General features: G+C 70.0%; 46 protein-coding genes and 6 pseudogenes (2 of these 52 only partly in view). 33 read left to right on the top strand and 19 right to left on the bottom strand.

Going from position 1 to position 56,864, the window contains the following annotated elements:
• The 6 genes and pseudogenes from ACHMXE_RS03155 to ACHMXE_RS03180 form a co-directional block, all read right to left on the bottom strand.
• Positions 1 to 3,290: the 5' portion of a hypothetical protein gene (locus ACHMXE_RS03155; protein ID WP_395346783.1), read on the bottom strand. It extends 43 nt beyond the left edge of the window; the window shows 3,290 of its 3,333 coding nt (coding positions 1-3,290); it begins with the start codon at positions 3,288 to 3,290; its stop codon lies beyond the left edge, outside the window.
• 349 nt (positions 3,291 to 3,639) lie between these two features.
• Positions 3,640 to 4,389, bottom strand: coding sequence for an ATP-binding protein (locus ACHMXE_RS03160; protein ID WP_395346784.1), 750 nt, complete (start codon positions 4,387 to 4,389; stop codon positions 3,640 to 3,642).
• Between the two features lie 259 nt (positions 4,390 to 4,648).
• Positions 4,649 to 4,987: pseudogene (locus tag ACHMXE_RS03165) on the bottom strand (histidine kinase dimerization/phospho-acceptor domain-containing protein); the annotation flags it as partial.
• On the bottom strand, positions 4,987 to 5,478 hold the full coding sequence (locus tag ACHMXE_RS03170) for a hypothetical protein (protein ID WP_395346786.1): 492 nt from the start codon (positions 5,476 to 5,478) through the stop codon (positions 4,987 to 4,989). The pseudogene ACHMXE_RS03165 and the gene ACHMXE_RS03170, both read right to left, overlap by 1 nt.
• A gap of 3 nt (positions 5,479 to 5,481) precedes the next feature.
• Positions 5,482 to 6,120, bottom strand: coding sequence for a response regulator transcription factor (locus ACHMXE_RS03175; RefSeq protein ID WP_395346788.1), 639 nt, complete (start codon positions 6,118 to 6,120; stop codon positions 5,482 to 5,484).
• A 119-nt stretch (positions 6,121 to 6,239) separates the two neighbouring features.
• Complete coding sequence (locus ACHMXE_RS03180) at positions 6,240 to 7,448, bottom strand: ABC transporter substrate-binding protein (protein WP_395346789.1); 1,209 nt, start codon at positions 7,446 to 7,448, stop codon at positions 6,240 to 6,242.
• Positions 7,449 to 7,651: 203 nt separating this feature from the next.
• On the opposite strand from ACHMXE_RS03180, the gene ACHMXE_RS03185 reads away from it, so the two are divergent.
• From ACHMXE_RS03185 to ACHMXE_RS03210, 6 genes and pseudogenes are all read left to right on the top strand, one after another.
• Complete coding sequence (locus tag ACHMXE_RS03185; RefSeq protein ID WP_395346790.1) at positions 7,652 to 8,869, top strand: cytochrome P450; 1,218 nt, start codon at positions 7,652 to 7,654, stop codon at positions 8,867 to 8,869.
• Positions 8,866 to 10,086 carry a CaiB/BaiF CoA transferase family protein gene (locus tag ACHMXE_RS03190; RefSeq protein WP_395346791.1) on the top strand — a complete coding sequence of 407 codons (1,221 nt, stop codon included), beginning with the start codon at positions 8,866 to 8,868 and terminating at the stop codon, positions 10,084 to 10,086. Before ACHMXE_RS03185 ends, ACHMXE_RS03190 begins: the two co-directional genes overlap by 4 nt.
• Entirely contained in the window at positions 10,083 to 11,075 is a 993-nt protein-coding gene (locus ACHMXE_RS03195) for an NADPH:quinone reductase (protein ID WP_395346793.1), read from the top strand. Before ACHMXE_RS03190 ends, ACHMXE_RS03195 begins: the two co-directional genes overlap by 4 nt.
• Before the next feature lie 35 nt (positions 11,076 to 11,110).
• A pseudogene (locus ACHMXE_RS03200) lies at positions 11,111 to 11,332 on the top strand (FAD-dependent oxidoreductase); the annotation flags it as partial.
• Between the two features lie 142 nt (positions 11,333 to 11,474).
• Positions 11,475 to 12,605 carry an IS481 family transposase gene (locus tag ACHMXE_RS03205; protein ID WP_395346795.1) on the top strand — a complete coding sequence of 377 codons (1,131 nt, stop codon included), beginning with the start codon at positions 11,475 to 11,477 and terminating at the stop codon, positions 12,603 to 12,605.
• Between the two features lie 73 nt (positions 12,606 to 12,678).
• Entirely contained in the window at positions 12,679 to 14,100 is a 1,422-nt protein-coding gene (locus ACHMXE_RS03210) for an FAD-binding protein (protein ID WP_395346797.1), read from the top strand.
• Here ACHMXE_RS03210 and ACHMXE_RS03215 read toward each other — a convergent pair.
• Positions 14,082 to 15,974, bottom strand: a complete 1,893-nt coding sequence (locus ACHMXE_RS03215; protein WP_395346799.1) for a histidine kinase — start codon at positions 15,972 to 15,974, stop codon at positions 14,082 to 14,084. The two genes, ACHMXE_RS03210 and ACHMXE_RS03215, sit on opposite strands and share 19 nt — an antisense overlap.
• A gap of 220 nt (positions 15,975 to 16,194) precedes the next feature.
• Here ACHMXE_RS03215 and oxlT point away from each other — a divergent pair, with 220 nt between their 5' ends.
• Positions 16,195 to 17,526: an oxalate/formate MFS antiporter gene (gene oxlT, locus ACHMXE_RS03220; protein WP_203206803.1), complete on the top strand. Its 1,332-nt coding sequence runs from the start codon at positions 16,195 to 16,197 to the stop codon at positions 17,524 to 17,526.
• A 75-nt stretch (positions 17,527 to 17,601) separates the two neighbouring features.
• On the opposite strand, the gene ACHMXE_RS03225 is transcribed toward oxlT, so the two are convergent.
• Positions 17,602 to 18,360, bottom strand: a complete 759-nt coding sequence (locus ACHMXE_RS03225) for a response regulator (RefSeq protein ID WP_395346801.1) — start codon at positions 18,358 to 18,360, stop codon at positions 17,602 to 17,604.
• Positions 18,361 to 18,595: 235 nt separating this feature from the next.
• Between ACHMXE_RS03225 and ACHMXE_RS03230 the strand changes: the two genes are divergently transcribed.
• Together ACHMXE_RS03230 and ACHMXE_RS03235 are read left to right on the top strand one after the other, a co-directional pair.
• On the top strand, positions 18,596 to 20,833 hold the full coding sequence (locus ACHMXE_RS03230) for an NADP-dependent isocitrate dehydrogenase (protein ID WP_203206801.1): 2,238 nt from the start codon (positions 18,596 to 18,598) through the stop codon (positions 20,831 to 20,833).
• 26 nt (positions 20,834 to 20,859) lie between these two features.
• Positions 20,860 to 21,213, top strand: coding sequence for a DUF1161 domain-containing protein (locus ACHMXE_RS03235; RefSeq protein ID WP_395346803.1), 354 nt, complete (start codon positions 20,860 to 20,862; stop codon positions 21,211 to 21,213).
• 12 nt (positions 21,214 to 21,225) lie between these two features.
• Here the strand turns inward: ACHMXE_RS03235 and ACHMXE_RS03240 are convergent, their stop codons facing one another.
• The 3 genes and pseudogenes from ACHMXE_RS03240 to ACHMXE_RS03250 all read right to left on the bottom strand — a co-directional run bounded on the left by ACHMXE_RS03240 (position 21,226) and on the right by ACHMXE_RS03250 (position 23,745).
• A complete protein-coding gene (locus ACHMXE_RS03240; protein WP_395346805.1) occupies positions 21,226 to 22,239 on the bottom strand; it encodes an FAD-dependent monooxygenase in 1,014 nt (337 codons plus the stop codon).
• Positions 22,240 to 22,249: 10 nt separating this feature from the next.
• Positions 22,250 to 22,732: pseudogene (locus ACHMXE_RS03245) on the bottom strand (FAD-dependent monooxygenase); the annotation flags it as partial.
• Positions 22,729 to 23,745, bottom strand: a complete 1,017-nt coding sequence (locus ACHMXE_RS03250; protein WP_395346807.1) for a GlxA family transcriptional regulator — start codon at positions 23,743 to 23,745, stop codon at positions 22,729 to 22,731. The pseudogene ACHMXE_RS03245 and the gene ACHMXE_RS03250, both read right to left, overlap by 4 nt.
• 40 nt (positions 23,746 to 23,785) lie before the next feature.
• Between ACHMXE_RS03250 and ACHMXE_RS03255 the strand changes: the two genes are divergently transcribed.
• Positions 23,786 to 24,931, top strand: a complete 1,146-nt coding sequence (locus ACHMXE_RS03255) for a DJ-1/PfpI family protein (RefSeq protein WP_395346809.1) — start codon at positions 23,786 to 23,788, stop codon at positions 24,929 to 24,931.
• Here ACHMXE_RS03255 and psrA read toward each other — a convergent pair whose 3' ends face one another.
• The 4 genes and pseudogenes from psrA to phnD all read right to left on the bottom strand — a co-directional run bounded on the left by psrA (position 24,932) and on the right by phnD (position 28,607).
• Positions 24,932 to 26,029, bottom strand: a complete 1,098-nt coding sequence (gene psrA, locus ACHMXE_RS03260) for an iron-containing alcohol dehydrogenase PsrA (RefSeq protein ID WP_395346811.1) — start codon at positions 26,027 to 26,029, stop codon at positions 24,932 to 24,934. It abuts the gene before it with no gap.
• A 74-nt stretch (positions 26,030 to 26,103) separates the two neighbouring features.
• A complete protein-coding gene (gene phnE / locus ACHMXE_RS03265) occupies positions 26,104 to 26,928 on the bottom strand; it encodes a phosphonate ABC transporter, permease protein PhnE (protein ID WP_395346813.1) in 825 nt (274 codons plus the stop codon).
• Positions 26,925 to 27,732 (bottom strand): annotated as a pseudogene (phnC, locus tag ACHMXE_RS03270) (phosphonate ABC transporter ATP-binding protein). Before phnC ends, phnE begins: the two are co-directional and overlap by 4 nt.
• On the bottom strand, positions 27,729 to 28,607 hold the full coding sequence (gene phnD / locus ACHMXE_RS03275) for a phosphonate ABC transporter substrate-binding protein (RefSeq protein ID WP_395346815.1): 879 nt from the start codon (positions 28,605 to 28,607) through the stop codon (positions 27,729 to 27,731). Before phnD ends, phnC begins: the two are co-directional and overlap by 4 nt.
• Before the next feature lie 147 nt (positions 28,608 to 28,754).
• Between phnD and ACHMXE_RS03280 the strand changes: the two genes are divergently transcribed.
• The 15 genes and pseudogenes from ACHMXE_RS03280 (at position 28,755) to ACHMXE_RS03350 (ending at position 46,195) form a co-directional block, all read left to right on the top strand.
• On the top strand, positions 28,755 to 29,642 hold the full coding sequence (locus tag ACHMXE_RS03280) for a LysR substrate-binding domain-containing protein (RefSeq protein ID WP_395346817.1): 888 nt from the start codon (positions 28,755 to 28,757) through the stop codon (positions 29,640 to 29,642).
• Between the two features lie 129 nt (positions 29,643 to 29,771).
• The gene (locus ACHMXE_RS03285) at positions 29,772 to 32,000 is read left to right on the top strand and encodes a hypothetical protein (protein WP_395346820.1); all 2,229 of its coding nucleotides are present in this window, start codon (positions 29,772 to 29,774) and stop codon (positions 31,998 to 32,000) included.
• An 11-nt stretch (positions 32,001 to 32,011) separates the two neighbouring features.
• Complete coding sequence (locus ACHMXE_RS03290; RefSeq protein WP_395346822.1) at positions 32,012 to 32,266, top strand: hypothetical protein; 255 nt, start codon at positions 32,012 to 32,014, stop codon at positions 32,264 to 32,266.
• A 36-nt stretch (positions 32,267 to 32,302) separates the two neighbouring features.
• Positions 32,303 to 34,453: a phosphocholine-specific phospholipase C gene (locus ACHMXE_RS03295; protein WP_395346825.1), complete on the top strand. Its 2,151-nt coding sequence runs from the start codon at positions 32,303 to 32,305 to the stop codon at positions 34,451 to 34,453.
• 106 nt (positions 34,454 to 34,559) lie between these two features.
• Entirely contained in the window at positions 34,560 to 35,444 is an 885-nt protein-coding gene (locus ACHMXE_RS03300; RefSeq protein ID WP_395346827.1) for a LysR substrate-binding domain-containing protein, read from the top strand.
• A 107-nt stretch (positions 35,445 to 35,551) separates the two neighbouring features.
• Positions 35,552 to 37,073: pseudogene (locus tag ACHMXE_RS03305) on the top strand (amidohydrolase family protein).
• Entirely contained in the window at positions 37,070 to 38,152 is a 1,083-nt protein-coding gene (locus ACHMXE_RS03310) for an ABC transporter substrate-binding protein (RefSeq protein WP_395346828.1), read from the top strand. The pseudogene ACHMXE_RS03305 and the gene ACHMXE_RS03310 overlap by 4 nt, the downstream one beginning before the upstream one ends.
• A gap of 133 nt (positions 38,153 to 38,285) precedes the next feature.
• Positions 38,286 to 39,125 (top strand): ABC transporter permease, encoded by an 840-nt coding sequence (locus tag ACHMXE_RS03315; protein ID WP_395346830.1) that lies wholly within the window; start codon positions 38,286 to 38,288, stop codon positions 39,123 to 39,125.
• Positions 39,122 to 39,943, top strand: a complete 822-nt coding sequence (locus tag ACHMXE_RS03320) for an ABC transporter permease (RefSeq protein WP_395346831.1) — start codon at positions 39,122 to 39,124, stop codon at positions 39,941 to 39,943. The genes ACHMXE_RS03315 and ACHMXE_RS03320 overlap by 4 nt, the downstream gene beginning before the upstream one ends.
• 20 nt (positions 39,944 to 39,963) lie before the next feature.
• Positions 39,964 to 40,825 (top strand): annotated as a pseudogene (locus ACHMXE_RS03325) (ABC transporter ATP-binding protein).
• Between the two features lie 115 nt (positions 40,826 to 40,940).
• A complete protein-coding gene (locus tag ACHMXE_RS03330) occupies positions 40,941 to 41,906 on the top strand; it encodes a TauD/TfdA family dioxygenase (RefSeq protein WP_203206784.1) in 966 nt (321 codons plus the stop codon).
• Between the two features lie 17 nt (positions 41,907 to 41,923).
• Complete coding sequence (locus ACHMXE_RS03335; protein WP_395346832.1) at positions 41,924 to 43,279, top strand: ABC transporter substrate-binding protein; 1,356 nt, start codon at positions 41,924 to 41,926, stop codon at positions 43,277 to 43,279.
• Positions 43,280 to 43,291: 12 nt separating this feature from the next.
• Entirely contained in the window at positions 43,292 to 44,203 is a 912-nt protein-coding gene (locus ACHMXE_RS03340; RefSeq protein WP_395346833.1) for a carbohydrate ABC transporter permease, read from the top strand.
• Positions 44,190 to 45,101, top strand: a complete 912-nt coding sequence (locus ACHMXE_RS03345) for a carbohydrate ABC transporter permease (RefSeq protein ID WP_209539978.1) — start codon at positions 44,190 to 44,192, stop codon at positions 45,099 to 45,101. The genes ACHMXE_RS03340 and ACHMXE_RS03345 overlap by 14 nt, the downstream gene beginning before the upstream one ends.
• 8 nt (positions 45,102 to 45,109) lie before the next feature.
• Complete coding sequence (locus ACHMXE_RS03350; protein ID WP_395346834.1) at positions 45,110 to 46,195, top strand: ABC transporter ATP-binding protein; 1,086 nt, start codon at positions 45,110 to 45,112, stop codon at positions 46,193 to 46,195.
• Here ACHMXE_RS03350 and ACHMXE_RS03355 read toward each other — a convergent pair whose 3' ends face one another.
• Positions 46,196 to 46,693, bottom strand: a complete 498-nt coding sequence (locus ACHMXE_RS03355) for a helix-turn-helix domain-containing protein (protein ID WP_395346836.1) — start codon at positions 46,691 to 46,693, stop codon at positions 46,196 to 46,198. It lies immediately after the preceding gene.
• A 158-nt stretch (positions 46,694 to 46,851) separates the two neighbouring features.
• On the opposite strand from ACHMXE_RS03355, the gene ACHMXE_RS03360 reads away from it, so the two are divergent.
• Both ACHMXE_RS03360 and ACHMXE_RS03365 read left to right on the top strand, forming a co-directional pair.
• Entirely contained in the window at positions 46,852 to 47,031 is a 180-nt protein-coding gene (locus ACHMXE_RS03360; RefSeq protein WP_395346838.1) for a hypothetical protein, read from the top strand.
• 49 nt (positions 47,032 to 47,080) lie between these two features.
• Positions 47,081 to 47,914, top strand: a complete 834-nt coding sequence (locus tag ACHMXE_RS03365; RefSeq protein ID WP_395346839.1) for a phytanoyl-CoA dioxygenase family protein — start codon at positions 47,081 to 47,083, stop codon at positions 47,912 to 47,914.
• Here ACHMXE_RS03365 and ACHMXE_RS03370 read toward each other — a convergent pair.
• Positions 47,911 to 48,324: a glutathione binding-like protein gene (locus tag ACHMXE_RS03370; RefSeq protein WP_395346840.1), complete on the bottom strand. Its 414-nt coding sequence runs from the start codon at positions 48,322 to 48,324 to the stop codon at positions 47,911 to 47,913. The two genes, ACHMXE_RS03365 and ACHMXE_RS03370, sit on opposite strands and share 4 nt — an antisense overlap.
• Positions 48,325 to 49,147: 823 nt before the next feature.
• Between ACHMXE_RS03370 and ACHMXE_RS03375 the strand changes: the two genes are divergently transcribed.
• From ACHMXE_RS03375 to ACHMXE_RS03390, 4 genes are all read left to right on the top strand, one after another.
• On the top strand, positions 49,148 to 51,136 hold the full coding sequence (locus tag ACHMXE_RS03375; RefSeq protein ID WP_395346841.1) for a CocE/NonD family hydrolase: 1,989 nt from the start codon (positions 49,148 to 49,150) through the stop codon (positions 51,134 to 51,136).
• A gap of 127 nt (positions 51,137 to 51,263) precedes the next feature.
• Complete coding sequence (locus ACHMXE_RS03380) at positions 51,264 to 51,704, top strand: GNAT family N-acetyltransferase (RefSeq protein WP_395346843.1); 441 nt, start codon at positions 51,264 to 51,266, stop codon at positions 51,702 to 51,704.
• A 105-nt stretch (positions 51,705 to 51,809) separates the two neighbouring features.
• Positions 51,810 to 52,169 carry a nuclear transport factor 2 family protein gene (locus ACHMXE_RS03385; RefSeq protein WP_395346844.1) on the top strand — a complete coding sequence of 120 codons (360 nt, stop codon included), beginning with the start codon at positions 51,810 to 51,812 and terminating at the stop codon, positions 52,167 to 52,169.
• A complete protein-coding gene (locus ACHMXE_RS03390; protein WP_395346846.1) occupies positions 52,166 to 53,032 on the top strand; it encodes an alpha/beta fold hydrolase in 867 nt (288 codons plus the stop codon). The genes ACHMXE_RS03385 and ACHMXE_RS03390 overlap by 4 nt, the downstream gene beginning before the upstream one ends.
• Before the next feature lie 6 nt (positions 53,033 to 53,038).
• Here ACHMXE_RS03390 and ACHMXE_RS03395 read toward each other — a convergent pair whose 3' ends face one another.
• Together ACHMXE_RS03395 and ACHMXE_RS03400 are read right to left on the bottom strand one after the other, a co-directional pair.
• Positions 53,039 to 54,115 carry an ABC transporter substrate-binding protein gene (locus ACHMXE_RS03395; protein WP_395346847.1) on the bottom strand — a complete coding sequence of 359 codons (1,077 nt, stop codon included), beginning with the start codon at positions 54,113 to 54,115 and terminating at the stop codon, positions 53,039 to 53,041.
• Positions 54,116 to 54,122: 7 nt separating this feature from the next.
• On the bottom strand, positions 54,123 to 54,998 hold the full coding sequence (locus ACHMXE_RS03400; RefSeq protein ID WP_395346849.1) for a DMT family transporter: 876 nt from the start codon (positions 54,996 to 54,998) through the stop codon (positions 54,123 to 54,125).
• A gap of 117 nt (positions 54,999 to 55,115) precedes the next feature.
• On the opposite strand from ACHMXE_RS03400, the gene ACHMXE_RS03405 reads away from it, so the two are divergent.
• Together ACHMXE_RS03405 and ACHMXE_RS03410 are read left to right on the top strand one after the other, a co-directional pair.
• Positions 55,116 to 56,549, top strand: a complete 1,434-nt coding sequence (locus tag ACHMXE_RS03405; RefSeq protein WP_395346850.1) for a PLP-dependent aminotransferase family protein — start codon at positions 55,116 to 55,118, stop codon at positions 56,547 to 56,549.
• A gap of 41 nt (positions 56,550 to 56,590) precedes the next feature.
• Positions 56,591 to 56,864, top strand: partial view of a DNA polymerase II gene (locus ACHMXE_RS03410; RefSeq protein WP_395346851.1) — the start only. The gene runs 2,108 nt beyond the window's last position; only the first 274 of its 2,382 coding nucleotides appear in the window; its start codon is at positions 56,591 to 56,593; its stop codon lies off the right edge, out of view.

Below are 56,864 nucleotides of genomic sequence, written 5' to 3' on the forward strand. Positions count from 1 at the left end.
CACGCGCCGCCCTCCTCCTGTGTTCCCTGCTCGCCACCGCCGCCGTCCAGGCGGATCCGGCCGACGGGATCGAGATGGCGGAACGCTATGCGGGTGCCGAGCACTGCATGGAGCAGATCGTCGGCAAGCGCTGGGAGATGCGCTATGGCGTGGAGCTCACGCGCAACCAGTGGGGCGCGCTCGAGCCCACGGGCCGTTCGATGGACAGCGCGCCGCAGGCGATCCGCATGGCCGACATGAGCTGCCGGCGCGAGCTCAGCATCGAGCGCCAGCCACGGCCCTGAGTCGGTCGCCCTGCCCTCAAGGCAGGTAGACGGACCAGCCGGCCTGCGTGCCCTGCCCGCCCGGCGCGTGCGACCACAGCAGCATGGCGCGCGGTGAATCGGGCGCCAGCCAGGCGACCGGCGCGAAATGCTCGCCGAGGCTCGAGGCGGCGATCTGCGTGACCGCGCCCATGCGAGCGTGTCGGACCGGAACTGCCGCGCATGGATCCTGAGCCCCACGCCCGTGCCGTTGCCCAGCACGTTCTCGGTGTAGGCCCAGCTCAGCAGCGCATCGCCGCGCGCGTTCATGCGCAGGTCGAAGCTGCTCATGTCGACGAAGCCGTTGCTGCCCGCGGCGCGCGGGTCCAGCTGCTGCGGCGCGCTCCAGGCCTGGGTCGCGGCCGAGAAGCGGCTGCCGTGGATCGGCGCGTTGTTCATCGGCAGGTTGGCCCCCGCGCAGGTGCCGCAGGGCCACGCGAGGATCGCGTTGCCTGCATCGTCGGCCACCAGCTTCGGCGCGCCGTGGGCCCCGAGGCGGCCGGCCGTGACGAAGCCGTGCGGCGTCCAGCGCGTATCGGCCGGGCCGAGGCTGTAGACGTCGATCTCCTGTCCCTGGCCGTTGCTGTCCACGGGCACGGCCTGCCAGGCGCGGCCGGTGCCGTCGAGCGCGAACGCGGGGTAGTCGGCCGCATTGGGCCCGGGACCGGACCAGAGCGTCCATTGCTCGGTGGACAACGCATAGCGCGCGGCGCGCACCGTGCCGTCGAGGTGATGCCAGAAGGCCATGGCGTCGCCGCGCGAGTTCACCGCGAGCTGCAGCGGCATGCGATAGGTATCGCGCTCGAGCGACGCGATCGAGCTGCCGAGCGTGCTCGCCGCTTCGAGCAGGCCGTCGGACAGCCGCAGCCGGCGCACCCGCACCGTGCTGCCCAGGCTGTCGTGCGTGCTGGACCACGCGATCAGCGCCTGGCCGCCCGAGCGCTGCACGCGCGCCTGCTGCCAGGGGAACAGGCCCATGCGCACGCTCTCGCCGAGATCGGCGCCGTCGTCGAGCCGCCGCGCGGCGCTCCAGGCCGTGCCGCCGTGATGGCGCATCCACAGGCGCGGCATGCCGTTGATGATCTCGACCCAGACGGCCACGGCACGGCCCTGGTCGTCGGTGGCGATGCCCACGGGCGCCGCCTGCGCGGCCTCGGCGACCGCCGCGATCGGCTCGGCCGGATCCCAGGCGCCGGACGCCGCGCGGTAGCGCGTGGCCCAGACGTTGCGCCCGCCGTCGCTCAGCAGGGCCCAGGCATCGCCGTTGCCGTAGCCCTGCAGGGCGGCGTCGCCGTAGTTCCAAGGCGATGCATCGAAGGGCGCGCGGATCGTCGCGCCCGGGCTCCAGCCCTGGCCGCTCGGCGGTGCGGTCACGGTGAGCGTGACCGCCGCGGCGTTGGCATTGCCCGCGCTGTTGCTCACCGCGAGGTCGAGGCTGCTGCCGCTCCAGGCCGCCGGCACGTTGCCGAGCACCAGCGTGGCGCTGCCCGCGCCGCTCACGGTGGCCGGGCTGCCGTTGCAGCTGACGGCCTGCGCGCCGTCGGCCAGCGGCGTGCCGTTGCGGCGCCACCGATGCTGGAGCGGCGCGGTGCCGCTCGCGGTGGCGCTCAGGGTCACGCTGGCGCAGGCCACGATCGACAGCCCCGGCGCCGCCGAGATCGCACCCACGGTGGGCGCCTGCGCGGCCGAGGCCACGCGCAGCACGGCCTCGCTCGACACCGCGCGCCCGCCGCTGTTGGTCGCCACCGCATAGAAGCGCGCGCCATCGTCGGACAGCTGCGTGGCCGGCGTGGTGTAGGTCGCGCCGGTGCCCACCTGCTGGTCGCCGACGGCGGCCTTGCGGAACCATGCGAAGGTCGGCGCGGGCCGGCCGCTGGCGGTGGCGGTGAACGAGGCCGTCTGCCCCGCGACCACCGAGAGGTCTTGCGGCGCCTGCACGATGGCGGGCGCGATCGGCCCGGTGTAGTCGAGCCGCACCACGTTCGAATCGATGCAGTTCAGCGTGAGGCCGCGCGCGTTGCAGACCTGGGCCCTGATCAGCGCGCCATGGTCGGCCGCCTGCACGTTCGCCACCGAGAAGCTGGTGCCGGTGCCGACGTTGCGCCAGGTCGCGCCCGCGTCGTCGCTGCGCTGCCACTGCACGAACAGGCTGTCGGGCGCCGTCGCCGCCACGCTGAAGCTCGCCGCCTGGCCGGCGCCCGCCGTTGCATCCGCGGGCTGGCGCGTGATGACCGGTGCCGCCACCGGCACCGGAATCGCCACCTTCACGGCGGCCACGCCAAAGGGATGGGGCCAGCCGTCGTAGGCGAAGGCCACGTTGGGCGGATAGCCGCTGCGCAAGGTGCAGCTCCAGTCCGCGTACAGGCCGCCGGTGCCGTTGAAGCCGTGGTCGAAAGCCACCGGCACGTCGACGCTGCCCGGACCGGCCAGCACGCGGCTGGCGATGAAGCTGCGCGTGCCGCGGCCGTCGTGCCGCATCAGCCGCAGCGTGATCGGGCCTTCGCACCAGGTGCGGTTGGTGCCGGGCTGGTAGGCGATGGCATTCACCTGCAGGCGCGCGGTGCGCGTGCCCGCCTGGTCGATCAGCTTGTACTGCGGCTGGCCCGGCACGGCCTGCGCGGGCAGCAGCGTGTAGCTGCCGAGCAGCGCGCCGCCGAACCACGGTTGGCCGTCGGTGCACTTGTATTCGCAGGCCGCCAGGCCCCACGAGAAATGCGTGCTGAGGAAGCGCACCGCGTTGCCGTCGCGCTTCACCTCGTCGGCCGGCAGGCCGATCCACGGCTCGCCGGGCTGGCTCAGCAGCACGGGCGGACTGCGGTCCGCGGGCAGGCCCGATGCATCGATCGGCAGCCGGATCTCCACCGGCAGGTCGAACTGCTGCCCGTGCGGCGTGAAGGCATAGACGGCCGACAGCCGCTGCGCCTCGGCCGGCATGCCGGGCGCGCCGCTGCCGTCGCGCGCGATGCGCAAGGTGACGCGCTCGCGCAAGGCGCCCGGGTGGCACGGTGACGCGCACGCCGTCGGGGCCTTCGACCACGCCGCCCTCGGCGCCGAGCGTGGCGCTGCCTTCGGCCGGGGCCGGTGTCGGCGGGACCACCGGCAGGCCGACGCCACCCCCGCCGCCGCCCCCACCGCAGGCCGCGAGCAGCAAGGCGAGGCCGAGCGCGGTGGCGAAACGGGCGACGCCGCGCCGCGATCGGCGTGCCGGCAGGATGGGATGCATGTGCTTCTCCTCGTGCAATGGGTGGACCGCGCCCGAAGGCGCCACCCGCAGAAGTTAGAAGCAAGCCGCGCCGGGCAGTGAGTGAAGAAGGTCATGTGGCGGCGGCCTATGCCTTCAGGCAGAGGCCGCCGCCGCGGCTCGGCCGATGGCGCGATCGATCACCAGCGCCGTCACCAGGTGCCGGGCCTCCACGGGCTTGAACAGCACCGGAAGGCCGCTGGCCTGCAGCGCCTGCAGCCGCAGCGGGTCGGTCTCGCCCGTGACCATCAGCACGTGCAGGCCGCCGTCGGCCGCGCGCAGGCGCTGCGCGGCCGCGAGGCCATCCTCGCCGTCGCGCAGCCGCCAGTCGCACAGCGCGGCCTCGAACGGCGCGCCGCCCTCTTGCGCCTCGCGCAGGGCCGCCAGGGCGGCCGCCTCGGTGTCCACGCTCGCGGCCTGCACGCCGAAGGCGCGCAGCGCCTCGACCATCGCCGCGCGCGCGTCGGCATCGTCGTCGAGCACCAGCACGCGCCGCGCGAGTTCGCCCCGGCGCAGCGGCGGCAACACGGTCTGCCAGGGCTGCGCGGCCGCCGCGGCGACGGCCTCCACCGGCGGCGCCTCGGCCGCGGGCAGCACCAGCCGGAAGCAGGTGCCGCGCCCCTCGCGCGTGCGCAGCACCAGCGGATGCGCGAGCAGCGCCGCGATGCGCTGCACGATCGACAGCCCGACGCCGAGGCCGCGCGAGCGGTCGCGCCCGGCATTGCCGGCCTGGTAGAACTCGTCGAACACGCGCGCGCGATGCTGCTCGGCGATGCCGATGCCGGTGTCGCGCACCTCGAGCCACACCGCGTCGCCGCGCGCCCGGGGCGCGCACCACCACGCCACCGCGCTCGGTGTACTTGAGCGCGTTGTCCACCAGGTTGCCCAGCAGGCGCTGCAGCAGCTGCGCATCGCTGCGCACCCACAGCGGGCTGGAGCGCACGCGCAGCTCCAGCTCGCGCTGGTTGGCGCGCGGCTCGAACAGGTCGAACACGCGCTCGAGCAGGCCCTGCAGCGGCAACGGCCGCAGCTCGGTGCGGACCACGCCCGCGTCGAGCTGCGAGATGTCGAGCATCGCGTCGAGCGAGCTGTCGAGCGTGCGCACCGCGCCCATCAGCCGGCGCGCATTGGCCTGCGCGGGATGGCCGCCCAGCTCGTGCTCGAGCGCGGCGCCGAACAGGCTGATGGCATGCAGCGGCTGGCGCAGGTCGTGGCTGGCGGCCGCGAGGAAGCGCGTCTTGGCGGCGCTCAGTTCGCGCGCGCGGTCGCGCTCCTCGCGCGCCACGTTCGACAGGTGCAGGTTGGCGTCGACCATCTCCATCAGCGCATGCAGGGTGCGCGCGCGGTCGCGCACGCCGGCCAGCAGCAGGAAGTAGGCGAGCCAGGGGCCGAAGCCGATCAGCACGTCGATCGGCGTGCCGCGCAGGAACCAGCCCAGCGACATCAACAGCGTGGGCGGCAGCGGAAGAGGCTCGCGAAGGCGCGCGTGGAACCGGCCACCCCGTCGGCGCCCACCGAGAGCACCAGGATCAGGATCGCCGAGACCGCCAGCGGCGCGAAGTCGTCGCCCGGCGCCATGAACACGAAGGGCAGGATCGCGCCATTGAGCAGCCCACCCGCGAGGAAGCCGCGCAGCAGCACCGGCAGCGCGGCCGCGCGCGCGGGAGGGCCCAGGCGCTCGATCCGGCGTCCCTGGCGGCAGCGCAGGAAGGTGACGACGGCCAGCGCCGCGAGCCAGCACGGCAGCGACAGCCGCAGCCCGTGGCGCCAGCCGATCACCGCCACCAGCACGAAGCCGGCATAGGAATAGGGCAGGCGCCGCAGGTAGGCCAGCACCTGGTCGGCCTGCCGCTCGCGCACGCGCGCCTCGACGCGGGCCTGCCGCGCCGGATCGGCGGCAGGCAGCCCGAGCGTATCCAGCCCGTCGTCGCCCACCGCTCAGCCCTGTGCGCCGAGCCGGCTGATGAGCTGCGAGCGCGAGCGCATGCCGAAGCGCAGCAGCAGGCTGGTGACGTGGTTCTTCACCGTGCCCTCGCCGAGCGACATCGCCTCGGCGATCTCGCGGTTCGACATGCCCTCGAGCACGTGCCGCAGCACCTGCTGCTGGCGCAGCCCCAGGGCCTGACCCGGCGCCGTCGCGGGATCGGCCGCATCGGCTGCATCGGCCGGCGGCGGCACGCCGTCCTCGCGCCAGCGGCGCAGGAAGTGCGCGAGCTCCTGCAGGTCGCCGCCCTTCTGCAGCCACGCCACCGCGCCCATCGCGAGCGCCGCCTGCACCTGGGCCGGTTGCCGGCTGCCCGAGAGCATGGCGATGGTGGCGTCGGGAAAGCGGGCCTGGAAATCGACCAGCCCCGACAGGCCCTGCGTGTCGGGCAGCGCGAGGTCGAGCAGCACCAGGCCGATGGCGCCGCGGTGCCGCTCGTAGAGCGCCATCGCCTCGGCCAGCGTGCTGGCTTCCAGCGCCTCCATGCCCTCGCCGGTGTAGGCGCCATGCGCCTGCGTCAGCGCGCGAAAGCCCAGGCGCACCAGCGCATGGTCGTCGACCAGCAGGACGGCGGCTCGGGCGGAGGTGGACATGGCGGCGGGCCCGCGGGACAAGGGGGCCTCATCGTAGAGGCTGGCGTGCGCTTCGCCAAGCAAGCCCCGGCATGACCTTCGTCATGCCCGCGGCCGCGAGCCGCGCGAGCCGCGTGCGTTCAGCGCTCGATGGTGATCAGTTCCGTCATCGGCTTCCACGACTTGCCATCGAACTGCGCGAGCCGTGCCTGCCGGATCGGGTAGTAGTCGTCGGCGCGGAAGTTGATCTTCATGCCGGGCAGCAGCATGCCGAGCTCGATGTCCTTGAGCCCCTGCACCTGCTTGAGGAAGTTCTCGCGCGTGAGGTTGTCGCCGCAGCGTTCGAGCACCAGGGCCGTGAGCTGCGCGCCCATGTAGGTGTAGACCGAGGTGGTGTCGCCCGGATCGTCATTGGGCAGGTACTTCTTGAAGAAGGCCAGGTACTCCTGCATCGCCTTGTCGTTGTTCCAGGTCGGGTCCGATGGCGTCTTGAACCAGTAGCTCGACACCAGCCCCACCGAGTTGTCGAGGCCGGCCGGCGTCAGCACGCCGCTGATCGAGCTCGACACGTAGGGCACGATGTAGAACGGCTTCCAGCCGATCGCCGCGGCCTTGCGGATCGCCTGCGCCTGTGCCTTGTTCGAGGTGAAGGCCACCAGCACCTCGGCGCCCGAGGCCTGCAGCTGCAGGATCTGCGAGTCGACGGTCGGGTCGCTCATCTCCTGGCTCACCTCCTTCACGATGTTCGACTGCTTCGCGCCCAGCGCCTTGCGGAAGCCGCGCATGTACGACTTGCCCACGTCGTCGTTCTGGTAGAGCACGCCGATCTTCGCGTTGGGCTTGGACTCGACGAGGTACTTGCCGTAGATCGAGCCCTCGATGTCGTAGGCGAAAGAGAAGGGCACGGTCCACGGCGTGGTGGCCGAATCGTGCAGGTTCGGGCTCGAGGCATAGAAGAACACCTGCGGCACCTTCTTGCCGTTGAGGTACTTCTGCACCGAGGTCTGCGAGGCCGTGCCCATGGAGTTGACCAGCGCCAGCACCTGGTCGGACTCGACCAGCTTGCGCGTGCCCTCCACGGTCTTGGGCGGGCTGTAGGCATCGTCGACCGACAGCAGGTTGATCTTGCGTCCGTTGACCCCGCCCCTGGTCTCGTTGAGCATCTTGAAGTAGGCCACCGACATGCGGCCCACCATCGAATAGGCCGAGCCGGGACCGCTGTAGGCCACGGTCTGGCCGAGCTTGATCTCGGTGTCGCTGGCACCGGGGCCGTAGATCTTCTGGGCCTGTGCCGTCGCCGCGGTCGCGAAGGCGGTGCAGGCCACGAGGGCTAGCAGGGAAGCGCGCATGTGTGTGTCTCCTGGTTCCGGGGATGGTCGTTCTTCGAGCCGGCGCGAGTACATCAAGCGGCGCGCGCGGCGTCTGTCCCCTTGCCGGGGACGCAAGCGCGCGACGGGCCCGCGATGGGCCCGCGCCGTCCCCGTCAAGGGGACTGACGCGCGGCGGACGGCCATCGAGACTCGATGCATTCCCCCACGCCAGGAGCCCCTGCATGACCACCACCGCCGAACCCGTCGCGCTGCGCGACGCGCCCGTGCTGGACATCGACCCGTACGCGATCGAGGTGCTGCTCGATCCCTATCCGTTCCACGAGGCGCTGCGCGAAGCCGGTCCCGTGGCCTTCATCGCGCCGCACGGCATCTATGCCGTGGGCCGCCATGCGGAGGCCAAGACCGTGCTGGCCGACCATGCACGCTTCACCAACGCGGGCGGCATCGGCATCCAGGACATCCGCAAGCCCGGCGAGTTCCGCATCCCGAGCCGGCTGCTCGAGGCCGACCCGCCCGACCACACGAAGATCCGCTCGGTGGTCACGCGGCTGCTGTCGCCGCTGGTGATCCGGCGCTGGAAGGAAGGCTTCGAGCGCAAGGCCGAGTCGCTGGTCGAACGACTGCTGGACCAGCGCGAGTTCGATGGCGTGGAGGACTGCGCCGAGCGCTTCGTGCTCGAGGCCTTCCCGGCCGCGGTGGGCGTGCGGCTGCCGCGCACCGAGACCCTGGCCATCGGCGAGATGCGCTTCAACCAGAGCGGCCCGCGCAACGCGCTCTACGAGCGCGCGATGCAGGCCGCGCAGCCCTACCTCGCGTGGTTCGAGGAGAGCGTGTCGCGCCAGGGCGTGATTCCCGACTCGATCGCCGAGCTGCTGTTCCGCGCCGAGGACGCGGGCGAGCTCGACGAAGGCATCGCCTCGAACGTGGTGCGCAGCTTCGTGGGCGGCGGCACCGACTCGACCATCGCCGGCATCGGCTTCACGCTGCACCAGCTCGCGAAGAACCCGGCGCAGTGGCAGCGCGTGCGCGGCGAGCCGGCCAAGGTCAAGGCCGCGTTCGAGGAAGGCATCCGCCACGAGACGCCGTTCCAGGTCACCTACCGCACCACGCGCGGCGAGACCGAGCTCTCGGGCGTGCGCCTGGCCGCCGACACCAAGATCGGCGTGTTCATGGGCGCGGCCAACCGCGACCCGCGCCAGTTCCCCGAGCCCGAGCGCTTCGACGTCGACCGCCCCGCGCTCGCGGGCAGCCACGTCGCGCTGGGCAACGGCATCCATGCCTGCATCGGCCAGATGCTCGCGCGCCAGGAATCGGAAGCGCTGATCGGCGCGCTGAGCCGCCGCGTGGCGCGCATGGAACTCACGGCGCCGGCCAGCTACCGGCCGATCAACCAGATGCGCACGCTCGACCGGCTGCCGATGCGCATCGTGCCGGCATGACGACGACGAGCGAAGCGCGCGGTCCGCTCGCGGGCCTCAAGGTGCTCGAGATGGGCCAGCTGATCGCGGGCCCCTTCGCCGCCAAGACGCTCGGCGACTTCGGTGCCGAGGTCATCAAGATCGAGCCACCCGGCGCCGGCGATCCGCTGCGCAAGTGGCGGCTGCTGAAGGACGGCACCTCGGTCTGGTGGCAGGTGCAGTCGCGCAACAAGCGCTCGATCGCGCTCGACCTCAAGGACAGCGAGGCGCAGGCCATCGTGCGCCGGCTCGCCGCCGAATCGGACGTGCTGATCGAGAACTTCCGTCCCGGCGCGCTCGAGGGCTGGGGGCTGGGCCCCGAGGCGCTGCTCGAGGCCAACCCGCGGCTGATCGTGCTGCGCGTGAGCGGCTACGGCCAGACCGGCCCCTACCGCGACCGCCCCGGTTTCGGCGTGGTGGCCGAGGCCATGGGTGGGCTGCGCCATCTCACGGCCGAACCCGGCCGGGTGCCGGTGCGCGTGGGCATCTCGCTGGGCGACACGCTGGCCGCGCTGCATGGCGTGATCGGCATCCTGATGGCGCTGCAGGAGCGCCAGCGCTCGGGCCGCGGCCAGGTGATCGACGTGGCGCTCTACGAGGCGGTGTTCAACTGCATGGAAAGCCTGCTGCCCGAGTACAGCGCCTTCGGCGCGGTGCGCGGCGCGGCCGGCAGCGCCCTGCCCGGCATCGCGCCGAGCAATGCCTACCTCTGCGGCGACGGCGGCTATGCGCTGATCGCGGGCAATGGCGACAGCATCTTCCGCCGGCTCATGGCCACGATCGAGCGACCCGATCTCGCGGCCGATCCGGCGCTGGCCGACAACGCCGGCCGCGTGGCGCGCGTGGCGGAACTCGATGCCGCCATCGGCGCCTGGACCGCGCAGCGCGACGTGGCCGAGGTGCTCGCGCGGCTCGACGAGGCCTCGGTGCCGGCCGGCCGCATCTACTCGGTGGCCGACATCGCGGCCGATCCGCACTACCTCGCGCGCGGCATGCTGCAGACCATCGACACCGGCGACGGCGATGCGCTGCAGGTGCCGGGCATCGTGCCCAAGCTCTCGCGCACGCCCGGTGCGCAGCGGCGCAACGCACCGCGCCTCGGGCAGGACACCGACGCGGTGCTCGCCGAGATCGGCCTCACGCCCGCGCAGATCGCCGAGCTCAAGCGGCGCGGCGTCGTCGCGGGCAGCGAGGCATGAGCACCATGCGCGCCGCCTTCTACACGCGCCAGGGCGAAGCGGCCGAGGTGATCCGCGTCGGCGAGCAGCCGCGGCCCGAGCCCGGCCCGGGCGAGGTGCGGGTGCGGCTTCGCACCTCGGGCGTGAACCCCTCCGACTGGAAGATGCGGCGCGGCGGCGGTGGCCGCGCGCTGGTGGCGCCGCTGATCGTTCCGCACAGCGACGGCGCCGGCGTGATCGACGCGGTGGGCGATGGCGTGCCCGCCGCGCGCATCGGCGAGCGCGTGTGGACCTGGAACGCCCAATGGCGGCGCGCCTTCGGCACCGCGGCCGACTTCGTCGCGCTGCCGTCGGCGCAGGCCGTGCCGTTGCCGGCCGCGCTGGGCTTCGCCGAGGGCGCCTGCCTGGGCATTCCGGCCTTCACCGCGCTGCACGCCGTGCGCCTGGCCGACTGCGGCCCCGGCCAGCGCGTGCTGGTGGCCGGCGGCGCGGGATCGGTGGGCCACTACGCGATCCAGTTCGCGAAGCTGCGCGGCGCCGAGGTCATCGCCAGCGTGAGTTCGGCGCGCAAGGCCGCGCACGCCATCGCGGCCGGTGCCGACCATGTCGTCGACTACCGCGAGCAGGACCTCGGCGACGGCGTGCAGGCCCTCACGGGCGGCGCGGGCGTGGACCGCGTGATCGAGGTCGATCTCGCGCGCAACGCGGCGCACTACCCGAAGTTGCTGAAGCCCGGCGCGCGCGTCGTGGTCTACGGCACGACCGGCCTCGATGCCGTGCTGCCGGCCGTGACGCTGATGCAGAAGAGCGCCGCGCTGAGCTTCTTCACCATCTACGAGATCGCGCCGGGCGAGCGCGAGGCATGCCTGCGCGAACTGCTGCCGCTGCTCGAGGACGACCTGCTGCTGCACACCATCGGCCAGCTGCTGCCGCTCGAGGAGATCGTGCGCGCGCACGAGCTGGTGGAGCGCGGCGAGGTCCTCGGCAACGTCGTGCTCGGCATCGACTGACGCCCTTCCATCCCATCATTTCCCAGAGGTTCCCCATGATCGAAACCGACGTGGTCATCATCGGCAGCGGCGCGGCCGGACTCACCGCCGCCATCACGGCGCGCCAGTCGGGCCTGGAGGTGCTGGTGGTCGAGAAGACCGCGCTGTTCGGCGGCACCACTGCCTACTCGGGCGGCGCGCCGTGGATTCCGTGCAACCACGTGATGAAGCAGATCGGCCTCGACGATTCGCGCGCGGCCGCCGAGACCTACCTGCGCGCCGTGCTCGGCGAGGCCTACCGCGACGACCTCGTCGCCAGCTACCTCGACCATGCGCCCTGTATGGACCGGGCACATGGTGGACAGGTGTGCGAGGACATGGTGGACACCATTGGGTATATCGCCCGATCGGAAGACGACCATGCCCTGGAGCACCCGAGACACCATGAGCCTGAGAGAAGAGTTCGTTGCCCTGGCACGCCAGGAAGGTGCCAACCGGCGCGAGCTGTGTCGGCGCTTCGGCATCAGCCCGCAGACCGGCTACAAATGGCTCGCACGCAGCGCCACGTTGGGTGCCGCCGGCCTGGGCGATGCCAGTCGACGCCCGCACCACAGTCCTGGCGAGACCTCGCCCGAGCTTCAACAATCCATCGTCTCGCTGCGCCAGCAGCACCCCGCCTGGGGCGCACGCAAGCTCGCACGGCGACTGAGTGACCTCGGACAGGGTTGCGTGGCTCCGAGCACCGTCAACTCCATCCTCAAGCGCCACGGCCTCATCAGCGCCCAGGCCAGCAGTGCGGCCACCGCTTGGCAGCGCTTCGAGCACGAGGCGCCCAACAGCCTTTGGCAGATCGACTTCAAGGGCTACGTGTCCACCGCAGCAGGGCGCTGCCACCCGCTGACGCTGCTGGACGACCATTCCCGCTACAACCTGGCCCTGCGCGCCTGTGCCCGTCAGCAAACGGCCAGCGTGAAGGAGCAACTGCAGGATGTCTTCTCCCGCTACGGCTTGCCGGTGCGAATCAATGCGGACAACGGCGCGCCCTGGGGCAGTCCGCGCGAGCCGGGCCAACTCAGCGAACTCGCGCTGTGGCTGATCCGCCTGGGCGTGCGGGTGAGCTTCAGCAGCCCCTATCACCCGCAGACCAATGGCAAGGACGAGCGCTTCCATCGCAGCCTGAAGGCGGAGTTGCTGGCCGGGCGCAGCTTCCAGGATCTGGCGCAGGCGCAGCAGCAGTTCGATCGCTGGAGGCATGTCTACAACCATGAGCGCCCGCACCAGGCGCTGGGCATGAACACCCCGGCGAGCCGGTATCGCGCTAGCGAGAGGGCCTATCCGAGAACGCTGCCGCCGCTCGAGTACGGCCCGAACGACACGGTGGTGAAGGTCGGCTGGCTGGGGGAGGTGCGCTTCAAGAGCAAGCGCTTCAAGGTGTCTGCAGCACTCAAGGACCACGAGATCGCGCTGCGCGAGCAGCCCGGCAGACAGGGCTGCTATGACGTCTACTTCGTGCACCACAAGCTGCGCGAGATCGACCTGCGCGAGGCCTGAACCACCATGCAGAATGTGTCCACCATGTCCTCGCACATGTGTCACCCATGTCTCCGGTCCATACACGCCCGAAATGCTGGCCTTCATGGAGCGGCACTCCGAGGTGCGCTTCAAGCCCTTTCCGCTGCCCGATTACGAATCGGACCTGCCGGGCGCGGCACGCAGCCGCTCGCTGTTGACGCAGGCCTTCGACGGCCGGCTGCTCGGCCACCGCCTGGCCGACCTGCGCATGCCGTTGCCGCAACTGATGCTGTTCGGCAGCATGCAGATCGAGGGTGCCGACATCCATCCGATGCGCCATGCGCTCAAGACCTGGGCCGGGTTTCGCCACACCGCGCGCGTGATGCGGCGCTTCGTCGCCGACCGGCTGCGCTACGGGCGCGGCACGCGCATCGTCAACGGCAACGCGCTGGCGGCGCGGCTGTTCCATTCGGCGATCCAGGCCGGCGTGACCCTGTGGAAGAACACGCCCGCGCTCGAGCTCACGATGCACGACGGCCGCGTGACCGGCGTGGAGATCGAGCGCGAGGGCCGCCGCCTGCAGGTGGTCGCGCGGCGCGGCGTGCTGCTGGCCACCGGCGGCTATGGCGCGAGCGAGGCGATGCGCCGCAAGCACATTCCGTTTGCCGAGCATCACCATTCGCTGCAGCCCGAGGGCAACGTCGGCGACGGCGTGCGCCTCGGCGTGGCGGTCGGCGGCCTGCACGATCCGGCCCATGCGGGCGACTGCATCTGGACGCCGGTGTCGGTGCTGCGCAAGCCCGACGGCGGCATCGTCAAGTACCCGCACATCTTCATCGACCGTGCCATGCCCGGCTGCATCGCGGTCGGGCCCGACGGGCGGCGCTTCGTCAACGAAGGCGGCTCGTACCAGACCTTCGTGGGCACGATGCACCGGCGGGGCATCACCACCGCGCACCTGATCGCGAACCGCGACTTCCTGCGCCGCTACGGCCTCGGCCTCGCGCGGCCCGCGCCCTTCAGCGCGCGCTCGCTGATCGAGGCGGGCTATCTGATCGAGGCGCCGACCCTGGCGCAGCTGGCCGGGCGCCTCCACATCGATCCGCACGAACTCGAGGCCACGGTGCGGCGCTTCAACGAAGGCGCGGCGCGCGGCGAGGACCCCGAGTTCGGCAAGGGCGCCGATGCGCACTCGCGCTTTCGCGGCGACCCGACGCATGCGCCCAATCCGGGCGTGGCGCCGATCGGCGACGGGCCCTACTACGCGCTCGCGCTGCATCCGGGCGATCTCAGCACGGTGGGCGGCCTCGAGACCGATGCCGAGGCACGGGTGCTGACGCCCCAGGGCACGCCGATCGAGGGGCTCTACGCGGCCGGGCTCGACATGAACTCGATCATGCGCGGGCGCTATCCGGGCGGCGGCAGCAGCATCGGGCCGGCGATGACCTTCGGCTACATCGCGGCGCGGCAGATGGCGCAGGCGCGCCCGGCGACGCGGCCGGCCGAGGCCCGCGCTCAGACGATCGGCGCGTAGCCGGGCGCGGCCCAGCGCAGGGTCACGCGCGTGCCCTGGCCGGGCCGGCTGTCGATGGCCAGACGCACGCCCATGGCCTCGGCCTGCTCGCGCAACCCCACCAGCCCGTAGTGCCCGGGCGCGATGGCACGGCTGTCGAAGCCCACGCCATCGTCGACGATCTCGAGCTGCAGCACGCCCGGGTCGGCAGGCTGCAGGCGCAGGCCCAGGTGCCGCGCGCCCGCATGGCGCTCGACGTTGCGCAGCAGTTCCTCGCACATGCGGTACACGGTCTCCGCGGGCTCGGCAGCCAGCGCCGGCAGGTCGGGCGCGAACTCGCAGTCGAGCACGATGCCCGTGCGCTCGTTCATGCCGCGGGCCAGTTCGACCAGCGCCGCGCCCAGCCCGATGTCGCGCACCGGGTTGCTGCGCAGCTGGTCGATGGCGCGGCGCGCCTCGTCCAGGCCCTCGCGCGCGGCCTGCTCGGCGCGCATCAGCTCGTCGGGCAGTTCCTGCGGCTGCGTGGTCGCGATGTGCTTGAGCACGCGGATCTCGGTGAGCATGGCCATCATCGAATGCGCCAGCGTGTCGTGCAGGTCGCGCGCCATGCGCAGACGCTCGCGCATCACGGCGGACTCGCGCGACTCCTGCGCCAGCCGGCTGATCTCGGCGGTGCGCTGGCGCACGCGCTCGTCGAGTTCGGCGTTGAGCAGACGCAGCTCGTCGCGCTCGCGCTGCAGCGTGTCGAGCAGCCGATCGAGCGCCGTGCCCAGGCGCGCGGCCTCGTCGGCGCCCTCGGGCACCTCGATGCGCGAGGCGCTGCCGGCGAGCACCGCGTCGGCCGATCTCGCGATCACGCTCACGCGGTGGGTCAGGCGGTGCGTCATGGCCACGCCGACCACCGCGGCGCACAGGCCCAGCATGCTGAGCACCAGCGTGATGCGCCATTCGATGGCGGTCGCGAACGAGGCCAGCGAGGCCACCGGCTCGACCACCACCACGCGCCAGCCGAGGCGCCGCAGGGTGCCGTCGCGCTCGGTGCGCGGCGCCGCCACCAGGAAGGGCTTGTTGTCGACCAGCCGCCGCACCCGGATGCGCGCCGGCAGGTCGGCGCCATCGGTGCCCAGCCCGGCGACCGTCGGGTCGAAGGGCGCGGCCAGGTCGCCCATCTCGCGCCAGCGCTTGCCGAGCAGCGCCGCCGGGCCGTGGCGCACCATGCCGTCGCGGTCGATCAGCAGCCACTCGCCCGGCGAGGCCTTGATGCCGGACACCGTGTGGTCCACCCATTGCCAGCTGAGCTGCGCCGCCACCACGCCGACGATGGCGCCGTCGGCATTGCTCACCGGCGCGCTGAGCTTGAGGAAATGCTCGCCCGGCGAGCGGCCCTCCTCGATCCACGCATCGGCCAGGCCCTGCGAGATCCACGCATGCTGGTTGACGTTCTCGCCCACCACCTTCGGATCGGTGGCGGCGACGATGAAGCCGTCCGCGTCGGTCAGCGCCAGCCAGATCAGGTCCGGCACGCCGCGGTGCACCGCCTCGAGCGAACGCTGCCGCCACGCGGCGTCGTCGCCCTGCACATCCTGCGACAGGATCGAGGCCACCACGCTCACCGACTGCAGGCGCAGCAGCATCGCTGTGTCGAGCTCGGCGCTGACGTGCTCGCCGGCCGTCTCCAGCCGCTGCGAGTGCACCTCGAGCAGGGTCGAGCGCACGAAGCTGCGCAGCCAGAGATTGGCCGCCAGCGCCAGGCAGATGGCCAGCGCGATCATCAGCCAGCCGATCGCGGCGGCGAGGCTGCGTCGGGGGTCGATGCGCTGCAGCAGGCTGATCGAGAGGTCGAAGCCGGCGGGGCGGGAGGGGGGCGCGCGGTCATGGGCGGCGCATTGTCGCAAAGGACCCTGCCCGCGTCAGCCCATGACTTTCGGTATGGGCACTTACCCTGATATCTCGGGGTTTTCCTCGAGTCGCGGCGTGACTTCCGGCAGGCGCGAGCAGTTATTTTCGAGACGACAGTTGCGTCCATCGCGCAGCGTGTCGAGAGATGCGCCACATCCACCCAGTTCGACAGCGCCGCGACGCGATCGGCGTGACCTGCCAAGGAGACATTCGACAATGAGCACCCCCACATCCCTCTCGCCGGCCGTCGGCGCCTCCGCCGGCGTCCCGGTACGCTGGTACGCCAGCCGCTGGACGCAGCTGGTCGTCGGCATCGTCTGCATGATCGCGACCGCGAACATCCAGTACGCGTGGACGCTGTTCGTGCCCGAGATCCAGAAGTCCTTCGGCTGGGAGCGCGCCTCGATCCAGATCGCCTTCACCATCTTCGTGCTGGTCCAGACCTGGCTCGCGCCGATCGAGGGCTACTTCATCGACAAGTTCGGGCCACGGCTGATCGTGGCCTTCGGCGCGCTGTTCATCGGCGCGGCCTGGGTCATCAACTCGCAGGCGACCACGCTGCTGGGCTTCTACATCGGCGCGGCCGTCGGCGGCATCGGCGTGGGATCGATCTACGCCACCTGCATCAACAACGCGCTCAAGTGGTTCCCCGACCGCCGCGGCCTGGCCGTGGGCCTGACGGCCGGCGGCTACGGCGCCGGCTCGGCCGCGACCATCCTGCCGATCGCCGCGATGATCGAATCGTCCGGGTTCCAGGAGGCCTTCTTCTTCTTCGGCGTGATGCAGGGTTCGCTGGCCTTCCTGGCCGCGTGGTTCCTGCGCGCCCCCAAGGCGCACGAGATCCGCGCCTCGGCCAAGCTCACGCAGAGCCGCCGCGACTACACGCTGAAGGAAGCGCTGAACACCCGCCTGTTCTGGCTGATGCTGCTGATGTTCTCGTGCGTGGTCACCGGCGGCATGATGGCCGTGGCGCAACTGGGCGTGATCGCGCAGGACCTGGGCGTGAAGGAGTTCAAGGTCGACCTGCACTTCTTCGTCATGGCCGCGCTGCCGCTGGCGCTGATGCTCGACCGCGTGATGAACGGCATCTCGCGCCCCCTGTTCGGCTGGATCTCCGACCACATCGGCCGCGAGAAGACCATGGTGATCGCCTTCACGCTCGAGGGCATCGGCATCATCGCGCTGGGCTACTTCGGCCACAACCCGTGGGCCTTCCTGATCCTGTCGGGCGTGGTGTTCCTGGCCTGGGGCGAGGTGTATTCGCTGTTCTCCGCGCTGGCCGGCGACGCCTTCGGCACCAAGCACATCGGCAAGATCTATGGCGTGCTGTACTGCGCCAAGGGAATCGGCGCGCTGTTCGTGCCCATCGGCAACCTGATGATGGAAGCCACCGGCACCTGGTCGACCGTGCTCTACACCGTGGCGGGACTGGACCTGTTCGCCGCCTTCCTGGCCATCGTGGCGCTGCGGCCGATGCTAAAGGCGCACGTCGAGGCCTCGTCCGCCAATCCCGCGGGCAAGCATGGACGCTTCGGATTGAGCGAATGACCTGCTTCAGCGAGTGAGCGACTGAGCGACTGAGCGAATGAACGACGCCGGGCACGACCCGGCGTCTTTTTTTCTTCAGGGCTGTTTTCTTCGCGCGAGCACGAGCACCGCCAGTTCGGTGCGCGTGTTCGCGTGAAGCTTTTGCATGATGCGGCTCGCGTGGTTCTTCACCGTGCCCTCGGCCAGGTTCAGCGCCGCCGCGATCTGGCGGTTGCTCTGGCCCTTGGCGATCAGGTCGAGCACCACGGTCTCGCGCTCGGTCAGAGGGTCGGGCATCTCCTGCGCCTCCTGCGCCTCGGCCGACTCGGGCTCGGCACAGGCCGGCGGGTCTTCCGCCGTCACGTCCTGCGCCACGTGGTTGGCCAGCAGCCGGAACTGGTCCATCACCTTGCGCGCGATCTGCGGCGTCATGCGCGACTCGCCGCGGTGCACCGCGCGCACCGTGTCCAGCACCTCGTCCTCCGACGCGTCCTTGAGCAGGTAGGCCTGCGCGCCGGCGCGCACCGCGTCGAACACCAGGTCGTCGCGGTCGAAGGTGGTCAGCACCATCACGCGGGTGCGCGGCAGCGCGGCCGTGATCTCGCGCGTGGCCAGCACCCCGCTCTGGCGCGGCATGCGCAGGTCCATCAGCACCACGTCGGGCTGCAGGCGCCGGGCGAGCTCCACCACCTCCATGCCGTCGGCGGCCTGGCCGACGACCTGGATGTCGGATGCGGCATCGAGCAGCATCGCCATGCCGCGGCGGATCAGGGGCTGATCGTCGGCGACGAGGACGCGGATCCGCGGGTCGGTGGGCGCGAGGGGTGGAACAGCCGAAACGGTGGTGGCGCTCATGGGGGCATCATTTTGCGATGCAAGGTGGCTCGCCGCGGGCAGGGATGGCCCTGACGCGCGGGGATATTTTTGGGTGCCGGGGGCCTGAGACACACCCCCGTACCAGGGTTTCGGGGGCCCATCGGCCGGCCCCGGCCCCGGTCGCGCGACAATCCGGGGTTACGGCCAAAAAAGGGCGACCCCCTGACGGCCGGAAATTCCAGCACTTGACAACCTGCATCTACGGAAGAAGCGCATGAGCACGAAGCAACCCACCATCGTCTACACCCTGACCGACGAGGCGCCCCTGCTGGCGACCTACGCATTCCTGCCCATCATCCGCACCTTCGCGAATCCGGCCGGGATCAACGTCGAAACCAGCGACATCTCCGTGGCTGCCCGCATCCTGGGCGAATTCCCCGAGCTGCTGGCCGACGACCAGAAAGTGCCGGACAACCTCGCCGAACTGGGCAAGCTGACCCTCAAGCCCGAAGCCAACATCATCAAGCTGCCCAACATCAGCGCCTCGGTGGCCCAGCTCAAGTCGGCCATCAAGGAACTGCAGGGCAAGGGCTACAAGATCCCCGACTACCCCGAAAACCCGACCACGGACGAGGACAAGGACATCCGCGCGCGCTACAACAAGTGCACCGGCAGCGCCGTGAACCCCGTGCTGCGCGAAGGCAACTCCGACCGCCGCGCGCCCAAGGCGGTCAAGGAATACGCCCGCAAGAACCCGCACAGCATGGCCGAATGGAGCCAGGCCTCGCGCTCGCACGTCTCGCACATGCACGGCGGCGACTTCTACCACGGCGAGAAGTCCATGACCCTGGACCGCGCGCGCAACGTCAAGATGGAGCTCATCACCAAGAGCGGCAAGACCATCGTGCTCAAGCCCAAGGTCGCGCTGCTGGACCGCGAGGTCATCGACTCCATGTTCATGAGCAAGAAGGCCCTGCTCGAGTTCTACGAGAAGGAGATCGAGGACGCGCACAAGACCGGCGTGATGTTCTCGCTGCACGTCAAGGCCACCATGATGAAGGTCTCGCACCCCATCGTGTTCGGCCACTGCGTGAAGATCTTCTACAAGGAAGCCTTCGAGAAGCACGGCAAGCTGTTCGACGAGCTGGGCATCAACGTCAACAACGGCATGGTCGACCTCTACAACAAGATCGCCACCCTGCCCCAGAGCACCCAGGACGAGATCAAGCGCGACCTGCACGCCTGTCACGAGCACCGCCCCGAGCTGGCCATGGTCGACTCGGCCAAGGGCATCACCAACTTCCACTCGCCCAACGACGTGATCGTGGACGCTTCCATGCCCGCGATGATCCGCAACGGCGGCAAGATGTGGGGCGCCGACGGCCGCCTGAAGGACGTCAAGGCCGTGATGCCCGAATCGACCTTCGCCCGCATCTACCAGGAGATCATCAACTTCTGCAAGTGGCACGGCGCCTTCGACCCCAAGACCATGGGCACCGTGCCCAACGTCGGCCTGATGGCGCAGAAGGCCGAGGAATACGGCTCGCACGACAAGACCTTCGAGATCCCCGAAGACGGCGTCGCCAACATCACCGACCTGGACACCGGCGAAGTGCTGATGAGCGAGGACGTCGAGCAGGGCGACATCTGGCGCATGTGCCAGGTCAAGGACGCCGCGATCCGCGACTGGGTCAAGCTGGCCGTCACCCGCGCGCGCAACTCCGGCATGCCGGTCGTGTTCTGGCTCGACGCCTACCGCCCGCACGAGGCCCAGCTGATCACCAAGGTCAAGATGTACCTGCACGAGCACAACACCTCGGGCCTGGACATCCAGATCATGAGCCAGGTGCGCGCCATGCGCTACACGCTGGAGCGCGTGGTCCGCGGCCTCGACACCATCAGCGCCACCGGCAACATCCTGCGCGACTACCTGACCGACCTGTTCCCGATCATGGAACTGGGCACCTCGGCCAAGATGCTGTCGATCGTGCCGCTGATGGCCGGCGGCGGCCTGTACGAGACCGGCGCGGGCGGCTCGGCTCCCAAGCACGTGCAGCAACTGGTGGAAGAGAACCACCTGCGCTGGGATTCGCTGGGCGAATTCCTCGCGCTGGCCGTGAGCCTGGAAGACCTGGGGATCAAGACCGGCAACCAGAAGGCCAAGATCCTCGCCAAGACCCTGGACACCGCCACCGGCAAGCTGCTCGACAACAACAAGAACCCCTCGCCCAAGACCGGTCAGCTCGACAACCGCGGCAGCCAGTTCTACCTGGCGATGTACTGGGCACAGGAACTGGCCGCGCAGACCGACGACAAGGACCTGCAGGCCGCCTTCGTGAAGCTGGCCGGCACCCTCGCCGCCAACGAGCAGAAGATCGTCGACGAACTCGCCGCCGTGCAGGGCAAGGCCGTGGACATCGGCGGCTACTACCTGGCCGACAAGGCCAAGTTCGAGGCCGTGATGCGCCCGAGCGCCACGCTCAACGCGGCGCTGGCCTCGGCCCAGGGCTGATCGGCATCGCGCGGGTGGCGGCAGCCATGAAGCCCTCCTGGCGCGCGATGCTCCCCGCCGTGCTGGCCCTGGCCGGCGCGGCGTGCGGCGCGCACGCGGCCGAGGACTGCGAGGCCCTGCGCACCCGCATCGAGTCGAAGATCGCCGCCGCCGGCGTGGCGCGCTTCACCGTGGCCGTCGTCGATGCCAACGCGTCGACGAACGGGCAGGTGGTGGGGAGTTGCGAGCTTGGCAGCAGGAAGATCGTCTATGAAAGGGACGTCGGCACAGGCGCGGGTTCGGCGCCGGTGGCGGCGGGGCCGGGCTCGGCTTCGGTGGGGGAGCCGATGCTGACCGAGTGCAGGGATGGGACCGTTTCGATGGGTGGGGATTGCAGGTAGCGTCCTGAGGCATCACGTCCTGCGTGGCGCTGCAACCCAGGTGGCCAGGGCTTCTTCAAGCCCCTCCCACGATGACTCCCCGACCCACGCCACGTAGCCGTCGGGCCTGACCCACACGGCCGTCGGCGCACCGACCTCGCCGATCACCGGAAGCTCCCAGGTGCCATCGAAGCTGGCATCGATCACCTGGACCTTGTCGGCCAGGCGTTCCGCATCGGAACCACCCGGCATCCCGAAATTGAGCAGCAGCGGCCGCCCCGAGTGCATCAGCGTGAAAACGCGCTTCGTACCTTCCGCAGTCACGACATCGAGATCCGGCATCCTCCTGCCCACCAAAGGATGCCCCTCCCCCAGGTCGTACCGGATATCCAACCCAGACATCATCCCCGCGAAGCGCTTGCGCGGTGCTTCCATCCGAAGCAGCTCCGACGCGCTCTCCGCCAGCGCCTTGCTGCGATCGTCCTGCCGCCGCAGCGCGACCTGCGCCAGCGAATTGCGCAGCACCAGCGCCCCCACCGGATGCCGCTCCGCCTGATAGCTATCGAGCAGGCTGTCCGGCGAGATCCCCTTGACCACTTGCGCCAGCTTCCACCCGAGGTTGAAGGCATCCTGCACGCCGAGATTGAGCCCCTGCCCGCCCGCCGGATAGTGCACATGCGCTGCATCTCCGGCCAACAGCACGCGCCCCTTGCGATAGCTCGCTGCCTGCCGGGCCATGTCCGTGAAGCGCGAGATATGAAGCGGGCTGTGTACGCCGAAGTCGGTGCCGTAGTGCGCCATCAAGCACTCGCTCAGATCGCGCAGCGTGGGGTGGTCCGCGCGCCCGACTTCGCGCTCGGTCACCATGATCCGCACGGTCTTCCCGTCGTCCATACGGCTCAGGCCGTGGGTCCCGATCGCGTCGTGCCGCATGCCCCACACGGGCTCTTCTGCGACCTCCGCTTCGGCAAGGATGTGGCTGATCGTGGCATCCCACCCCGGAAACTCGATCCCCCGCCGCCTTCCGGATCGCGCTGCGCCCGCCATCGCAGCCGACCAGGTATTGCGCGCGCAGCGTCCGGCCTTCGCGCAGATGGACGTCGACACCGGCCTCGTCCTGATCGAATCCGACCACCTCGCGCTCCCGATACGTGGTCACGCCCAGTTCGGCGATCCAGCCCGCAAGAATGCGCTCGATGTGCTTCTGCCACAGCGCCAGTCCGTAGTTGTGCCGCGTCGGAAAGTCGCCGATGTCGAGCCGGTTGAGGCCGAACGCGGCCACCTGCGCCGTCTGCCCTTCGGCCAGGAACCGGTCGACGATGCCGCGCTGGTCGAAGATCTCGAGGGTGCGTGCATGCAGGCCGCCGGCGCGCGATCCTTCGATGTCCTGGTTCGAGCGCCGCTCGAGGATCGCGACATCGACGCCGGCCAGCGCCAGTTCGCCCGCGAGCATCATGCCGGTGGGGCCGGCGCCCGCGATCAGCACTGCATGCCCGGAGAGGCCCGCATTTCCAGCTGCCTTCGCTTCGCTCATGTTCATGTCTCTCTTCGTGCTTCGGTCGGCCCGGTATCGCGCCACTCGCCCGGCGTCACCCCATGCAAGCGCACGAACGCGCGCTGCAACGCATCCACCGACCCGAACCCGCTGCGGCTCGCGATCCTTTCCTGCGTCCACCCGGTCTGCCGCAGCAACTGCGCCGCCGCCGCCACGCGCGTGCGCTCGACGAAGCGCGCGGGCGTGCACCCGGTCTCGGCCGCGAAGGCGCGCGCGAAGTTGCGCGGGCTCATGCCGGCGCGCTCGGCCAGCGCCTCGACCGCGAGCTCTTCCCGCGGATGGGTGCCGATCCACGCGACCAGTTCGCGCAGCCGATGGCTCGCGCTGGCCTGCGCCTGCAGGGCGGGGGTGAGCTGCGGCTGCTCGCCGCCGCGCAGCATCGGCAGCGCCAGGGTGCGCGCGATGTCCATCGAGACCTCATGGCCCAGGTCGTCCTCGACCAGCGCGAGCGCGAGTTCGATGCCGGTGACCACGCCCGCTGAAGTCCAGACCTTGCCGTCGCGCACGTAGATGCGCTGCTGCCGCACGCGCACCTGCGGCCGCAGTGCCTGCAGCATCTCGCACACGCGCCAATGGGTGGTGGCCTCGCGCCCGTCGAGCAGGCCGGCCGCGGCGAGCGCGAAGGCGCCGCTGCACACGCTCGCGACGCGGCGCACGCGCGGCGCAGCCTGGGCGATCCAGTCGCCGATGCGCTGCTCGAGGATGGCGTGGCGCACGGCAGGTTCGTCGCCGCCAGCCACGATCAGGGTGTCGATGGCGGCGGGCAGCGCGTCGAGGCCGCGGGTGTCGCCCAGCTGCAGGCCGCTGTTGGTCGACACGGCGCCGCCGTCCGGCGAGGCGATCAGCACCTCATAGCTGCCGGGGCGCAATTGCTCGGCCTTGCTGAACACGCTGGCGGGGCCCGCGACGTCGATGGCCTCGACGCCATCGAACGCGATCAGCACGACGGTGCTGGCAGGAACCGCGGCTTCTTCGTCCTTGTGGGTGGGGGTCGGCATTCCTAAGCTCGGTGCATCGAGGTCATGAAGGGGATTCTCCATGTGGAACGGGCTGCGTGCGCTGCTGTGCGCGAGTATGGCGGCGATCGGGTTGGCGGGATGCGGCACGGGCACGCGCGATGCGGCGGTGCCGCCCGCGGCGCACGACGAGGCGGCGCTCGCGCGCGACCGGCAGGCCTTCGTCGAGGCCATGAAGCCGCGCCGGCCCGGCCGGCCGGTGGTCGCGATGCTGGCGCTCAACGAAGGCACCGAGCTCACCGACCTGCTGCTGCCGCACGCGGTGCTGCAGCGCGCCGACGTGGCCGATGTGCGTGTGGTGGCACCGCGGGCGGGCCGGGTCACGCTGTTCCCGGCGCTGCAGGTCGAGGGCGCGCAGGACTTCGCCAGCTTCGACCGCGCCCATCCCGCGGGCGCCGACTACGTGATCGTGCCCGCGATGGAGCCGGCCGACGCACCCGCGGTGAAGGCCTGGCTGCAACAACAGGCCAGCCGGGGAGCGCGCGTGATCGGCGTGTGCTCGGGCGCGCTCGTGCTCGCGCACGCCGGCCTGCTCGACGGCCGGCGCTTCGCGGGCCACTGGTACGACCGCGGCACGCTGCGCAAGCAACCCGGCGCCACGCATGTGCCCGACAGGCGCTACCTGGTCGACCGCGACGTGGCGACGACCACCGGCATCACGGCCTCGGTGCCCGCGACGCTCGCGCTGGTCGAAGCGATCGGCGGGCCCGCGAAGGCGACGGCGATGGCGTCCGAACTCGGCGTGGACGGCTGGGGCCCGGCGCATGCGAGCGCGCCCTTCGGCCTCACGACCGGCCGCGGCGCCGAGTACCTGTTCAACAAGGCCGCGTTCTGGCGCGGCGAGCGTCGCCGGCTCGAGGTGCGCGACGGTGCCGACGACATCGCGCTCGCGCTGGCCACCGATGCGTGGACGCGCACGGGGCATGTCGATGTCGACGCGGTCTCGGCCTCGGGCCCGGTGAAGCTGCGCAGCGGACTCGTGCTGGTGGCCGGCCCCGCCACGCACGAGGCAAAGCCCCTGCCGCTGGTGGCCGCGCTCAAGCCGGTGCAGCAGCTCGACCGCACGCTGTGCGAGATCGCGGGCCGCTACGGCAACGCGCGGCGCGACTGGGTGATGCAGGAGATGGAGTACCCGCGCACGGCGGCAAACACCGCCTGCGCATCCTGATCAGCCGGCGTCGGCGGCGATGAAGTTGCGCCCGCGCGCACCGGCCAGCGCCTGCGCGATGCGCTCGCTCCACTCCGCCTCGGGAATGCCATAGCTCAGCGGATCGACGCTCACGCCCAGCCCCTCGAGAAAGGCGCTCAGCGACGCGACGGCCTGGCCCATGTCGTGCGCATCGAACACCGACAGCAGCAGCGCGTCGAGCGCCGGATCGCGCCCGGCCGCGAGCTGCATGATGCGCGGCAGGCTGAACGAACACGCGATGCCGTGCGGCACGCCGTGCCGCAGCGTGATGTCGTAGGACAGCGAGTGCGCGAGCGCGGTACGCGTGTTGGAGAACGCCAGGCCGGCCTGCAGCGCCGCGGTGGCCAGGCGCTCGCGCAGCTCGGGTCGGTCGGGCCGCGCCAGCAGCTCGGGCAGCGTGGCGACGATGCTGCGCGCCGCGCTCACGGCCAGGCTCGCCGACACCGGGTTGCGGTGCACGTTCCACAGCGACTCGAGCGCATGCGACAGCGCGTCGAGGCCGCTGGCCAGGGTGGCCGCATGCGGCAGGCTCAGCATCAGGTCGGCATCGACGATGGCGGCCTCGGGCCAGGTCCACGGCAGTTGCAGCGACAGCTTGCGCGCGCGCGCCTGATCCCACACGGTGGCCCAGGGCGTGACTTCGCTGCCGGTGCCCGCGGTCGTGGGAATGGCCAGCAGCCGCCGGTGTCGCCGGGTCGCGGCCGGCGCGCTGTCCGCGCCTTCGAGCAGCGCGAGCAGCTCATCGAAGCGGCCGACCGCGGGGCGCGTGAGCATCACCTTCGCGCAGTCGATCACGCTGCCGCCGCCGAGCGCGATGACGCAGTCGACCTCGGCATGCTCGCGCCACAGCCGTTCGTACATCGGCGCCAGCCAGGCCACGTCGGGGTTCGGCAGCACCTCGGTCTCGACGGCCACCAGGCGCTCACCCAGCAGGCCGCGGATGCGATCGACGAGGCCGAGGCCGACCGCCTCGGGGAAGGCGATCAGGATCGCGCGGCGTGCGCCGAGCAGCCCGGGCAGCGCATCGAGCGAGCCGCGGCCGGCGTGCACGTCGACGGGGTTGTAGTAGGTCCACATGATGGGTTCGGGAAAGCTCGCGCCACGGCCGCGTCATGCGGCCGGTCGCCTAAGAGAAAAGATCCGCGCGGCCTTCAGTGCCGGCCGCTGTGCTGGATGCGGTGGCGCAGCTGGCTCGAGAGCAGGTCGGCCACGATCACCATCACGGTGATCACGATGATGCAGGTGGCGGTCTCCTGGTAGCGAAACAGCTTGAGGCTGCTCACCAGCTCGAAGCCCAGCCCGCCCGCGCCCACCATGCCCAGCACGGTGGCCGAGCGCAGGTTCACCTCGAAGCGGTACAGCACCACGGCGATCCAGGCCGTGACCACCTGCGGCAGCACGCCGAACACGATGACCTGCAGCGGCCGCGCACCCGTGGCGCGCAGGGCCTCGAGCGGGCCCTGGTCGATCTCCTCGATGGCATCGGCGAAGAACTTGCCGAGCATGCCCGCGCCATGCAGCGCGAGCGCCAGCACGCCCGGGAACGGACCGAGCCCCACGGCCGACACGAAGACCAGCGCGAGGATCAGCTCGTTGATGCTGCGCACCACGTTGAGGGCCTGGCGCGTGCACTGGTAGACCCAGCGCCGGCTCTGCAGGTTGCGCGCCGCCAGGAAGGACAGCGGAATGGCCGGCAGCACCGCGAGCAGCGTGCCCCAGACGGCGATCTGGATGGTCTCGAGCGCGGGCGCGACCAGGCGGCTCAGGATGTTGGTGTCGGGCGGCATGGTGCGGCCCAGGAAATCGAGGATCTGCGGCAGGCCCGCCGCCAGTTCGGACCAGCTCAGTTGCGCGCCGCCGGCGCTCCATTGCAGCGCCCAGCCGACCACGCACAGGCCGATCAGCAGGTTGAACCAGCCGCGGCGGCTCTCGGGCAGCGGGCCGGTCCAGGCGTAGGAAGAAGAAGGGGTGTTCATGCGTGTCCTTCGCTGCGCGCCAGCAGCGGCATCGATGGCGCCGCCGGGGCGGCGGGCTCCTTGCGGTCGGCCGCGGGCTGCGGCACGTAGATGCGGTCGATGTCGTCGGGGCCCATGGCCTGGGGCGCGCCGTCGAACACGACGCGGCCCTGCGAGAGGCCGACGATGCGGTCGGCGAACTCGCGCGCGTAGTCGACCTGGTGCAGGTTGCACAGCACGGTGATGCCGAGGTCGCGCGAGGCATCGCGCAGGTACTGCAGCACCTTGCGCGAGGTCTGCGGATCGAGGCTCGCGACCGGCTCGTCGGCCAGGATCAGCCGCGGCTGCTGCGCGACGCGCGCGCGCGATGCCCACGCGCTGCATCTGGCCGCCCGAGAGCGAATCGGTGCGCGCATGGGCCTTGTGCGCCAGCCCCACGCGGCCCAGGCATTCGTGCGCCAGCGCGATGTCGGCGCGGCTGAAGAAGTGCAGCACCGAGGCCAGGGTCGACACCGCGCCGAGCCGCCCCGTGAGCACGTTCTTCAGCGCGCTGAGCCGCGGCACCACGTTGTGGTGCTGGAAGATCATCGCCACGCGCTGGCGCAGCGCGCGCGTGTCGGCGCAGTTCACGGCGTCCATGCCGTCGACCCTGAGCTCGCCGCCGTCGGCCAGCGCCAGCCGGTTCACGCAGCGCAGCAGGGTCGACTTGCCGGCGCCCGATTCGCCGAGCACCACCACGAACTCGCCCGCCGCGGCGTCGAGGTCCACACCGCGCAGCACGGCGTTGTCGCCGTAGCGCTTGGTGAGCTGCCGGATGCGGATCACTTCATGCTCCGCAGGTCGAGCTTGAGCACCTTGGCGGTGTCGCGCACCACGTTGTAGGCCGCGTCGGTGGTGGGCTGGAAGCCGTTGAGCACGCCCTGGTCGCCCCAGGGCAGGTCCTTCACGTTGGCCAGCGCCTTCGCGATCTTCGCCTTCAGCGCCGGATCGAGGTCCTTGCGCCAGACCATCGGCGACTCGGGGATCGGGTTCGACGACCAGACGATCTCGAGCTCGTCCTGCTTGACCTGGCCCTTGGCGATGGCGCTCGCGAGGATGCGGTCAGCCACGGCGGCGGCATCGACCTTCTTGTTGGCCACGGCCAGGATGCTGGCGTCGTGCGAGCCCGAGAAGATCACGCGGCCGAAGAAGGTCTCGGGGTCGTGGCCGGCCTGCAGCAGGCCCGACTTGGGGAACAGGTGGCCCGAGGCCGAGGTCGGGTCGACGAAGGCGAAGCTGCGGCCCTTGAGGTCGGCGGTCCTGGCGATGCCGCTTTCCTTGCGCGCGATGATCACGCTCTTGTAGGCGCTCTGGCCGGTCTTCTTCGTCACGGCCACCGCGAAGGCTTCCACGTCCGCGACCTGGTTCGCGAGCACGTACGAGAACGGGCCGAGGTAGGCCACGTCGAGCTTCTTGGAGCGCAGCGCCTCGATCACGCCGTTGTAGTCGGTCGCCACGAAGGGCTTGACCGGCATGCCGAGCTGCTGCTGCAGGCTGTCGAGCACCTGGCGGCTGCTCTCGATCATGGCCTGCGAGTCCTCGGCCGGGATCAGCCCGATGGTGAGGGGCTGCGCGGCCAGGGCCGGCAGGGCGGCGACCGCGGAAACCGCCGAAAGGGCCAGGGCGATCAGGCTGCGACGCAGGCGAAGAAGGGTATTCATGGTGGTGTTGGGGATGGGAAAAGGTACTGGAAGGGACCGGAACGGCAGGCATCGGCCTGCGACTACCCCAAGGCTAAGAACGCCATGTGACAGGCGCATATCAGATCGATCACGGATTTGTCACGATTCCATTCAAACAATCTATGGATGTCCGCTGCCAAACTCCGCGCCTTCCTCGCCGTCGCCCAGCACGGCAGCTTCAGCGCCGCCGCGCGCGCCGTGGGCCTGAGCCAGCCCACGCTGACCACCCAGGTCCAGGCGCTGGAGCGCCAGCACAAGGTGATGCTGTTCCACCGCCAGGGCCACCGCATCGAGCTCACCAGCGTCGGCGAGCGCCTGCTGCCCATCGCGCGCCAGATCGCCGCGCTCGAACTCGATTCGTACAACCTGCTGCACGACAGCGGCGACCTGCAGTCGGGCGAGCTCAAGCTCGGCGCGGTCGGCCCTTTCCACGTGATCGAGATGGTCGACGCCTACCGCCGGCGCTATCCGCGGCTCGACGTCTCGATCCGCATGGGCAATTCGTCGTCGGTGTTCAAGGACCTCGAGGAGTACGCGGTCGACATCGGCGTGCTCGCGCGCTTCCACGAGGCGCCGGGCTTCAGCGCGACGCCGTATGCGCGCCATGCGCTGATCCTGTTCGTGCACCGCGACCATCCGTTCGCCAGGCGCGGCGAGATCCGGCTCGAGGAACTGCACGGCCAGCCCATGCTGCAGCGCGAGAGCGGCTCCAGCACGCGGCGCGCGCTCGACGAGGCCTTCGCGCGCGCGGGCGTCCGGCCCAGGCTCGCGATGGAGATCGGCAGCCGCGAGGCGATCCGCGAAGCGGCCGCGCGCGGCATCGGCATCGGCGCCGTCTCCGAGGCCGAGTTCATTCCCGACGCGCGCCTGCGCACCGTGCGCATCGAGGGCGATCCCGCGGTGACGCAGACCTACCTCTACTGCCTGCAGGTGCGGCGCGAAAGCCGCGTGCTCGCCTCCTTCTTCGACGTGGCGCTGAAGCTGCGCAAGGGGGAGTTCGAAGACGCCTCATGAGCCGCGCCGCGGCCCATCGATCTGACGAAAAAGCCGACAGGACGAACGAAATACTCATGGGCTTTCGTCTCTGGCACGTCACCCCGCTCTTCTGTAATTCGGCCACTCCATCACCAGAGGCCGATAGACATGCCAGTCGAGCAACTACCCCACGCCCCCGCGGACCGCGCCACGCCGGCGCGCCGCTTCCCTGAATCCACGCGCCCCCGCGGGGCCGCAGCGACGCGCGCCTTCGCGCTCGCCGCCACGCTCGTTGCCGCGCTCGCGGGCTGCGGCGGCGGCAGCGGCGGCGGCGCCTCGCAGCCCTTCCTGCCGCCCACGCAAGGCGGCGGCAACACGCCCGAGGGCCCCTCGACGCCGGCCGTGAGCCGCGCGCTGGTCATCGACCTCGACGGCGCCACCTACGGCGCGGTGCGCAGCGGCATCGCCGCCGGCACGCTGCCCAACCTCGCGAAGCTCGAGCCGCGGCTCGCCTACAGCGGCGGCATGGCCGGCACGCCGAGCCAGCAGCCCACGCTCGACACGCCCGGCTGGGCCACGCTGCTGACCGGCACCTGGGCCGCGCGCCACCAGGTGATGTCGGAAGCGCCGAAGCAGGCGATCCGCGGCGCCACCGTGTTCCAGCTGGCCAAGGCGAAGAACGGCACGAGCAATGGCGCCGCCGTGGCCTCGGCCGGGCTGGCCCAGTTGCTGGCCTCCGACCACGACAGCGGCACGCTCGATGCGCTCGCCGACTGCTCGCGGGACGCGACCGCCACCGACTGCGTGACCACGCAGGCCACGCAACTCATCGGCGGCAACTACGCCACCGTGCTCGCGCAATACCGCGCGAGCAAGGACGCGGCGCTGGACTTCGGTCTCGCCTCGCCCCAGTACGCGGGCACGCTGGCCACGCTCGACAAGGCGGTCGGCACGCTGCTCGCAGCCACCGCGAAGCGCGCCAACGAACGCTGGCTGGTCGTGATCACCGGCAACCACGGCCTCAGCGCCAACAGCCAGGACGACGGCCTGCCGCTGGTGCCCGAATCGAGCACCTTCATCGGCCTGAACCAGCCCGCCAACATCGCGGCACAGGGCATCGGCGCGGCGCTGCCGCAGACGCTGGCCGAGCTCTACGGCTACGCCAGCATCGCCGACGTGGCGCCGACCGTGCTCGGCCACCTGAAGGCGCTGCCCGATGCGAAGGCGTCCCCGATGGACGGCGGCCGGCTCACCGGTGCGCAGCCCGTGTCGCGGCTCACGGCTTCTGTGCTCGACAACAACTCCGCCACCGTGAGCGTGAAGCTCGACTGGGTGGCGCCCTCGGCCGGCGCGATCACGGTGCTGCGCGACGGCCAGCCCATCGCCTCGAAGCTGCCGGCCGGCACCGCCACGTTCACCGACAGCCAGCTCGCGCAGGTGCTGACGGCCAAGGGCAGCTACCAGTTCGACTACACGGTGCAGGCCGGCGACGGCGACGACGCGGCCGCGCGGGCCGTGCTCTCGCCGCGCGTGTCGTACGTGCCGCCGGTGCCTCTCGCGCCGACGCTGAAGAACGGGCTGGTCTCCTACTACCCGTTCAGCGCCACGCTGCCGCCGGTCGATGCCATGGGCCACAGCGCGATGGGCCCGGCCGCGAGCGACCTGCCCGCGGCCGCCGGCCTGGTCGTTCCGGGTCCGTTCCCGGGCACGCACGGCCTGCTGATCGACACCAACTACGTCACCACCGCCGGCATCGAGGGCTACCGGCTCACGCCGGCCGAGGGCTTCGACATCGCCAAGGGCACGGCACCGCAGTTCACCATCGGCCTGTGGTTCAAGACGCCCGCCTGCGTCTCGAAGAACAACGTGACCATCCTCTCCAACAAGAGCTATGTCAGCGGCGGCAACGCGGGCGTCGCGCTCGGCCTGTTCGCGAGTTCGGGCGACCAGTGCGGCGTGGCCTTCAACATCGGCTCGGGCGGCGGCGTGCGCGCAGACGGGCCGACCAGCCCCTACACGCAGATCGCCATCGACCGCTGGGTCTACATCGCCTTCTCGGTCGACGGCGTGGCCAAGACCATGAACATGACGGTGTTCGATCCCGTGACCAGCACCACCAACCGCGTGGCGGTGGGCAAGTCGACCGGCGCGGTCGATCTCTCGAAGCTCTCGCCGTACCCGCACTGGGGCATCGGCGACGACGGCACCGGCACCTTCCTGATGAACAAGTGCAATGGCTCCGTCACGCCGCCGTACGTCGCGGGCAAGTGCGCGACCGCACCCACCTACCAGGAGCACTTCGGCGACCTCGCGATGTGGAACCGCGTGCTGACCGATGCGGAGCTGCAGTCGATCTTCCTGTCGAACAAGCCGCTGTCGACGCTGCCGGCCAACTGAAGGGAAGCGCGATGACATCCATGTTCGTCCCCGGATGGCGCGCCGCCGCGAAGGCGCTCGCACTGGCCTGCGCCGCTGGCACGCTGCTCGCCGCCTGCGGCGGTGGCGGCGGATCGGGCGCCCCGTTCGCCGCGCTGCCCGCGGTCAATGCGGGCGGCGATGGCGCCGCCGCGCCCCAGGTGCCGATCGTCTCGGCGCCCGGCAACGGCGCCGAGTCCGGCGCCGACGTCCCCGTCCGGAATTCCAGGCTCGACTGCGCGCCCTGAGCGCGCGTCCGGCCACCACCTTCACCGCCGATCACCATGACCACCTTGAACCGCCGCGCCCTGCTGCGCGCCGCCGCGGCCAGCGCCGCCCTCGGGCCCTTCCCGCCCGCCATCCAGCGCGCGCTGGCCATTCCCGCCAACAACGCGACAGGCACCCTCAACGACGTCGAGCACGTCATCATCCTGATGCAGGAGAACCGCTCCTTCGACCACTACTTCGGCACCATGCCCGGCGTGCGCGGCTTCAGCGACCGCTTCACGATCCCGATGGCCTCGGGCCAGCCGGTGTGGCTGCAGCAGGGCGCATCCGACACGGTGCAGCCCTTCTACCTCGACGCCACCAAGGGCAACGCGCTGCGCGTGGGCGGCGCGCACGACTGGGGCGACCAGCAGGCGGCCTGGGACGGCGGGCGCATGGCGGCCTGGCCGAAGGCCAAGAACACCAAGATCTCGATGGGCCACCTGCGCCAGTCCGACCTGCCGTTCCACTGGGCGCTGGCCGATGCCTTCACGGTCTGCGACGCGTACCACACGTCGATCCACACCGGCACCTTCACCAACCGCATGTTCCTGTGGAGCGGCACCAACGGCGCCAACGTCGTCGGCCGCGCCTGCGTCACCAACGCCAACTGGGGCGGCCTCGGCCCCTCGGGCGACGGCCTGAACTGGACCACCTACCCCGAGCGCCTGCAGGCGGCCGGCGTCAACTGGAAGGTCTACACGCGCCCCGGCAACAACAGCAACAACAACCAGCTGGTCGCCTTCGCGTCCTACCGCGCGGTCGACGAGCAGCTGCGCGCGCAGGGCTCGCCCAATGCGGCCTACGGCCCGGCGATGGAAACGCTGTCGCCGCTCTACAAGGGCTTCGGCAACACCATGCCCGACGGCGGCTTCCTGCAGGCCGTGGCCGACGACATCGCCGCGGGCACGCTGCCGCAGGTGAGCTGGATCGTCGCGCCCGGCGCCTACAGCGAGCATCCGAGCATGTCGGTGCCGCAGCAGGGCGCCTGGTACATCCAGACGCTGCTCGACATGCTGACGGCCAACCCGGAGGTCTGGAGCAAGACGGTGCTGATCATCAACTTCGACGAGAACGACTGCTTCTTCGACCACGTGCCGCCGCCGGCGCCGCCGTGGCGCAACGCCGACGGCAGCCACGAAGGCAAGTCGACGGTGGACATCGCGAACGAGTACTACACGATGCCGGCGCCGGCCGGCGACTCGAGCCAGCGCACGCCCGACGGCCGCCCCTTCGGCGCCAGCTCGCGGCTGCCGATGCTCGTGATCTCGCCGTGGAGCGTGGGCGGCTGGGTCAACTCGCAGGCCTTCGACCACACCTCGACCCTGCGCTTCCTCGAGCAGCGCTTCGGCGTGCGCGAGACCAACATCAGCCCGTGGCGGCGCGCGGTGTTCGGCGACCTGATGTCCTGCTTCGACTTCCGCAACCCGAACGGCGCCCGGCCCGCGCTGGTGCCCGCGCCCACGCGCGCGCAGGCCGATGCCACCTACTCGCAGCAGGTGGCGTCGCCGGGCGTGCCGGTGCCCGCCGCGGGCTCGGTGCCGCTGCCCTCGCAGGCGCTGGCGCTGCGCCCCTCGCGCGCGCTGCCCTACCGCCTGCACACCAGCGCCAACGTCGACCTCGCGGGCCGCCGCGTGTGGCTCAGCTTCAGCAACACGGGCACGCAGGGCGCGGTGTTCCACGTCTACGACGAACTGAACCTCACGCGCTATCCGCGGCGCTACACCGTCGAGGCCGGCAAGATGATCTCCGACGCCTGGCAGGCCAGCACCGACGACGCGGGCCGCTACAGCCTCTGGGTGCTGGGGCCGAACGGCTATCACCGGCGCTTCAAGGGCCAGCTCGGCGTGCTGGCCGGCGCGGCCAACCCCGAGGTGCGCGTGTGCTACGACCCCGAGCGCAACGCGGTCCGCCTCACCATCATGAACATGGGCGAGGCCCCGGCCGCGGTGACGGTGCGCGCCAACGCCTACCGCGGCGACGGCCCGTGGACCTACACCGTGTCGCCGGGCATGCAGCTCGAGCCCTCGTGGAGCCTTGCCGACACCCACAGCTGGTACGACTTCACGCTGACCATGGGCGATGGCTTCGAGCGGCGCTTCGCCGGCCGGCTCGAGACCGGCCAGGACGGCACCAGCGATCCCGCGATGGGCGTCGCCGCCTCGTAGTGCGGCGTGCCGCCGCCCCGCGCGGCGGCACGCTTACACGAGGCCATCACGATCGGCCGGCATCATGGTGCGTTTCGCAACGACCTACAGATCCCGGAGACCCGCAGTGACGCTCAACCAGATCCGCGCCTTCGTCGCGGTCGCCCACGACGGCGGATTCACGGCCGCGGCGCGCACGCTGGGCATGAGCCACAGCACGCTCAACTCGCAGATCCAGATGATGGAGCGCGAGTACGGCGCCGAGCTGTTCCACCGGCGCGGGCGCCGCGTCGAGCTGTCCGCGCTCGGCCTCGAGATGCTGCCACTGGCGCGGCGCATGATCGCGCTCGAGGGCGACATGAGCTCGCTGCTCGACGACAGCGGCAAGCTGCGCCACGGCTCGCTGAAGGTCGGCGCGGTCGGCCCGTACCACGTCACCGAGATGATCGAGGCCTACCACGCGGTGCATCCGCGCATCAAGATCTCGGTCACGCTGGGCAACTCCGAGGTGGTGCTCGACGCACTCGACCGCTACGTGAGCGACGTGGGCGTGGTCGCGAGCCGCTTTCCCGACGAGCGCTATCACATGCAGCTCTATGCGCGCTACCCGGTGATCGCCTTCGTCCATGTCGGCCATCCGTTCGCCAAGCGCGAGGCGATCGCGCTGCGCGAACTCTCGGGCCAGCCGCTGCTGATGCGCGAGCCGGGCTCGACCACGCGCAAGGCGCTCGAGGACGCGCTCGCCAGGCAGGGCGTCACGGTGCAGGTCGCGATGGAGATCGGCAGCCGCGAGGCGCTGCGCGAGGCCGTCGCGCGCGGACTGGGCATCGGCACGGTCTCCGAATCCGAGTACGTGCCCGACCCGCGCCTGCGGCCGGTGCGCATCGAGGGCGACGTGATCTCGACCCACATCCACGTGTGCTGCCTGCGCGAGCGGCGCGACAGCCGGCTCATCGCCTCCTTCTTCGAGGCCATCGCCGATCGCACGGCGCCCGCGCTCGCCGCGGCCTGATCCGCGCTTATGCGAACGACGGCTAAGCATCCCTGAAAGCCTTCGTTGGCCCGCCACCGGCGGCCACCTTAGTCTGCGTCGATCCTCTTTCAGCAAGGACCCCGCAGATGAACGACCGACTCCAGCGCGTGCATGCCTCGCGCTCGGCCGCCGTGAAGGCCGGCCTCGACCATCCGGTGATCGACACCGACGTGCACGTCAACGACTTCGCGCCCGTGCTCGAGGACTACGTGGCGCAGTACGGCGGCAACAAGCTGGTCGATGCGCTGCGCAAGGCGCTCGGCGGGCGCTTCGTCACGCGCAACGGCGGCGGCAAGGACTGGTACCAGCAGTCGGCCGAGGAGCGCCAGTTCCACCGCACGCTGCGCGCGCCCTGGTGGGCCCGCGTCACGCGCAACACCTACGACCTCGCGACCTACACGCTGCCCGCGCTGCTGCACGAGCGCCTGGGCGAGCAGGGCTCCGACTACTCGATCCTGTTCCCCCAACGACGTGCTCTCGCCGGCCGCGGCCGGCAGCGAGTACCGCCAGCCGCTGCACCGCGCCATCAACCACTTCCACGCCGACCAGTACCGGCCCTACGCCGACCGGCTGACGCCGGTGGCGGGCATTCCGCTGCACTCGCCTCAGGAGGGCATCGAGGAGCTGGAGTTCGCGGTCAAGACGCTGGGCCTGAAGGTCATCAACATCGCGGGCGGCGTGCGCCGTCCGATCCGCGCCATCGCCGAGAGGTACCCGGCCGCCGAGCATCCCGAGATCGCCAAGCAGGTCGGCTACATCGACTTCTACGGCATCGACAGCGAGCACGACTACGACCCGTTCTGGGCCAAGGTGGTGGAGCTCGGCGTGCCGGTGACCACGCACTACGGCAGCCAGGGCTGGACCGGCCGGCAGTCGATCAGCAACTACATGAACAACCACATCGGCCACTTCGCCGATGGCTCGCAGGCCTTCGCCAAGGCGCTGTTCTTCGGCGGCGTGACGCGGCGCTTTCCGGGGCTGCGCGTGGGCCTGCTCGAAGGCGGCGCGGACTGGGGTTCGCACGTCTACACGCACCTGGTGGACCGCTGGGAGAAACGCAACCGGCATGCGGTACGCAACTACGACCCGGCCGAGGCCGACATCGAGCTGCTGGCCTCGCTGTTCGAGCGTTACGGCGGCGACTTCGTCAAGGGCCGCACGCTCGACAAGACCACGCTGCTGCGCGACAGCCTGGGCATCTCGGCGCTGCCGCACAGCCGCGAGCCGAACGAGAGCGAGATCGACGACTTCGCGCTCGCGGGCATCGAGAAGGTCGAGGACATCCGCGACCGCTGGGTCAACAACTTCTACTTCGGCTCGGAAGCCGACGACCGCACCGTGGCCGCGGCCTTCAACGACAAGGTGAACCCGCTGGGCGCGAAGATCAACGCGATCTGGTCGTCCGACGTGGGCCACTGGGACGTGCCGGAGTTCACCGAGCCGCTGGCCGAGACATGGGACCTGGTGCAGCAGGGCGTGATCTCGGCGGCCGATTTCCGGGCCTTCGTGTTCGAGAACCCGCACCGCTTCTACACCGAGGCCAATCCGCGCTTCTTCGAAGGCACCGAGGTCGGCCGCAAGCTGGCCGCGAAGAAAGGCACGCCATGAAGCTCGTGCGCCATCTCCTGCGCTGGACCGCGCTGCTGGCCACCGCCCTCGCGGCCTCGGCGCAGGCCGCGCCCGACACCATCCGCATCGGCGTGGCCACGGCCGGCGGCGGCGATCCCGTCACCTGGGGCGGTTCGCCCGGCGGCGTGGCGCGCGCCAACAACTGGCTCGAGGAGGAGTTCAAGGCTTCGGGCATCAAGGTCGAGTGGCTGTTCTTCAAGGGCGCGGGCCCGGCCGTGAACGAGGCGCTGTCGAACAAGCAGATCGACTTCGCCTACCAGGGCGACCTGCCCTCGATCGTCGGCCGTTCGAACGGCCTCAAGACCAAGGTGCTGCTGGTCAGCGGCGCGCGCAACAACCTCTACCTGGTCACGCCGACGCAGTCGAACATCCAGTCGATCAAGGACCTCAAGGGCCGCACGGTGTCGATCTTCCGCGGCACCAACGGCCACCTGGTCGCGATCAACGTGCTGGCGGCCGACGGGCTGGCCGAGCGCGACATCAAGGGCGTGAACCTCGACACCGGCAGCGCGCAGGCGGCGCTGGTCTCGAACGGGGTGGACGCGGCCTTCGGCGGCTACGAATGGTTCAAGGTGCGCGACCAGGGACTCGCGAAGGTGGTCTATTCCACCCAGGGCCGCGATCCGGCGCTCACGCGCCAGGCCGCGCTGCTGGTGCGCAGCGAGTTCGAGCAGGCCAACCCCGCCGAGGTGCAGCGCGTGGTCGACGTGTTCGTGCGCGCCGCGCACTGGTCGTCGGAAGAGAAGAACCGCGACGAGCTGTTCCGCATCTGGGCCCGCAGCGGCACGCCGGTCGCCTCGTGGACCGCCGAGTTCGACAAGCAGCCGCTGGCGCAGCGCAACTCGCCGCTGGCCGACGACTTCATCGTGGCGCGCTACAAGGCCGTGGTCGGCGATGCGCTCAAGCTCAAGCTGATCCGCCGCGAGGTCACGGTCGACGACTGGTTCGAGACGCGCTACCTCAAGGCCGCGCTCAAGAAGCAGGGCCTCGAGGGCTACTGGAGCGCTTCCGACGCGAAGGGGCAGCCGAAGGGCGGGCCCGCGGTCGCGTCGCGATGATCACGCGGTCTTCTTCCCTCTCCCTCCGGGAGAGGGTCAGGGTGAGGGCGACGGCCTTCGCACAGGCGTCGCTCGAGCCAGCGCCGCCGGCCCTCACCCCCGCCCTCTCCCAGAGGGAGAGGGAGCAACAACCATGAGCGCCGAAGCCGAACTGTCGGCGGTCCTGCAGCGCGACGCGGTCACGCCCGTTCGCCTGTCCTTGCCGTGGCGCCGCCTCGGCGACGCCGCCCTGCCCTGGCTGCTGCCCGCCGCCTTGCTCGCGCTGTGGTTCGTGGGTGCCGGCCAGGGCTGGATCTCGCCGCAGGTGCTGCCGCCGCCCGAGTTCGTGGCCGAGACGCTGCGCGACCTCGCGACCAGCGGCGACCTCTGGCTGCACGTGAGCACCAGTTTCGCGCGCGTGGGCGTGGGCTTCGCGATCGGCACGCTGCTCGGGCTGCTGCTGGGCACGGCCATGGGCCTGTCGCGCCGCATCGAGGCCTACCTGCTGCCGAGCTTCAACGCGCTGGTGCAGATCCCGGTGCTGGCCTGGCTGCCCTTCGTGCTGCTGATCGTGGGCATCGGCGAGCCGCTCAAGTACATCCTGATCGCCAAGGCGGCGCTGGTGCCGGTGGCGCTCAACACGCTGCAGGGCTTCCGGCAGACGCCGCAATCGCTGCGCGAGGTCGGCGAGGTCTATGGCTACAGCCGGCGCCAGCAGGTGCTGGAGATCGTGCTGCCGCATGCCGTGCCCACGCTGTTCACGGGCGTGCGGCTGGGCTTCACCAAGGCCTGGCTGTCGCTGGTGGTGGTCGAGCTGGTCGCTTCGAGCGAGGGGCTGGGCTACCTGATCGTCTATGGCCGCCAGCTGTTCCAGCTCGACCTGGTGATGGCCGCGGTGGTGATCGTGGGCGCGATCGGCTGGGCCATCGACCGCCTGCTCGAGCGGCTCGAGAACACGCTGCACCGGCACCGTCCGGGCGGTGCCGCGCGATGAGCGCGCCCGCCTCGCTGTCGCGCGACGCGGCCGAGCTGGCCGCGGTGCAGCCGCTGCGGCCCGTCGATCGCAGTCGCTGGCGCGGCCTGGTGCTGCCCGCCGTGGCGATCGCGCTGTGGGCGCTGCTGTCGTGGCTCGACGTCGTGAACTCGGCGCTGCTGGTCTCGCCGCAGAAGGTGCTCGCGACCGCCGCCGACCAGGTCGTCAGCGGCCGCCTGTGGCGCGCGCTCAGCGCCAGCCTCGCGCGCGAGGCCACGGGTTTCCTGATCGGCACCGCCTCGGGCCTGGTGCTCGGCGCGCTGCTGGGCCTGTGGCCGCTGTTCAACCGCATCGTCGGCCCGAGCTTCAACACCTTCAAGCAGATCTCGCTGTTCGCGTGGATTCCGCTGATCTCGGTCTGGTTCGGCCTCGGCGACGTGGCCAAGGTGGTGTTCCTCTCGCTGGCCGCGCTGGTGCCGGTGGTGGTCAACACCTGCGACGGCATCCGCACCGTGCCGCCGGCGCTGCTCGAGGTGGCGCGCGTCTACGGCTTCACGCGCTGGCAGACGCTCACGCAGGTGGTGCTGCCGGCCGCGCTGCCCGCCATCTTCACGGGCGTGTACCTCGCGCTCATCTATTCCTGGCTCGCGACCATCGGCGCCGAGTACCTGCTGGTGGCCGGCAAGGGCATCGGCAACACCCTGATCGAGGGCAGCGAGCATTTCCAGATGGACCTGGTGATCTTCGGCATGTTCGTCATCGGCCTCGTCGGCTGGCTGATGAATGCCTCGGCGCGCGCGCTCGAACGCCGGCTGGCGCGCTGGACCGGCCGGGCCTGACACCTCTTCTTCCCCGCACCATGAGCACCTCCATCGCATCGAACGAACTCGACATCCGCGGCCTCGGCAAGCGCTACGCGCAGGCACAGGCGCGCGGCGGCGAACTGCAGGTGCTCGAGAACATCGACCTGCACGTGCCGCCGGGCAGCTTCACCAGCATCGTGGGCGCGAGCGGCTGCGGCAAGTCGACGCTGCTGCGGCTGGTCCTCGGGCTCGACGACCAGTACGAAGGCCAGATCCTGCTGGGCGGCCAGCCGATCGCGGGCACCGGCCGCGAGCGCGGCATCGTGTTCCAGGACCACCGGCTGTTTCCGTGGCTCACGGTCGAGCAGAACATCGCGGTGGGCCTGCGCAACGCGCCGCTCGGCGCGAAGCAGAAGGCCGAGCTGGTGGCCGAGCACGTGGCGCTGGTCGGCCTCGGCGGTTTCGAGAAATCGTGGCCGCACCAGATCTCGGGCGGCATGGCGCAGCGCGTGGCCATCGCGCGCGGCCTGGTCAACCGGCCGCGCGTGCTGCTGCTCGACGAGCCCTTCGGCGCGCTCGACGCGCTCACCGCGCGCGCGGCTGCAGAACGAACTGCAGCGCATCTGGCAGAAGGAGCGCATCACCATGCTGCTGGTGACGCACGACGTGGAGGAGGCCGTGTTCCTCGGCGACCGCGTGGTGGTGATGCAGCCCTCGCCGGGGCGCATCCGCCGCACCGTGGCGGTGGACCTGCCGCATCCGCGCAACCGCAGCGATCCGGCCTTCATCCGCTTGCGCGACGACGTGCTGAGCGACTTCGTCGATGCGGGCGTCGACGAGCGCCGCGCGCCACCGCGCGGCGGCGAACTCGGCGAACCCGGCGAGGCACGGCCCTCGCGATTGCAGCTCGCATGGTGAGGATGGAGCGCGACCGCTAAGACGTTTTGCTCATTTCCAAGCAACGAATCGGTAGTTCGCCTGCGCGAACCCGCGCCACAGAATCTGCGGCTCCCGACCTTTGCCAGGACCCACGATGAGCAACGAGAACACCTTTTCCGCCGACGCCTTCGACACCAGCTTCGGCCATCTGCGCATCCGCCGCGTGGCGGGCAGCCTCGGCGGCGAGGTGCAGGACCTGAAGCTGTCGCCCGAACTCGACGCCGAGACCGTCGAGCTGCTGAATGCCGCGCTGGTCAGGCACAAGGTGCTGTTCTTCCGTGGCCAGACGCAGCTCGACGACGCGTCGCACCAGGCCTTCGGCGCGCGCTTCGGCCGCACGGTGGCGCACCCGACGGTGCCCTCGCCCACCGGCACGAAGCTGTTCGAACTCGATGCCTCCAAGGGCGGCGGGCGCGCCGACTCCTGGCACACCGACGTGACCTTCGTCGACGCCTTCCCCAAGATTTCGATCCTGCGCGGCGTGAAGATCCCGGCCTATGGCGGCGACACCGTCTGGGCCAACACCGCGCTGGCCTACGAGCGCCTGCCGGCGCAGCTCAAGCAGCTCGCCGACCAGCTCTGGGCCGTGCACAGCAACGACTACGACTACGGCGCCGACCGCGTGCAGGTCGAGGAGGAACGCCTGACCCACCACCGCAAGGTGTTCGTCTCGGCCGTCTACGAGGCCGAGCATCCGGTGGTGCACGTGCATCCGGTGTCGGGCGAGCGCGCGCTGCTGCTGGGCCATTTCGTGAAGAAGCTGGTCGGGCTGTCGAGCACCGAGTCGGCGCGCATCTTCGAGCTGCTGCAGAACCGCGTGATCCGGCTCGAGAACACGGTGCGCTGGAACTGGCGCCAGGACGACGTGGCGATCTGGGACAACCGCGCCACGCAGCACTTCGCGATCAACGACTACGGCAACCAGCCGCGGCTGGTGCGCCGCGTCACGGTGCACGGCGAGGCGGCCGTGTCCATCGACGGCCAGCGCAGCCGCACGCGCAGCCGGCCCGAAGCCACCAACGACGCGCGCATCGACGAAGTCATCGCCGCCACCGCCTGATGCCATCCGCCCACGACATGAAGCTCCAGAATCCCCTCGCCTCGCTGCACCGCCGCGACCTGCTCAAGACAACCGCCGCGCTCGGCGCCGCATCGCTGTTGCCCGGCCTCGCCGGCGCCCAGGGCGGCGCCAAGAAGTTCGCAGGCGTGACGCTCAACGTCTCGACCTTCAGCGCCGCCTATCCCAAGCTGCTGCAGCAATGGCTGCCCGAGTTCGAGGCGCTGACCGGCGCCAAGGTCAACTTCGACACGCCCTCGTTCCCGGTCTACAACCAGCGCGCCGACCTCGAGCTCTCCACACGCGGTTCGGCCTACGACGTGGTCAACGTCACCTTCATCTATTCGAGCCGCTGGATCAACTCCGGCTGGCTCACGCCGCTCGACGACTACATCCGCAACGCGAACCTGACCGCGCCGGACTTCGACATCAACGACTTCCTGCCCGGTGCGCGCGCGCCCGAGACCGGCCGCGACGGCAAGCTCTACGGCATTCCCTGGACCGCCGAGGCGCTGCTCACGGCCTCGTCGCGCTTCGACCTGGTGGAGAAGGCCGGCCTGGCCTTCCCCGACACCACCGACGACCTGGTGAAGGTGCTGCGCGCCGTCAACCGCAAGGAACGCGTGGCCGGCTTCGTGGCCGACAATCACTACGGCTGGACCTTCGTGCCCTACCTGCACGCCTTCGGCGGCGACGTGTTCCGCAAGGCACCCGACGACCTGTTCCCAACGCTCGACACGCCCGAGGCGATCGCGGCCGGCGAGTACTACGCCAACCTGCTCAAGGAATTCGGCCCCGACGGCGCCGTGACCTACCAGCCCGACCAGGTGACGCAGGCGCTGAAGCTGGGCCGCGTGAACTTCACCGATGCGGGCCAGCTCCACCTGGCGCAGCTCGGCGACGCCGCCACCAGCAAGACGGTGAAGACGGTGCGCTTCGGCCAGGTGCCCAAGGGCCCGGCCGGCCGCTTCCCGGGCACCGCCGTGCACGGCCTGGGCATTCCCACCGGCTCGAAGAACAAGGAGGCCGCCTGGGTCTTCATCCAGTGGGCATTGAGCAAGCAGACCACGCGCCGCGCCGTCACCGCGGGCTACGGTTCGCCGGCACGCCGCTCGGACATCGATTCGCCCGAGTTCCGCCAGAAGCAGGTCATCAACGGCAGCGACCTCGCGAAGCTGTCGCTCGATGCGATCGAGTCGGCCTCGAAGTCGGGCCACATGAAGTACCGCACGGTCTCGGTCTATCCGCAGGTGGACCAGCAGCTCAACAAGGCGATCGAGCTGATCGCGAGCGGGCAGCTGTCGGCGAAGCAGGCCTTCCAGCAGGCGCAGGCCAACTCGATCGCCGAATTGAAGCGCGCGGGCGTCAAGCTCTGAGGCACGGCGGCGATGGCTTCCGTGCTTTCCGCGCCGGCCTCCTGGCAGGCCGAGCAGCGGCGCGCCTTCCTGCTCGGGCTCTCGCCCTCGCTGGCGGTGCTGTTGCTGATCACGCTGGTGCCGGCGGCGGCGCTGCTGGTCGCGAGCTTCACGCCGCTGAGCCTGACCGATCCGGCCGCGAGCTTCCGCTTCGACGATCCGCTGGTGAACTACCGCCAGCTGCTGCACGACGACCGCTTCCTCGGCTCGATCGCGGTGCAGCTCAAGCTCTCGGCCTCGAGCGTGGCGCTGCAGCTCGCCACCGGGCTGGGCCTGGCGCTGCTGCTCAACGGCAAGTCGCGCGTGCTCGACGGCGCGAAGACGCTGCTGCTGATCCCGATGGTGCTGCCGCCGATCGTGGTGGCGCTGATCTGGAAGATCATCTACACGCCCGACGTGAGCCCGATGCACCGGCTGCTCGAGCACATCGGCTTGCCCGTGCGCTCGCTGATCGCCGACCCCGACACCGCGCTGTGGGCGATCTCGCTGGCCGACACCTGGCAGTGGTTCCCCTTCACCATGCTGATGGTGCTGGCCTCGCTGCAGATGATTCCCGACGACCCGATCGAGGCCGCCACGCTCGAGGGCGCGAACCGCTGGCAGCTGTTCCGCCACATCGTGTTCCCCTACATCCGGCCGGTGCTGGTGGTGTGCGGCCTGTTCCGCCTGATCGACAGCTTCAAGGCCTTTCCGCTGATCTACGTGCTGACCAACGGCGGGCCCGGCAACGTGACCGAGGTCACCAACTACTACGGCTTCATCCAGGCCTTCAACTTCTCGTACTGGGGCTATGCGAGCGCGATCGCCACCGTGATGCTGGTGGGCGTGTTCGTGCTGAGCTGGCTGGTCGGCAAACTCGGATGGGGCAGCCATGACGCTCGCTAGCCGCACGATCGACGCCGCCGAACTCGCGCTGTCGCACGAGGAAGGCGCGGGCACCGACCTCTCGGGCGCCACGCACCGCGCGCGCCGCGTGCCCTGGCTGCGCGCCCACGGGCGCTCGCTGACGGTCGCGCTGCTGGTGCTGCTCGTGCTCTCGCCCTTCCTCTGGCTGGTGCAGCTCGCGTTCAAGCCCGCGGCCGACATCTTCGAGGACGGCCTGCTGTTCGTACCCACGCTCGACGGCTTCCTGAGCCTGCTGCAGGGCAACTTCGTGCGCTCGTTCTGGAACAGCCTGGCGGTGAGCACGATGTCGACCGTCTTCTCGCTGCTGATCGGCGTGCCCGCGGCCTATGCGCTCACGCGCTGGAAGTTCAAGGGCCGCGACCGCATCGCGCTGTGGATCCTGGTCACGCGCATGGCGCCGCCGATCGCCTTCACCATCCCGTTCTTTCTCGCCTACCAGTACCTGGGGCTGCAGGACACGCTGATCGGCCTGGCGATCGTGTACCTGACCTTCAACCTCGCGATCGTGATCTGGCTGATGCAGACCTTCTTCGAGGCGGTGCCGGCCTCGCTCGAGGAGGCCGCGTGGATCGACGGCTGCGGCGTCTGGCAGGCCTTCTGGCGCGTGGCGCTGCCGCTGACCGCGCCGGGCCTCGCCGCCACCGCGGTGCTGTGCTTCATCTTCTCGTGGAACGACTTCTTCTATGCGCTGATCCTCACGCGCACCAACGCCATCACCGCGCCGGTGGCGATCGTCAACTTCCTGCAGTACGAAGGCTGGGAGTGGACCAAGATCGCCGCGGGCGGCACGCTCGTGATGTTCCCGGTCATCGTGTTCACGGTGCTGGTGCGCAAATACCTCGTGCGCGGTCTCACGGCCGGCGGCGTCAAGGACTGACCGACCCCATGGCTTCCATCTCCATCCGCAAGCTCTTCAAGCAGTTCGGCGCCACGCCCGTCATCCGCGGCATCGACATCGAGATCCGCGACGGCGAGTTCGTCGCGCTGGTCGGGCCCTCGGGCTGCGGCAAGTCGACGCTGCTGCGCACCATCGCGGGCCTCGAGAACGCCGATGCCGGCGACATCCTGCTCGGCGAACGCCGCATCAACGACACCGCGCCGCGCGACCGCGACGTGGCGATGGTGTTCCAGAACTACGCGCTCTATCCGCACATGACGGTGGCGCAGAACCTCGGCTTCGGCCTGAGCATCCAGGGCCTGCCGCGCGACCAGATCGCGCGCCGGGTGCAGGCCGCGGCCGAGACGCTGGGGCTGCAGGAGCTGCTCGAGCGGCGCCCGCGCCAGCTCTCGGGCGGCCAGCGCCAGCGCGTGGCCATGGGCCGCGCCATCGTGCGCCAGCCGCAGGCCTTCCTGTTCGACGAGCCGCTGTCGAACCTCGACGCCAAGCTGCGCGTGCAGATGCGCACCGAGATCAAGGCGCTGCACCAGCGCCTGGGCACCACCACGGTCTACGTCACCCACGACCAGGTCGAAGCCATGACCATGGCCGACCGCATCGTCGTGCTCAAGGAAGGCCGCGTGGAGCAGATCGGCGCGCCGCTGGAGCTCTACGACCAGCCGCGCAACGCCTTCGTGGCGGGCTTCATCGGTTCGCCGGCGATGAACATCATCGCGGGCCGGCTGCAGCTCGACGGCGCGCCGCACGTGCTGACCGACGACGGCCTGCGACTGCCGCTGCATCGCGCGCCGCGCGCGGCCCATGGCGACCGCGTGCTGTACGGCACGCGGCCCGAGCACTTCACGATCGATGGCGGCGGCAACGGCGATGCCGATGCGGCGCTGCCGGCCGACGTGATCGTGGTCGAGCCGACCGGCTCGGAAACGCAGGTGGCGCTGAAGCTCGGCACGCAGACGGTGATCGCGGCCTTCCGCGAGCGCATCGACGCGCGGCCCGGCGAGCGGCTGCCGCTGTGGCCGGTGGCGGCGAAGGCGCATCTGTTCGATGCGGCGGGTGGGCACCGCCTCGACTGATCAACGTCCCTTCTGCCGGATGTACGCCTGCGGCGTCATGCCGATCTGCTTGCAGAACATGGCGATGAAGGCCGAGGGCGAGCCGTAGCCCAGCTCGATCGCGACGTCCTTCACCGCGCGCCCCGCCTCCAGCAGGGCGATCCCGCGGATCACCTTGAGGCGCTGGCGCCATTCGCTGAACGGCATCTGCAGGTCGCGCTCGCAGCGCCGCGCCAGCGTGCGCTCGGTCGAATGCACCGTGGCGGCCCATTCGGCGAGCGAGCGGCCATCCCAGGGTTGCGCCTGCAAGGCCTCGAGCACGCGGCCCAGCTGGGGGTCGTCCGACATCGGCAGGTAGCTGTCGTGGCCGGGCGCGATGGCCAGCTCGTCGCGCAGGACCTCGAACAGGCGCTGCTCGGCCGGATTGCGCGGCACCTCGATCGAGCGGCCGCGCAGGCTGTCGAGCACGGCCTGCGTCAGCGGGCTGATGACCATGGTGCAGGCGCGCTTGGGGAGCACGTCGCACAGGGCCTCGGCCAGATAGACCGTGGCGTAGCTGGCCGCATGGCGGTTGCTCGACAGGTGCTCGACGCGCGGCGGGATCTGTACACGCCGTACTGCGGCGGCGCCAGGAAGACCCGGCCCCCCATTCCCACCTCGATCACGCCCGAGATCGCATGCACGAACTGCCCTTCCTCGTGGCTGTCGCGCGGCGCGGTGCCGCCGGGTTCCAGGTGCACGACCTTGAAGAGCACGGGCTGGCCGTCGGCGGCGGATTTGAGGGGTCGCTTCATGTTGTCCGGCTTGCTCGATCGCTTGTCCGATTGGAGGGGCTGTTCTGCAAGCCGTCACTCTAGACTGCCTTCGGCCCCGCAACCACTGCCTTACCTCGAAGGAGACACCGCCATGAATGCACGACCAGACGACAGGCTCCCATCGGACCAACAGGTCGAGGAGTTCTCGCGCGATGGCGCCATCGTCCTGCGCGGTGTCCTGCGGCCCGCCGAGGTCGAGCTGCTGCGCCAGGGCATCGATGCCAACCTCGCCGCGCCGAGCGTGCGCGCGAAGGTGGCGAGCCGGCCCGACGACCCGGGCTTCTTCATCGAGGACTTCTGCAACTGGCAGGAGATCCCGGCGTACTGGGACGTGATCTCGCGCTCGGCATTGCCGGCCGCCGCGGCCAGGCTCACGAGGAGCACGCAGGTGCGGCTCTATCACGACCACATGCTCACGAAGGAATCGGGCACGCGCCAGCGCACGCCCTGGCACCAGGACCAGCCCTACTACAACGTCGAGGGCAGCCAGAACGTGAGCTTCTGGATTCCGGTCGATCCGGTGTCGCGTGCCTCGACGCTGGAGCTCGTCGCCGGATCGCACAAGGGGCCGTGGCTGATGCCGCGCACCTTCATGACCAACGAGGCCCGGTGGTTCCCCGAAGGCGCGCTGGCCGACCTGCCCGACATCGAGGCCGACCGCACGGCCCACGACATCCTCGGCTGGGCCGTGGAACCCGGCGACGCCATCGCCTTCAACATGCTCACGCTGCACGCCTCGGCCGGGCTCGAGCCCGGCCGGCGGCGGCGGGTGTTCTCGGTCCGCATGCTGGGCGACGACATGCGGCATGCGCCGCGGCGCTGGAAGACCTCGCCGGATTTCCCGGGGCTGGCCGAACAGCTGCCGGCGGGCGCGCCGATGGCGCATCCGCTGTTTCCGGTGCTGTGGCCGCCGGCTTCCAGTTAACGGGCCGCGAGGCGCTCGGCTTCCAGCGCCGCGCGAACGCTGGGGCGCTTCCCCATGCGGACCATGAAGCGCTGGATCGCCGCGTAACCCGAGAGATCGATGTTCACACGCGGCGGCCACGACAGCACGTTGTAGAGATAGGCATCGGCCACCGAGAAATCGGCGCCCAGCACATAGTCGTGGGTCGACAGGTGCTCGTCGATGTAGGCGAGCTTGCTCGTGAGGTTGCCGTCCGCGAACCGCTTCTTGGTGTCCGCGTCGAGGTAGGGCGAGAACATCACGGCCATGCCCTTGTGCAGATCGCTCGCGACGAAGTTCAGCCACTCGAGCGCGCGGTAGCGCTGCCGCGTGCCGAAGGGCGGCAGCAGCCGGTGCTCTGGATGCCGGTCGGCGATCCACTGCAGGATCACCGCGCCTTCGGTGAGGAGGTCGCCCTTATCTGATCGCCTGCCGCAACATGGTGGCGCCGGCGCGCGGCGATCGCGCGGCCGTCTAGCGGGCCGCCAGCTTCTCGATCATTTCGTCCATCGGGTCCGGCGCCTCGCCGGGCGCGTGCATTGCATCGCCATCGGACGACCGCGACACATCCAACAGGCGATTCGGACAAACAAGAAAGATCACCAGTTCATTTCCCTCGAATTGGCACAGTTCGTGCAGACTTTTTCTGGAGTCAACAGGGAGAGTAAATGAACAAAGGTTCACGGATTCGGACTGAAAGAATCCCAGGGCGACATTCTTTTTTCAGAATCAAAGCATCGCGCTTTCGCCAACGCACAGAAGTCTTCGCTGTACCTTCTGTTCCGTTGCAACCCGACTCCCTTCTCTCGATGCCATTGGGCTTGCCACGCCCCGGCATCGCCGTGCCCAGCTCGCTGCATTGCCGGTTGCGAAGGGCCTGTCGCCTAGAGCGATAACCCAAAGATTGTCGAGATTCGGCGCTCATGGGAAGAGTGCCGATACGTGACGTTCGCGCGGCCATTTGCAATGCGGGTGGCGGTTCGTGATCGACACGCGGGTGAACGCCGCATGACAAATCGGCCGTTCTTCTTTTGTCTTTATGGAAACAACACAAATGCGTAATAGAAGATTAATTCGAATCACCTTCACGGCCTGTCCAGTCGCCGCGCCGGCGGCATGTCGCGGCGGAATCGGCGCGGTCCGTTCACGACCTGTCCGGGCCAGCGACGCCGGCGCCTGAACCCGCCTCTACCGACCACACAAGGGAATGTCCAAATGAAAAAGAATGTCGAAGCATCGAGTACCGCAACGAGCAAGGGCCGAAGACTGACAGCGCGCGGACGCCAGGTCGCCGGCGCCACCGCGGCGGCCCTGCTCCTCGGCGCCTGCGGCGGCGGGGACGGTACCTCCTCCGTTGTCTACCTGCCCGTGGCAAACGCACCGCAGACCATCACGCAAGAGCCGCCTCCCGGGCCGATCCCGGCGCCGATGCCGCTGCCCGATGTGGGGCCTCAGTTCGAGAACTCCCCGACGGGCGTGCCGTACCCCAAGCTTGCCGGCCTCTACCCAGGGCACGACGGCCCCACCGTCGAGAACGGCATGGTGCTGCCGTGGCTCTCTCCGAACCGGGAACCGTTGAAGTTCAGCGTCAAGGTCCAGACGGCGCTCGATACCGACAACAACGGCAAACCCGATCGCCTCGCGCTGCGCATCGTGCAACCGGGGGAAGTGGCCGATGGGTTGAAGACACCGGTGATCGTTCGGCCGTCCTACTACTACGGGGACCCTGCCTACGTCGGGAAGCGACAACCCTTTCTTGGCGAAGATCAGTACCTGCGAATGGGCTACACCGTCGTCTACGCCGACACGATCGGGACCTACCAGTCGGAGGGTTGCGCCAGCATCATGGACAGCGCGGAGCGTCAGGCCATGGCCGACGTCGTTCGCTGGCTGGCGAGCGATCCGTCCGCACAAGGCTTCGACGCGAACGGTGCTGCGGTGACCGCGGCCTCCTGGTCGACGAACCACGTCGCCATGGAAGGGATTTCCTACGGTGGGACCCTGCCCATCATGGCCGCCGCGATGGGGGTCACCGGACTCGAAGCCATCGTTCCGGTGGCTGGCATCAGCAATGCCTACGACTATTTCTCACGGTACAACGGTGTGGTCCCCGACGAGCTTGGCGTCATCACTCTCAACGGCTATGCCCGGATATACAACGATCAAAGCCCGCCGGCCGAATGCACCGCCAGCTTTGCCAAACTGGACGCGGGGGTCGACGACGAAACACTCGCCTACACCGACTTCTGGAAAGAACGCAATACGCTCGCACTGGCGGGCAACATCAAGGCCGCGACGCTCATCTCGCACGGTCAGAGCGACAACAACGTCAAGACGAAGAACGCCGTTCAGTTGTATCAAACGCTCCATCGGATGAAGAAGCCGGTGCAACTGTGGTTCCATGCCAAGGATCACGACGATCCTGCCTGGCAGAAGGAATGGCAGAAGCAGATCATGCTGTGGTATTCGCGCTATCTCTTTGGCGTGAACAACGGCGTCGAGGCCCAGCCGACCTACGTGCGGGAAACACCACCCGGAGACAAGGTTGCCGGAGACCTCGGCGGCGAGCCGCGGACCGACTTGAGCGACACACTGACAGGTCACTGCAATCAGCCTGCCTCCGGTGCTCACAACCCGAGGGATTGCGTCACCTCGGGCGGAATCATGGTGAAGGAAGACGCCTGGCCGGCAACGAAGACGGTTTCGTACTACCTGCATCGCAACGCCGCCTCGGACACGGGTCTCTTGTTGACACCAGACGCCGGGGAGGGATCGGCAGGAGAACCCTTGACGCTGAGTTATGGCGCCGACAGCGGGAGCTTCGTGTCCCGGCCTCTCATGAACGCAACCCGCTTTGCCGGCACGATCTACGTGACGACAACCGTCAAGCTCTCCAATGGCGTAAGCAATCTCAAGGCAAAGTTGTTCGTCGATGGACAAGCGGTGACCTGGGGCTGGGCCAATCCCCGCTTCCACAAGTCCCTCGAGAAGCCGGAGACCATTGCGCCCGATACGGCCTACAAGGTCTCGCTGGAAATGATGCCGCGCGACTTCACCGTCTTGCCGGGCAGAACGATTTCCGTGGTGATAGAGGGGTACGACAACTGGGGCGGTGAGACGGTCTCGCTGGACCTGGCCAACACGACCCTGGACATGCCGCTCGTACCAAAGGCGAATCCCGTTGCCGTGATGAAGCTCAACTGAGCAACGGCCTGCACGCAAGAGGCGGGGGCCATGGCGACATGGCCCAACCCGAATCATCGAAGTTGGTCCAATGCGAGGGGAAGTCGCGGCCGCACACTGCCCGGGTCCTTTCATCGACTTCACCCTCATGACCGCCACCCCGCTCCACTTCCTCCCCGTCGAATCCGACGCCGACCTCCTCGCCTGCCACCCCATCGTGCGCCAGCTGCGCCCGCACCTCGTGAGTCCCGAAGCCTTCCAGCAGGCCGTGACCGAGCAGCGCCGCGAGGGCTATCGCATGCTCGCGGCCTGGCAGCACGATGCGCCGCGCGGCTTCGCGGGCTACCGCTTCCAGCGCAACCTGATCCACGGACGCTTCCTCTACGTCGACGACCTCGTGACCACGCAGGACGAGCGCAGCAGTGGCGTGGGCAGCGCGCTGCTCGGCGCGCTGAAGACGCTGGCGCGCGAAGCGGGCTGCACGCGCCTCACGCTCGACACCGGCCTGGACAACGCGCTGGCGCAGCGCTTCTACTTCCGCAACGGACTGCTCGCGCGCGGTCTGCACTTCGGTTTCGACCTGCGCTAGCTGTCAGCCGATCGCGTACGCCATCGTTGCCCATGGGCTGACGATCGGGTCGCACCGGAGCTCTATACCGGGACCTGTTCCTGGTTCAACGAAGGAGAGTTCCGGATGTCACAGACGAACAAGGCCACCCTCGAGCGGGCCAACGCGGCCATCGTCGAAGGCGACTACGAAGGTTTTCTGAGTGCCTGCACCGACGACACGAAGTGGACCTTCGTGGGCGAACAGACGCTCGACGGCAAGGACGCCGTTCGCCAATGGATGGCGCAGACGTACAAGGAGCCGCCCCGCTTCGACGTGCATCGGCTGGTCGCCGAGGGCGACATCGTGGCGGCCATCGGCGAGATCACGCTGAAGGACGGCGCGGGCAAGGCGACCCATCACAGCTACTGCGATGTCTGGCGCTTTCGCGACGGGAAGCTCGCCGAGCTGCATGCCTTCGTGGTCGAGACGGGGAGCACCGCATGACTTCCGCCGTTCGACACCGCCGCATCCAGGTCGGCAACGTGGACACCTTCTACCGCGAAGCCGGCCCGCCCGATGCGCCGGCCGTGCTGCTGCCGCATGGCTACCCGTGCTCGTCCTACGAGTTCCGCAACCTGATGCCGCTTCTCGGGGACCGCTGGCGGCTCGACGCGCCCGACTATCCGGGCGCGGGGTACAGCGCCACGCCCGAGGACTTCGACTACAGCTTCGACGGCTATGCGCAATTCCTCGACCGCTTCGTGAAGACGCTGGGCCTGTCGCGCTTCGCGCTCTACCTGCACGACTTCGGATCGCCGATCGGCGCGCGGCTGGCGATCATGGCGCCCGAGCGCATCGTGGCGCAGATCATCCAGAACGGCGACATTCCCTACGAGGACGCGCTGGGCCCGAAGTACGCGGAGATCGAAGAGACCTGGACCCTGCCCGAGTCCGAGATGCGCGCCCGACTGGCGAAAGCCATCGACGAGGAGACCTTCAAGGAGGAATTCCTCAATGCGCTGGACGAGGAGCGCGCCGACCGGATTCCGCCGGACCTGTGGAAGCTGCACTGGTCGCTGGTCACGCCGAAACGCAAGGAGGTTGCGATCGACCTGATCGCGGGCCTGAAACAGAACCGCGCGTGGTTTCCGGCGCATCGCCAATACCTCGCGACCCACAAGCCGCCGACGCTGATCGTCTGGGGTCCGCACGATCACTACATGCCCGAGAAGTCGGCGCGCGCCTATCTGCGCGACCTGCCGCAGGCCGAGCTGCATCTGCTCGATGGCGGGCACTGGCTGCTCGAGACGCACCTCGCGGAGGTGTCGGGGCTGATGCGCGACTTCCTTGGCAGGCTGCACGCCTGAGCCGGCTCAGGCGCTGGCGTGGAGCACGCTGAAGCGATCGGGCTTCGAGGGATCGCGCTCGACGACCTGGACCGGCGGCCAGGCCCATTGCAGGACATCGATGCCCGGCACGCGCGAGAACCGGAGCGGGCCGCGGCTGCTGTCGAAGGTCCCGTGCGACCACGCTTCGGCGATGCGCTCGCGCTGCGCGCCATGCGATCGCATCGCCTCGGCGAGCACGGCGATCGTGTCGTAGCCCTCGAAGGCGACGAACGAAGGCGCCGCGCCCAGTCGCTCGCGCAATGCCGCCTCGATGCGCATGGCTGACGAACCGAGGCGCTCGGGCAGATAGCGAAGGAACGGAATCGCCGCGCCATCCACGCCCAGCGCCGCCATCCAGTCGGCGAACTCGGGCTGCCCTGCCGGCGCGCCGATCCGCATGCCGGCAAGGCGCGGGTCATGGCGCACGGCCTCGACGATGGGCACGGCCGGCTCGGGGTGGCCGGCCAGCATCAGGACGGCCGTGGCGCGTTGCTCGAACAGCTGGTCGCACAGCGCCGCGGGCGACAACGCTCGCGCATCGAGCTCGATCAGCACACCGTCGCGCGCGGCCAGGTGCTCGCGCAGGATGCCCGTGCCCGCCGCCCAGTAGACGCTGGCATCCGCCGCGACCGCGATGCGGCGATGGCCCTCGCCGAGCAGGAAGTCGGCGTAGATCCGCCAGCCATGCGACTGCGCCGGCGCCAGCCGCGCCACCCAGGGCGTCGGCTGTTCGCACAGCGCATCGAGCACCGCCGACGCGCAGAGGAACGGCAGGCCGAGTGCATGCGCGCGTGCGGCGGCCGCGCGGGCGACCACGCTGTGGTACTCCCCGGCCAGTGCCACCACGCCGAGGCCTGCCAGTTCGTCCACGGCAGCCACGGCTCTCGCGGGATCGGCCGCGGTATCCCTCGCCACGAGGCGCAGGGGCCGGCCGTCGACACCGCCCGCCTCGTTGATCTCGCACACGGCCAGCTCCATGCCCGCGAGCAGATGCTCGCCCGCCTCGACCCAACCCGGCCGGCTCAGCGGCGCGAGCGCGCCGATCTCGATCGCTGAAGACATCGGCCGCTCAGGCGAAACGCTTGGCGCCCGCCACGCAGAACACCACGACCACGGTCGAGGCGATCATGGTCCAGGCCACCGGTTCGCCGAGCAGCAGCCCGGCCAGCAGCAGGCCGAAGAAGGGCTGCAGCAACTGCAGCTGGCCCACGCCCGCGATGCCGCCGAGCGCGAGGCCGCGGTACCAGAAGACGAAGCCGATCATCATGCTGAACACCGACACGTAGGCCAGGCCGGCCCAGGCCGGGGCGCCGATGCGGTCCCAGGCCTGCGGCAGGGTGAACAGCGCGATGGCCGCCATGAGCGGCAGCGACAGCAGCAGCGCCCAGCAGATCACCTGCCAGCCACCGAGGCGGCGCGAGAGCGTGGCGCCTTCGGCATAGCCGAGTCCGCACACCACGATGGCCGCGATCATCAGCAGGTCGCCCTGCAGGCTGCCGCCGCGGCTGCCGTGCAGCGCGAAGCCGGCCACCACCGCGGCGCCGACGATCGAGAACAGCCAGAAGGCGGGCCTGGGCCGCTCGCCGCCGCGCAGCACGCCGAAGATCGCGGTCGACAGCGGCAGCAAGCCGACGAAGACCACCGAATGCGCTGCATCGATGTGCTGCAGCGCGAGCGCGGTCAGCAGCGGAAAGCCGACGACCACGCCGATGGACACCAGGATCAGCGGCACGAGGTCGGCTCGCTTTGGCCGCGCTTCGCGCAGCGCGAACAGGAACACCGCGCCCAGCAGGGCGGCGATCACCGCGCGCGCGGCCGTCAGGAACAGCGGCGAGAAATCGGCCACCGCCACGCGCGTGGCGGGCAGCGAGCCGCTGAAGATGAGCACGCCCAGCAGGCCGCTGCCCCAGCCGGCCGAATGTCGTCGAGAACCTTCGCTTGTCATCCCCTCAGCGTAGCGGCCCGGTGCGAGGGAAGGAAGGCACAGAGGCATACAATTTCGGCAAACTGTATGGCTTATCCCAGCCACACAGTCACTGGGAAGGCAAAGAGGATGAGCGGTGTGAAGGCAACGATGCGGACCGATGCGCTGATGGAGGCGGTGCGCGCCAAGATCGCGAACCGCGCGCTGGTGGAAGGTGATCGCCTGCCCTCGGTGCGCAGCTTCGCCGAGACCATGGGCGTCTCGCCCTCGACCGTGGTCGAGGCCTACGACCGCCTCGAGGCCGAGGGCGTGATCCGCGCGCGCCGCGGCTCGGGCTTCTACGTGACCGGCGCCAACCTGCCGCCGATGGCGCTGGCCGAGATGGGTGCGCCGCGCGAGCGCGACGTCGATCCCTTCTGGGTCTCGCGCCAGTCGCTGGATGCCGATGGTTCCTTCCTCATGCCGGGCTGCGGCTGGCTGCCGGCCGACTGGATGCCGCACGCGGCCCTGCGCAAGGGCCTGCGCGCGCTGAGCCGCGCCGACGATGCGCTGCTGGCCGACTACGGCAGCACGCGCGGCGCGCTCGCGCTGCGCCGCCTGCTGCTGGCGCGCCTGGCCGACGAGGGCATCGCCGCGACGCCCGAACAGCTGCTGCTGACCACCTCGGGCACGCAGGCCATCGACCTGATCTGCCGCCTGCTGCTGCGGCCCGGCGACACGGTGCTGGTCGACGACCCCTGCTACTTCAACTTCCAGGCGCTGCTGCGCGCGCACCAGGCGAAGATCGTCGGCGTGCCGTTCACGCCCACCGGTCCCGACGTCGCGGCCTTCACGCAGGCGCTGGCGCAGAACCCGCGGCTCTACATCACCAACTCGGCGCTGCACAACCCCACCGGCGCCACCATCTCGCCGCAGACCGCGCACCGCGTGCTCGGCGCGGCCGCGGCGCAGGGCATGACGATCGTCGAGGACGAGGTCTTCGCCGACTTCGAGCCCTCGCCCTCGCCGCGTCTCGCGGTGCTCGACGGCCTGCAGCGCGCGATCCGGATCGGCAGCTTCTCCAAGACGCTCTCGGCCTCGGTGCGCTGCGGCTACATCGCCGCGCGCCGCGACTGGATCGACGGGCTGGTCGACCTGCAGGTGGCGACCCAGTTCGGCGGCCCGAGCCCGGTGGCCACCGAACTGATCGCCGGCGTGCTGGCCGGCGGCAGCTACCGCAAGCACATGGACGAGGTGCGCCAGCGCCTCACGCGCGCGCGCAAGGACGCCACCGAGCGCCTGGCCGCGCTGGGGATCGCGCCCTGGCTCGCGCCGCGCGGCGGCTTCTACCTCTGGTGCCGGCTGCCCGACGGGCTCGACTCCGCGGTGCTGGCGCGGCGCTGCATGGAACAGAAGGTCGTGCTCGCGCCCGGCAATGTCTTCAGCGTCTCGCAGACGGCGGGCTCGTTCGCGCGCTTCAATGTCGCGCAGCTCGGCGACCGGCGCGTGTTCGGCCTCCTCAAGGAGGCCATGAAGGACAGCATGCCGCCGCGCAGCACGACGGCCAGGCGCAAGCAAAGCGCGGCCCTGTGAGAATCCAGCATCCTCCCGCTCCACCCGATCTCCAGCCGCCCGTGCCGTCCACCGAACTCCAGGGATTCATCCTCACCCGGCGCTGGCGCGATGCGCCCGGCGGCACAGAGATCGAGTTCTGGCTCGCCACCGACGAGGGCCCGCGCAAGGTGCTGCTCAACGCCCAGACCTCGGTCGCCTTCGTCGCGGCGAAGCACAGGCAGGCGGTGGAGTCGCACGCCGCGGAGCTGCCGGGCCTGCAGCTGCGCGAACTCGCGCTCAAGACCTTCGGCCAGGAGCCGGTCGTCGGCGTCTACGTCACGCATTTCCGCCAGC

This window comes from Variovorax sp. UC122_21 (assembly GCF_044056785.1).
Classification (GTDB): domain Bacteria; phylum Pseudomonadota; class Gammaproteobacteria; order Burkholderiales; family Burkholderiaceae_C; genus Variovorax.

Bases quoted from the DNA above. Each gene is read 5' to 3' on its own strand.
- ACHMXE_RS03175 (WP_395346788.1), bottom strand. From the start codon at position 6,120: ATGTCCACCTCCGCCCGAGCCGCCGTCCTGCTGGTCGACGACCATGCG.
- ACHMXE_RS03180 (WP_395346789.1), bottom strand. From the start codon at position 7,448: ATGCGCGCTTCCCTGCTAGCCCTCGTGGCCTGCACCGCCTTCGCGACC.
- ACHMXE_RS03185 (WP_395346790.1), top strand. From the start codon at position 7,652: ATGACCACCACCGCCGAACCCGTCGCGCTGCGCGACGCGCCCGTGCTG.
- ACHMXE_RS03190 (WP_395346791.1), top strand. From the start codon at position 8,866: ATGACGACGACGAGCGAAGCGCGCGGTCCGCTCGCGGGCCTCAAGGTG.
- ACHMXE_RS03195 (WP_395346793.1), top strand. From the start codon at position 10,083: ATGAGCACCATGCGCGCCGCCTTCTACACGCGCCAGGGCGAAGCGGCC.
- ACHMXE_RS03205 (WP_395346795.1), top strand. From the start codon at position 11,475: ATGCCCTGGAGCACCCGAGACACCATGAGCCTGAGAGAAGAGTTCGTT.
- ACHMXE_RS03210 (WP_395346797.1), top strand. From the start codon at position 12,679: ATGCTGGCCTTCATGGAGCGGCACTCCGAGGTGCGCTTCAAGCCCTTT.
- oxlT (WP_203206803.1), top strand. From the start codon at position 16,195: ATGAGCACCCCCACATCCCTCTCGCCGGCCGTCGGCGCCTCCGCCGGC.
- ACHMXE_RS03225 (WP_395346801.1), bottom strand. From the start codon at position 18,360: ATGAGCGCCACCACCGTTTCGGCTGTTCCACCCCTCGCGCCCACCGAC.
- ACHMXE_RS03230 (WP_203206801.1), top strand. From the start codon at position 18,596: ATGAGCACGAAGCAACCCACCATCGTCTACACCCTGACCGACGAGGCG.
- ACHMXE_RS03235 (WP_395346803.1), top strand. From the start codon at position 20,860: ATGAAGCCCTCCTGGCGCGCGATGCTCCCCGCCGTGCTGGCCCTGGCC.
- ACHMXE_RS03240 (WP_395346805.1), bottom strand. From the start codon at position 22,239: ATGGCGGGCGCAGCGCGATCCGGAAGGCGGCGGGGGATCGAGTTTCCG.
- ACHMXE_RS03250 (WP_395346807.1), bottom strand. From the start codon at position 23,745: ATGCCGACCCCCACCCACAAGGACGAAGAAGCCGCGGTTCCTGCCAGC.
- ACHMXE_RS03255 (WP_395346809.1), top strand. From the start codon at position 23,786: ATGTGGAACGGGCTGCGTGCGCTGCTGTGCGCGAGTATGGCGGCGATC.
- psrA (WP_395346811.1), bottom strand. From the start codon at position 26,029: ATGTGGACCTACTACAACCCCGTCGACGTGCACGCCGGCCGCGGCTCG.
- phnE (WP_395346813.1), bottom strand. From the start codon at position 26,928: ATGAACACCCCTTCTTCTTCCTACGCCTGGACCGGCCCGCTGCCCGAG.
- phnD (WP_395346815.1), bottom strand. From the start codon at position 28,607: ATGAATACCCTTCTTCGCCTGCGTCGCAGCCTGATCGCCCTGGCCCTT.
- ACHMXE_RS03280 (WP_395346817.1), top strand. From the start codon at position 28,755: ATGTCCGCTGCCAAACTCCGCGCCTTCCTCGCCGTCGCCCAGCACGGC.
- ACHMXE_RS03285 (WP_395346820.1), top strand. From the start codon at position 29,772: ATGCCAGTCGAGCAACTACCCCACGCCCCCGCGGACCGCGCCACGCCG.
- ACHMXE_RS03290 (WP_395346822.1), top strand. From the start codon at position 32,012: ATGACATCCATGTTCGTCCCCGGATGGCGCGCCGCCGCGAAGGCGCTC.
- ACHMXE_RS03295 (WP_395346825.1), top strand. From the start codon at position 32,303: ATGACCACCTTGAACCGCCGCGCCCTGCTGCGCGCCGCCGCGGCCAGC.
- ACHMXE_RS03310 (WP_395346828.1), top strand. From the start codon at position 37,070: ATGAAGCTCGTGCGCCATCTCCTGCGCTGGACCGCGCTGCTGGCCACC.
- ACHMXE_RS03315 (WP_395346830.1), top strand. From the start codon at position 38,286: ATGAGCGCCGAAGCCGAACTGTCGGCGGTCCTGCAGCGCGACGCGGTC.
- ACHMXE_RS03320 (WP_395346831.1), top strand. From the start codon at position 39,122: ATGAGCGCGCCCGCCTCGCTGTCGCGCGACGCGGCCGAGCTGGCCGCG.
- ACHMXE_RS03330 (WP_203206784.1), top strand. From the start codon at position 40,941: ATGAGCAACGAGAACACCTTTTCCGCCGACGCCTTCGACACCAGCTTC.
- ACHMXE_RS03335 (WP_395346832.1), top strand. From the start codon at position 41,924: ATGAAGCTCCAGAATCCCCTCGCCTCGCTGCACCGCCGCGACCTGCTC.
- ACHMXE_RS03340 (WP_395346833.1), top strand. From the start codon at position 43,292: ATGGCTTCCGTGCTTTCCGCGCCGGCCTCCTGGCAGGCCGAGCAGCGG.
- ACHMXE_RS03345 (WP_209539978.1), top strand. From the start codon at position 44,190: ATGACGCTCGCTAGCCGCACGATCGACGCCGCCGAACTCGCGCTGTCG.
- ACHMXE_RS03350 (WP_395346834.1), top strand. From the start codon at position 45,110: ATGGCTTCCATCTCCATCCGCAAGCTCTTCAAGCAGTTCGGCGCCACG.
- ACHMXE_RS03360 (WP_395346838.1), top strand. From the start codon at position 46,852: ATGCACGAACTGCCCTTCCTCGTGGCTGTCGCGCGGCGCGGTGCCGCC.
- ACHMXE_RS03365 (WP_395346839.1), top strand. From the start codon at position 47,081: ATGAATGCACGACCAGACGACAGGCTCCCATCGGACCAACAGGTCGAG.
- ACHMXE_RS03375 (WP_395346841.1), top strand. From the start codon at position 49,148: ATGAAAAAGAATGTCGAAGCATCGAGTACCGCAACGAGCAAGGGCCGA.
- ACHMXE_RS03380 (WP_395346843.1), top strand. From the start codon at position 51,264: ATGACCGCCACCCCGCTCCACTTCCTCCCCGTCGAATCCGACGCCGAC.
- ACHMXE_RS03385 (WP_395346844.1), top strand. From the start codon at position 51,810: ATGTCACAGACGAACAAGGCCACCCTCGAGCGGGCCAACGCGGCCATC.
- ACHMXE_RS03390 (WP_395346846.1), top strand. From the start codon at position 52,166: ATGACTTCCGCCGTTCGACACCGCCGCATCCAGGTCGGCAACGTGGAC.
- ACHMXE_RS03395 (WP_395346847.1), bottom strand. From the start codon at position 54,115: ATGTCTTCAGCGATCGAGATCGGCGCGCTCGCGCCGCTGAGCCGGCCG.
- ACHMXE_RS03400 (WP_395346849.1), bottom strand. From the start codon at position 54,998: ATGACAAGCGAAGGTTCTCGACGACATTCGGCCGGCTGGGGCAGCGGC.